General features: G+C 61.6%; 49 protein-coding genes, 1 other RNA gene and 1 pseudogene (2 of these 51 only partly in view). 21 read left to right on the forward strand and 30 right to left on the reverse strand.

From position 1 onward, the window contains the following. Positions 1-20, reverse strand: partial view of a benzoate/H(+) symporter BenE family transporter gene (locus J1G37_RS11140; protein ID WP_207041719.1) — the 5' portion only. It extends 1171 nt beyond the left edge of the window; only the first 20 of its 1191 coding nucleotides appear in the window; its start codon is at positions 18-20; the stop codon falls past the left edge of the window. A gap of 213 nt (positions 21-233) precedes the next feature. On the opposite strand from J1G37_RS11140, the gene J1G37_RS11145 reads away from it, so the two are divergent. Beyond that, complete coding sequence (locus tag J1G37_RS11145; protein WP_017739583.1) at positions 234-998, forward strand: GntR family transcriptional regulator; 765 nt, start codon at positions 234-236, stop codon at positions 996-998. Positions 999-1155: 157 nt separating this feature from the next. Here the strand turns inward: J1G37_RS11145 and guaD are convergent, their stop codons facing one another. The 4 genes from guaD to xdhA form a co-directional block, all read right to left on the reverse strand. Next, entirely contained in the window at positions 1156-2460 is a 1305-nt protein-coding gene (guaD, locus tag J1G37_RS11150; protein ID WP_207041720.1) for a guanine deaminase, read from the reverse strand. Positions 2461-2472: 12 nt separating this feature from the next. Next, a complete protein-coding gene (xdhC, locus tag J1G37_RS11155; protein ID WP_207041721.1) occupies positions 2473-3312 on the reverse strand; it encodes a xanthine dehydrogenase accessory protein XdhC in 840 nt (279 codons plus the stop codon). A 115-nt stretch (positions 3313-3427) separates the two neighbouring features. Further along, the gene (xdhB, locus tag J1G37_RS11160; RefSeq protein WP_207041722.1) at positions 3428-5827 is read right to left on the reverse strand and encodes a xanthine dehydrogenase molybdopterin binding subunit; all 2400 of its coding nucleotides are present in this window, start codon (positions 5825-5827) and stop codon (positions 3428-3430) included. Continuing rightward, on the reverse strand, positions 5820-7268 hold the full coding sequence (gene xdhA / locus J1G37_RS11165) for a xanthine dehydrogenase small subunit (RefSeq protein WP_207041723.1): 1449 nt from the start codon (positions 7266-7268) through the stop codon (positions 5820-5822). The genes xdhB and xdhA overlap by 8 nt, the downstream gene beginning before the upstream one ends. Positions 7269-7548: 280 nt before the next feature. On the opposite strand from xdhA, the gene J1G37_RS11170 reads away from it, so the two are divergent. From J1G37_RS11170 to J1G37_RS11205, 8 genes are all read left to right on the forward strand, one after another. Continuing rightward, a complete protein-coding gene (locus J1G37_RS11170) occupies positions 7549-8208 on the forward strand; it encodes a GntR family transcriptional regulator (protein WP_124526631.1) in 660 nt (219 codons plus the stop codon). A 2-nt stretch (positions 8209-8210) separates the two neighbouring features. Beyond that, a complete protein-coding gene (gene smc, locus J1G37_RS11175) occupies positions 8211-11699 on the forward strand; it encodes a chromosome segregation protein SMC (RefSeq protein ID WP_207041724.1) in 3489 nt (1162 codons plus the stop codon). A 259-nt stretch (positions 11700-11958) separates the two neighbouring features. Next, the gene (zipA, locus tag J1G37_RS11180; protein ID WP_207041725.1) at positions 11959-12822 is read left to right on the forward strand and encodes a cell division protein ZipA; all 864 of its coding nucleotides are present in this window, start codon (positions 11959-11961) and stop codon (positions 12820-12822) included. Between the two features lie 87 nt (positions 12823-12909). Further along, positions 12910-15267 carry an NAD-dependent DNA ligase LigA gene (gene ligA, locus J1G37_RS11185; RefSeq protein ID WP_207041727.1) on the forward strand — a complete coding sequence of 786 codons (2358 nt, stop codon included), beginning with the start codon at positions 12910-12912 and terminating at the stop codon, positions 15265-15267. Between the two features lie 156 nt (positions 15268-15423). Further along, the gene (locus tag J1G37_RS11190; RefSeq protein ID WP_207041729.1) at positions 15424-16590 is read left to right on the forward strand and encodes a putative zinc-binding metallopeptidase; all 1167 of its coding nucleotides are present in this window, start codon (positions 15424-15426) and stop codon (positions 16588-16590) included. A 256-nt stretch (positions 16591-16846) separates the two neighbouring features. Then, positions 16847-16943: signal recognition particle sRNA small type (gene ffs / locus J1G37_RS11195), an RNA gene on the forward strand. Positions 16944-17182: 239 nt separating this feature from the next. Continuing rightward, positions 17183-18229 (forward strand): N-acetylmuramidase family protein, encoded by a 1047-nt coding sequence (locus tag J1G37_RS11200; RefSeq protein ID WP_207041731.1) that lies wholly within the window; start codon positions 17183-17185, stop codon positions 18227-18229. 1 nt (position 18230) lies between these two features. Further along, a complete protein-coding gene (locus J1G37_RS11205) occupies positions 18231-18818 on the forward strand; it encodes a hypothetical protein (RefSeq protein WP_207041732.1) in 588 nt (195 codons plus the stop codon). A gap of 120 nt (positions 18819-18938) precedes the next feature. Here the strand turns inward: J1G37_RS11205 and J1G37_RS11210 are convergent, their stop codons facing one another. Further along, positions 18939-19802, reverse strand: a complete 864-nt coding sequence (locus tag J1G37_RS11210) for a LysR family transcriptional regulator (RefSeq protein WP_207041733.1) — start codon at positions 19800-19802, stop codon at positions 18939-18941. Positions 19803-19904: 102 nt separating this feature from the next. Between J1G37_RS11210 and J1G37_RS11215 the strand changes: the two genes are divergently transcribed. Further along, positions 19905-20804, forward strand: a complete 900-nt coding sequence (locus J1G37_RS11215; RefSeq protein WP_207041734.1) for a DMT family transporter — start codon at positions 19905-19907, stop codon at positions 20802-20804. On the opposite strand, the gene J1G37_RS11220 is transcribed toward J1G37_RS11215, so the two are convergent. Further along, positions 20755-21513, reverse strand: coding sequence for a transporter substrate-binding domain-containing protein (locus tag J1G37_RS11220; protein WP_207041735.1), 759 nt, complete (start codon positions 21511-21513; stop codon positions 20755-20757). The two genes, J1G37_RS11215 and J1G37_RS11220, sit on opposite strands and share 50 nt — an antisense overlap. Before the next feature lie 133 nt (positions 21514-21646). On the opposite strand from J1G37_RS11220, the gene dnaX reads away from it, so the two are divergent. The 5 genes from dnaX (at position 21647) to J1G37_RS11245 (ending at position 27334) form a co-directional block, all read left to right on the forward strand. Then, positions 21647-23695, forward strand: a complete 2049-nt coding sequence (dnaX, locus tag J1G37_RS11225) for a DNA polymerase III subunit gamma/tau (RefSeq protein WP_207041736.1) — start codon at positions 21647-21649, stop codon at positions 23693-23695. A 43-nt stretch (positions 23696-23738) separates the two neighbouring features. Next, positions 23739-24077, forward strand: a complete 339-nt coding sequence (locus tag J1G37_RS11230; RefSeq protein ID WP_003175481.1) for a YbaB/EbfC family nucleoid-associated protein — start codon at positions 23739-23741, stop codon at positions 24075-24077. 202 nt (positions 24078-24279) lie between these two features. Beyond that, positions 24280-25314: an NADP-dependent oxidoreductase gene (locus J1G37_RS11235; RefSeq protein ID WP_207041737.1), complete on the forward strand. Its 1035-nt coding sequence runs from the start codon at positions 24280-24282 to the stop codon at positions 25312-25314. A gap of 66 nt (positions 25315-25380) precedes the next feature. Next, positions 25381-25983: a recombination mediator RecR gene (gene recR, locus J1G37_RS11240; RefSeq protein ID WP_017735338.1), complete on the forward strand. Its 603-nt coding sequence runs from the start codon at positions 25381-25383 to the stop codon at positions 25981-25983. A gap of 202 nt (positions 25984-26185) precedes the next feature. After that, positions 26186-27334: an acyl-CoA dehydrogenase family protein gene (locus tag J1G37_RS11245; RefSeq protein WP_207041739.1), complete on the forward strand. Its 1149-nt coding sequence runs from the start codon at positions 26186-26188 to the stop codon at positions 27332-27334. A 116-nt stretch (positions 27335-27450) separates the two neighbouring features. Here J1G37_RS11245 and J1G37_RS11250 read toward each other — a convergent pair whose 3' ends face one another. Together J1G37_RS11250 and fnr are read right to left on the reverse strand one after the other, a co-directional pair. Next, on the reverse strand, positions 27451-27999 hold the full coding sequence (locus tag J1G37_RS11250) for an adenine phosphoribosyltransferase (RefSeq protein WP_207041741.1): 549 nt from the start codon (positions 27997-27999) through the stop codon (positions 27451-27453). A gap of 80 nt (positions 28000-28079) precedes the next feature. Next, positions 28080-28814, reverse strand: coding sequence for a fumarate/nitrate reduction transcriptional regulator Fnr (fnr, locus tag J1G37_RS11255; RefSeq protein ID WP_016979302.1), 735 nt, complete (start codon positions 28812-28814; stop codon positions 28080-28082). A 155-nt stretch (positions 28815-28969) separates the two neighbouring features. Between fnr and J1G37_RS11260 the strand changes: the two genes are divergently transcribed. Then, positions 28970-29434: a hypothetical protein gene (locus tag J1G37_RS11260; RefSeq protein WP_207041744.1), complete on the forward strand. Its 465-nt coding sequence runs from the start codon at positions 28970-28972 to the stop codon at positions 29432-29434. Between the two features lie 6 nt (positions 29435-29440). On the opposite strand, the gene hemN is transcribed toward J1G37_RS11260, so the two are convergent. The 6 genes from hemN to ccoG all read right to left on the reverse strand — a co-directional run bounded on the left by hemN (position 29441) and on the right by ccoG (position 36357). Continuing rightward, entirely contained in the window at positions 29441-30823 is a 1383-nt protein-coding gene (gene hemN, locus J1G37_RS11265; protein ID WP_207041746.1) for an oxygen-independent coproporphyrinogen III oxidase, read from the reverse strand. Positions 30824-30926: 103 nt separating this feature from the next. Then, entirely contained in the window at positions 30927-31610 is a 684-nt protein-coding gene (locus J1G37_RS11270; protein WP_207041747.1) for a sulfite exporter TauE/SafE family protein, read from the reverse strand. After that, complete coding sequence (gene ccoS / locus J1G37_RS11275) at positions 31603-31815, reverse strand: cbb3-type cytochrome oxidase assembly protein CcoS (RefSeq protein ID WP_017735332.1); 213 nt, start codon at positions 31813-31815, stop codon at positions 31603-31605. The genes J1G37_RS11270 and ccoS overlap by 8 nt, the downstream gene beginning before the upstream one ends. Before the next feature lie 22 nt (positions 31816-31837). Then, a complete protein-coding gene (locus J1G37_RS11280; protein ID WP_207041749.1) occupies positions 31838-34282 on the reverse strand; it encodes a heavy metal translocating P-type ATPase in 2445 nt (814 codons plus the stop codon). Positions 34283-34396: 114 nt separating this feature from the next. Then, entirely contained in the window at positions 34397-34936 is a 540-nt protein-coding gene (locus J1G37_RS11285; protein WP_207041750.1) for a FixH family protein, read from the reverse strand. A gap of 17 nt (positions 34937-34953) precedes the next feature. Continuing rightward, positions 34954-36357: a cytochrome c oxidase accessory protein CcoG gene (gene ccoG, locus J1G37_RS11290; protein ID WP_207041751.1), complete on the reverse strand. Its 1404-nt coding sequence runs from the start codon at positions 36355-36357 to the stop codon at positions 34954-34956. 442 nt (positions 36358-36799) lie between these two features. Between ccoG and J1G37_RS11295 the strand changes: the two genes are divergently transcribed. Beyond that, positions 36800-37453 carry a hypothetical protein gene (locus J1G37_RS11295; protein ID WP_207041752.1) on the forward strand — a complete coding sequence of 218 codons (654 nt, stop codon included), beginning with the start codon at positions 36800-36802 and terminating at the stop codon, positions 37451-37453. Between the two features lie 155 nt (positions 37454-37608). Here the strand turns inward: J1G37_RS11295 and J1G37_RS28970 are convergent. Beyond that, a pseudogene (locus J1G37_RS28970) lies at positions 37609-37751 on the reverse strand (cytochrome c oxidase accessory protein CcoG); the annotation flags it as partial. Positions 37752-37967: 216 nt separating this feature from the next. On the opposite strand from J1G37_RS28970, the gene J1G37_RS11300 reads away from it, so the two are divergent. Further along, positions 37968-38345 carry a hypothetical protein gene (locus J1G37_RS11300; RefSeq protein ID WP_207041753.1) on the forward strand — a complete coding sequence of 126 codons (378 nt, stop codon included), beginning with the start codon at positions 37968-37970 and terminating at the stop codon, positions 38343-38345. 251 nt (positions 38346-38596) lie between these two features. Here the strand turns inward: J1G37_RS11300 and ccoP (J1G37_RS11305) are convergent, their stop codons facing one another. From ccoP (J1G37_RS11305) to ccoN (J1G37_RS11350), 10 genes are all read right to left on the reverse strand, one after another. After that, positions 38597-39574 (reverse strand): cytochrome-c oxidase, cbb3-type subunit III, encoded by a 978-nt coding sequence (gene ccoP / locus J1G37_RS11305; RefSeq protein WP_207041754.1) that lies wholly within the window; start codon positions 39572-39574, stop codon positions 38597-38599. Then, the gene (locus J1G37_RS11310; protein ID WP_003193169.1) at positions 39571-39756 is read right to left on the reverse strand and encodes a CcoQ/FixQ family Cbb3-type cytochrome c oxidase assembly chaperone; all 186 of its coding nucleotides are present in this window, start codon (positions 39754-39756) and stop codon (positions 39571-39573) included. Before J1G37_RS11310 ends, ccoP (J1G37_RS11305) begins: the two co-directional genes overlap by 4 nt. A 5-nt stretch (positions 39757-39761) precedes the next feature. Continuing rightward, on the reverse strand, positions 39762-40370 hold the full coding sequence (ccoO, locus tag J1G37_RS11315; protein ID WP_003193167.1) for a cytochrome-c oxidase, cbb3-type subunit II: 609 nt from the start codon (positions 40368-40370) through the stop codon (positions 39762-39764). Beyond that, positions 40370-41812 (reverse strand): cytochrome-c oxidase, cbb3-type subunit I, encoded by a 1443-nt coding sequence (gene ccoN / locus J1G37_RS11320; RefSeq protein WP_124526609.1) that lies wholly within the window; start codon positions 41810-41812, stop codon positions 40370-40372. Before ccoN (J1G37_RS11320) ends, ccoO (J1G37_RS11315) begins: the two co-directional genes overlap by 1 nt. A gap of 329 nt (positions 41813-42141) precedes the next feature. Then, positions 42142-42552 carry a type II toxin-antitoxin system VapC family toxin gene (locus J1G37_RS11325; protein ID WP_124526608.1) on the reverse strand — a complete coding sequence of 137 codons (411 nt, stop codon included), beginning with the start codon at positions 42550-42552 and terminating at the stop codon, positions 42142-42144. Further along, entirely contained in the window at positions 42552-42806 is a 255-nt protein-coding gene (locus tag J1G37_RS11330; protein ID WP_207041755.1) for a type II toxin-antitoxin system Phd/YefM family antitoxin, read from the reverse strand. The genes J1G37_RS11325 and J1G37_RS11330 overlap by 1 nt, the downstream gene beginning before the upstream one ends. Positions 42807-42936: 130 nt before the next feature. Next, positions 42937-43869, reverse strand: coding sequence for a cytochrome-c oxidase, cbb3-type subunit III (gene ccoP, locus J1G37_RS11335; protein WP_207041756.1), 933 nt, complete (start codon positions 43867-43869; stop codon positions 42937-42939). Then, complete coding sequence (locus J1G37_RS11340) at positions 43866-44066, reverse strand: cbb3-type cytochrome c oxidase subunit 3 (RefSeq protein WP_010208563.1); 201 nt, start codon at positions 44064-44066, stop codon at positions 43866-43868. Before J1G37_RS11340 ends, ccoP (J1G37_RS11335) begins: the two co-directional genes overlap by 4 nt. A 3-nt stretch (positions 44067-44069) precedes the next feature. Then, the gene (gene ccoO / locus J1G37_RS11345; RefSeq protein ID WP_017735321.1) at positions 44070-44678 is read right to left on the reverse strand and encodes a cytochrome-c oxidase, cbb3-type subunit II; all 609 of its coding nucleotides are present in this window, start codon (positions 44676-44678) and stop codon (positions 44070-44072) included. 10 nt (positions 44679-44688) lie between these two features. Next, complete coding sequence (gene ccoN / locus J1G37_RS11350) at positions 44689-46113, reverse strand: cytochrome-c oxidase, cbb3-type subunit I (RefSeq protein WP_017735320.1); 1425 nt, start codon at positions 46111-46113, stop codon at positions 44689-44691. Between the two features lie 79 nt (positions 46114-46192). On the opposite strand from ccoN (J1G37_RS11350), the gene J1G37_RS11355 reads away from it, so the two are divergent. Further along, positions 46193-46885 (forward strand): alpha/beta family hydrolase, encoded by a 693-nt coding sequence (locus J1G37_RS11355; protein WP_207041758.1) that lies wholly within the window; start codon positions 46193-46195, stop codon positions 46883-46885. A gap of 102 nt (positions 46886-46987) precedes the next feature. Here the strand turns inward: J1G37_RS11355 and J1G37_RS11360 are convergent, their stop codons facing one another. The 4 genes from J1G37_RS11360 to J1G37_RS11375 form a co-directional block, all read right to left on the reverse strand. After that, positions 46988-48553 carry a PAS domain-containing methyl-accepting chemotaxis protein gene (locus J1G37_RS11360; RefSeq protein WP_124526603.1) on the reverse strand — a complete coding sequence of 522 codons (1566 nt, stop codon included), beginning with the start codon at positions 48551-48553 and terminating at the stop codon, positions 46988-46990. A gap of 73 nt (positions 48554-48626) precedes the next feature. Next, positions 48627-49418, reverse strand: coding sequence for a CPBP family intramembrane glutamic endopeptidase (locus J1G37_RS11365; protein WP_207041759.1), 792 nt, complete (start codon positions 49416-49418; stop codon positions 48627-48629). A gap of 77 nt (positions 49419-49495) precedes the next feature. Beyond that, entirely contained in the window at positions 49496-50392 is an 897-nt protein-coding gene (locus J1G37_RS11370; RefSeq protein ID WP_207041761.1) for a DMT family transporter, read from the reverse strand. Between the two features lie 52 nt (positions 50393-50444). Next, the gene (locus J1G37_RS11375) at positions 50445-52070 is read right to left on the reverse strand and encodes a methyl-accepting chemotaxis protein (RefSeq protein WP_207041763.1); all 1626 of its coding nucleotides are present in this window, start codon (positions 52068-52070) and stop codon (positions 50445-50447) included. Positions 52071-52460: 390 nt separating this feature from the next. Here J1G37_RS11375 and aceK point away from each other — a divergent pair, with 390 nt between their 5' ends. Together aceK and hrpA are read left to right on the forward strand one after the other, a co-directional pair. Then, positions 52461-54176, forward strand: a complete 1716-nt coding sequence (gene aceK, locus J1G37_RS11380) for a bifunctional isocitrate dehydrogenase kinase/phosphatase (protein ID WP_207041765.1) — start codon at positions 52461-52463, stop codon at positions 54174-54176. 118 nt (positions 54177-54294) lie between these two features. Beyond that, positions 54295-57328: the 5' portion of an ATP-dependent RNA helicase HrpA gene (gene hrpA / locus J1G37_RS11385; protein WP_207041767.1), read on the forward strand. The gene runs 878 nt beyond the window's last position; the window shows 3034 of its 3912 coding nt (coding positions 1-3034); the start codon lies at positions 54295-54297; the stop codon falls past the right edge of the window.

The raw sequence follows: 57328 nt of genomic DNA on the forward strand, positions 1-57328 counted from the left end.
GCTTGGGCGGCGTCGGACATAGAAAGGTGTTCCTTTTACCAGAGAAGTTGCTGATTCAAGCCTAAACTCAAACGTAACCACTCATTGCAATACAGCCGAGGCCACAAACAGCCGTACAGTGTGTTGGCGCATACGGTTGTGTACAATGTGCCATGTTTTTAGGTGATACTTGCCAGCAACCCGTTGTTGCCGTATTACCGTTAATTCGCCGCCGTTCTCCAAACCGAGTGCCCATGAACGAACAGTTGCAACCTCTCAAGAAACAACCGCGAGCCGGCAAGGCCGGTCGCAGCGGAACCCAGGACGATATCGTCTACGCGCATATCTTCGAGGCGATCCTCGAACAACGCCTGGCACCCGGCACCAAATTGAGTGAAGAGGCACTGGGCGAAATCTTCGGCGTCAGCCGCACCATCATTCGCCGCGCGCTGTCGCGCCTGGCCCATGAAGGCGTGGTGTTGCTGCGGCCCAATCGCGGTGCCGTGGTGGCCAGCCCGAGTGTCGAAGAGGCCCGCCAGGTCTTCATGGCGCGGCGTCTGGTGGAGCGTGCGATTACCGAGTTGGCAGTGCAGCACGCGACGGCCGAGCAACTGGCCGAGTTGCGCCAGATGGTCAACGACGAGCGCGACAGCTTTTCCCGTGGCGACCGAGGGGCGGGTATCCGTCTTTCCGGCGAGTTCCACCTCAAGCTGGCCGAAGCAGCGAAGAACGCACCGCTGATCAGCTTCCAGCGCAGCCTGGTGTCCCAGACATCGTTGATCATCGCCCAGTACGAAAGCGGCAACCGCTCGCACTGCTCGTACGATGAACACACCCAGTTGATCGACGCAATCGAAGCGCGGGACGCGGTGTTGGCGGTGGATTTGATGATGCATCACATGGATCACATCGACAGCAAGCTCAACCTCGATGAGGAAAGTGCGTCGGATGATTTGCATGCGGTGTTTTCGCATTTGTTGCAGACCAAGAAGCCGGGGCGCTCCTCAGTAAAACTGTAAACCCGATCACAAATGTGGGAGCTAGGCTTGTGTGGGAGCTGGCTTGCCTGCGATAGCATCACCCTGGTCTCACTGTAAGACCGAGGTGTCTGCATCGCAGGCAAGCCAGCTCCCACAAAAAGCCCGCTCCCACATTTGTTTTGTGGTGTTTGTTGGATTAGCGCTGGTGCACCAATTGCCCGGCAGCATAGGTCTGCAACACCGTCCGATCATCCCCCAGCGTCATCAGCACAAACAACGTTTCGGCAATGTCATTGGCCTGCTTCAAGCGATAGTTCAGCAGCGGCGTGGCGTTGTAATCCAACACCAAAAAGTCTGCATCCGTGCCCGGCTGCAACGTGCCGATCTTGTCTTCCAACCGCAGCGCCCGCGCGCCGCCCAATGTGGCGAGATACAGCGACTTGAACGGGCTCAACCGCGCGCCCTGCAACTGCATGACTTTGTAGGCTTCGTTCAAGGTTTGCAGCAGCGAGAAGCTGGTGCCGCCGCCCACGTCCGTGCCCAGGCCGACATTCAACTTGTGCTTTTCCGCCATCGGCAGGTTGAACAAACCACTGCCGAGGAACAGGTTTGACGTCGGGCAGAACGCCACGGCCGAACCGGTCTCTGCCAGCCGCGCGCACTCGTCGTCACACAGGTGTACGCCGTGGGCAAATACCGAGCGCTCACCGAGCAGCTGGTAATGGTCGTACACGTCCAGGTAGCCGTTACGTTCAGGGAATAGTTCTTTTACCCACTCGATTTCCTGCTTGTTCTCACTGATGTGGGTCTGCATGTACAGGTCCGGGTATTCCCCCAGCAGTTGCCCGGCCAGCGCCAGTTGTTCCGGCGTGCTGGTCGGCGCAAAACGGGGGGTGACGGCGTAGTGCAGGCGGCCCTTGCCGTGCCAGCGCTCGATCAGCGCCTTGCTTTCCTGGTAGCCGGATTCGGCGGTGTCGGTCAGGTAGTCCGGGGCGTTGCGGTCCATCATCACCTTGCCGGCGATCATGCGCAGGTCGAGCTTTTCAGCCGCTTCAAAGAACGCGTTCACCGACTGCGGATGCACGCTGCCGAACACCAGCGCGGTGGTGGTGCCGTTGCGTAGGAGTTCCTTGATGAAGATGTCGGCAACTTCCTCGGCGTGGGCCTTGTCGGCGAATTGGCTTTCACACGGGAAGGTGTAGGTGTTGAGCCAGTCCAGCAACTGCTCGCCGTAGGCGCCGACCATGCCGGTCTGTGGCAGGTGGATATGGGTGTCGATCAGGCCGGGAGTGATCAGGGCATCCTGGTGATGGGTGACGTCGATATCGGCAGGCAGGGTCGGCAGCAAATCGCTGGCATGGCCGACGGCGCTGATCTTGCCGTTTTCGATCACCAGCAGGCCGTCTTCGAAATACTCATAAGAGGCTTCGATGCCCACTTCAGCGGGGTCGGCGATGCTGTGCAGAATGGCGGCACGGTAGGCTTTGCGAGTCAAAGGCATGGTCGTCTCAATTCAAATGGCTTGGCTGCGGCGTGAAGCCGGCAGCAGTTTGGCGATAGGTTCGGCGCTGGCGGTGTGCTGGCCGAAATTGGCGTTATAGGTGGCGATGATTTCGCCGGCGATGGAGATCGCGATCTCCACCGGCAGTTTGCCCTTCACCTCGGAGAGGCCCATGGGGCAGCGCATGCGTTGTAACTGTGCAGCGTCGAAGCCGCGATCACGCAGGCGGTGTTCGAACTTGACCCGTTTGGTCTTGGAGCCGATCAGGCCGAAGTAGGCGAAGTCGTTGCGCTTGAGCAGGGCGGCGGTGAGTTCCAGGTCCAGCGCGTGATTGTGGGTCATGACGATGCAGTAACTGCCCACCGGCAGGTCGGCAATTTCATCGACCGGCTCTTCGCTGACGATTTTACGCACGCCGTCGGGGATATGTTCCGGAAACTCCTGCTCGCGGGAATCGATCCAGCGCACCCGGCACGGCAGGCTGGCCAGCAGCGGCACCAACGCACGGCCGACATGGCCGGCGCCAAACACCGCGATCTGTGCCTGCACCTGGCCCATGGGTTCGAACAGCAGCACGGTCACGCCGCCGCAGCACTGGCCCAGGCTCGCGCCGAGGCTGAAACGCTCCAGATGGGTGCTCTGCTGGCCCCGTACAAGCATGTCGCGGGCAATCTGCATCGCCTTGTATTCCAGGTGCCCGCCGCCGATGGTGTCGAAGGTCTGGGCGGCGCTGATGACCATTTTGGAACCGGCGTTGCGCGGGGTGGAGCCGAGTTCTTCGATGATGGTTACCAGTACGCAGGGTTCGCCGCTGGTTTGCAGGTGGGCGAGGGCGCTGATCCAGTTGTTCATGTCTACCTCAACATTTCTGTTGTCAGTTCGTCCGTCTTCGCGAGCAAGCCCGCTCCCACATTTGGAATGCATTCCCCTGTGGGAGCGGGCTTGCTCGCGAAGGCCACGCCTCGGTCTAAAGCGAAGCCAACTCGGTTTCAGTCTCCACAGCCACAGCCGCCGTCAACTGCCGCATCTGCTCACACCCCCACAACACCCGCTCCGGCGTCGCCGGCGCATCGATCTTGGGCTGATGCCGATAGTCACCCAAACTCGCCACCGCATCCTTGATCGCACACCACGAGGCAATCCCCAGCATGAACGGTGGCTCACCCACGGCCTTGGAATGGAACACCGTGTCCTCCGGGTTCTTGCGGTTTTCCACCAGCTTCACCCGCAAGTCCAGCGGCATATCCGCCACCGCCGGGATCTTGTAGCTGGCCGGGCCGTTGGTCATCAGCTTGCCTTTGTTGTTCCACACCAACTCTTCCATGGTCAGCCAGCCCATGCCCTGGATAAACCCGCCTTCGACCTGGCCGATGTCGATGGCCGGGTTCAGCGAGGCGCCCACATCGTGGAGGATGTCAGTGCGCAGCATCTTGTATTCGCCGGTCAGCGTATCGACGATCACTTCGCAGCACGCCGCGCCGAAGGCGAAGTAGTAGAACGGCCGACCGCGCGACTGGCTGCGGTCGTAGAAGATTTTCGGGGTCTTGTAGAACCCGGTGCTCGACAGTGACACCTGGGCGAAATACGCCTGCTGGACCAGCGCCTCAAACGTCAGGATCTGCTCACGCACGCGCACATGGCCGTTGTGGAATTGCACATCCGCTTCGCTCACGTCGTACTTGCGCGCAGCAAATTCCACCAGGCGCTGCTTGATGATCTCAGCGGCGTTCTGCGCGGCCTTGCCGTTCAGATCCGCACCGCTGGAGGCAGCGGTTGGCGAGGTGTTGGGCACCTTGTCGGTGTTGGTGGCGGTGATCTGTACGCGGTCGATTTCCACCTGGAACACTTCGGCCACCACCTGCGCGACCTTGGTGTTCAAGCCTTGGCCCATCTCGGTGCCGCCGTGGTTCAGGTGGATGCTGCCGTCGGTGTAGATGTGGATCAGCGCACCGGCCTGGTTGAGGAAACTGGCGGTAAACGAAATACCGAATTTCACCGGGGTCAGCGCCAGGCCTTTTTTCAGGATCGGGCTGTGGGCGTTGTACAGGCGAATCGCTTCGCGGCGCTCGGCGTATTGGCTGCTGGCCTCAAGCTCGGCGGTCATCTCTTCGAGCAGGTTGTGCTCGACGGTCTGGTAGTAGTGGGTGACGTTGCGCTCGGTCTTGCCGTAGTAGTTGGCCTTGCGCACCGCCAACGGATCGAGGGCCAGGTGACGGGCGATGGCGTCCATCACTTCTTCGATGGCGACCATGCCTTGTGGGCCGCCGAAGCCGCGATAGGCGGTGTTGGACGCGGTGTTGGTCTTGCAGCGATGGCCGTTGACCGTGGCATCGCCCAGGTAATACGAGTTGTCGGAGTGGAACATCGCGCGGTCGACAATCGAGTTGGACAAGTCCGGCGAGCAGCCGCAGTTGCCGGCCAGGTCCAGGTTGATCCCGTGCAGGCGGCCACTGTCGTCAAAGCCTACGTCGTATTCGATATAGAAGGGGTGGCGCTTGCCGGTCATCAGCATATCTTCGACGCGCGGCAGGCGCATCTTGGTCGGCTGGCCGGTAAGGCGCGCGACTACCGCACACAGGCACGCGGGGCTGGCGGCCTGGGTTTCCTTGCCGCCGAAACCGCCGCCCATGCGGCGCATATCCACGACGATTTTATTCATCGACACGTCCAGCACTTCGGCCACCAGTTTCTGCACTTCGGTGGGGTTTTGCGTGGAGCAGTAGACGATCATGCCGCCGTCTTCGGTGGGCATCACCGAGGAGATCTGCGTCTCCAGGTAGAAGTGTTCCTGGCCGCCGATGTGCAGGGTGCCCTGGATGCGGTTTTTCGCCGACGCCAGGGCGCTGGCCGAATCGCCGCGTTGGTGGGTGTGGCTGTCGAGCACGAAGTGTTTCTTGCGGAAGGCCTCGACCACGTCCAGCACCGGTTCCAGGTCTTCGTATTCGATCACGGCTGCCATCGCGGCTTTGCGTGCGGTTTCCAGGTCACGGGCGGCGACGGCGAGGACGACCTGGCCGACGAACTGCACCGTGTCGATGGCCAGCAACGGATCGCCGGGCATCAGCGGGCCGATGTCTTTGAGGCCGGGCACGTCTTCGTGGGTGATCGCGATGCGCACGCCTTCAAACGCGTAGCAGGGCGCGGTGTCGATGCTGATGATGCGGGCGTGGGCGCGGTCGGACATGCGCGCATACAGGTGCAGTTGGTTAGGGAATTCCAGGCGGTCATCGATGTACTGCGCTTCACCGGAAACATGCTTGGCGGCGCTGTCATGCTTGACGCTGCGGCCGACACCGGAGGTGAGGTCCTGGGCGAACAACTCGGCGAGTTCGGCCTGGGTTTTAACGACGGCGTGATGGTTAGACATAAGCGGTCACCCGAGTCTCGATGTGCGGCGTTTGCAGCTCGATGAAGTATTTGCGCAGCAGGTTCTGCGCGCTGAGCAGGCGGTATTCCTTGCTGGCGCGGAAGTCCGACAGCGGGGTGAAATCCTCGGCCAGGGCGGCGCAGGCTTTCTCCACGGTGGCGCTGTTCCAGGTGGCGCCGACCAGCATGGCTTCGCAGCTTTTCGCGCGTTTCGGCGTGGCGGCCATACCGCCGAATGCCACGCGGGCTTCGCGGATAACGCCGTTGTCGATCTTCAGGTTGAACGCGGCGCAGACGGCGGAAATATCATCGTCCAGGCGCTTGGACACCTTGTAGGCGCGGAACAGCGCGTGGCCCTTCGGCACGATGATCTTCTCGATGAACTCGCTGTCCTGGCGCGCGGTGACGCGGTAGTCGATAAAGTAGTCTTCAAGCGCCAGGGTGCGCCGGGTGTTGCCCTTGCACAGCACGATCTGCGCACCGAGGGCGATCAGCAGGGGCGGCGAGTCACCAATCGGCGAAGCGTTGCCGATATTGCCGCCGAGGGTGCCCTGGTTGCGGATCTGCAAGGAGGCGAAGCGGTGCAGCAGCTCGCCGAAGTCCGGGTATTCGTGGTGCAGCGCGGTGTAGCAATCGGAGAGGGCGGTGGCGGCGCCGATTTCCAGGCGGTCGTCAAAGTCGTCGATGCGCTTCATCTCTTCGATATTGCCGACATAGATCATCACCGGCAGCGTGCGGTGGAACTGGGTGACTTCCAGCGCCAGGTCAGTGCCGCCGGCCAGCAAGCGGGCTTGCGGATAAGAGTCGTAGAGGTCGGCCAGGTCGGCCACGGTCAGTGGCACCAGGCAGCGTTTATCGCCGCTGTTGAGTTCGCCGGTTTGCGTCGGTGCGATGGCTTTGAGGCGGGCGATGGTGTCGGCCTGGCGGCTGTCGAACTGATCCTGCGGCTTGTTGCAGCAGGCCTGTTCGGCGGCGGCGAGGATCGGCCGATAACCGGTGCAGCGGCACAGGTTGCCGGCCAGGGCTTCGTGGGCTTTCTGGCTGTCGGGGGCGTCGCTGTTCTTTTGCAGGGCGAACAACGACATGACGAAACCTGGGGTGCAAAAGCCGCATTGCGAGCCGTGGCACTCGACCATCGCCTGTTGCACGCTGTGCAGTTGGCCCTGGTGCTTGAGGTCTTCGACGCTGATCAATTGCTTGCCGTGCAGGGACGAGACAAAGGTCAGGCACGAGTTGAGGCTGCGGTAACGAATCTGCTCCGCGCCTTGCGCATCGGTGTGCAGCTCGCCGACCACCACGGTGCACGCACCGCAGTCGCCGCTGGCGCAGCCTTCCTTGGTACCGGATTTGCCCAGGTGCTCACGCAGGTAGTTGAGCACGGTGAGATTGGGGTCCAGGGCGTGCTCGCTACGGAGTTCCTGGTTAAGTAAAAACTGGATCACGGAAGGCCTCGCAGACTCATTATTGTTGTTAACCGCTTTGCGCCGAATCTAGTCATGTCTGACTTTTCGGTCAACGATTTTCTGACCAGAAGGTCAAGAAAATCCGGTCGCAACACTTTCAATTATGGTCCAGTCTTCTGGAACCGGCGTTTTCAGGGGCTTTTGAGTTTTCGACGCTGCTTATTCCGTGCCAAATTCGCCACGGTGGGCGTAGCGCCATCAGCGGGCCAATGCGCTACACTGCCGCGCTTGTATCGATAGAAGATTTTGAAGGTAAAACATGACGTTCAAGGCGCCGGACAGCCTCGCCGAGCAAATCGCTCACCACCTCGCCGAACGCATCATTCGCGGCGAACTCAAGCCTGGGGAGCGGATCCAGGAGCAAAAGGTCACGCTGGCACTCAATGTCAGCCGTGGTTCCGTGCGCGAAGCCTTGCTGATCCTTGAACGCCGCCACCTCATCGCGATCCTGCCGCGCCGTGGCGCCCACGTCACCGAACTCACCGCGCACAAGGTGCAGAGCCTGTGCACGCTGATGGGCGAGTTGTACATCCTGCTCGGCAACGCGGTCGCCCAAGGCTGGCAGACCCAGGCCGACATGGCGCCGTTCGTGCAGATCCAGCAGCGCCTGGTGACTAATTTCGAGCGCCAGGACATCCGCGCCTTTGTCGAAGAAAGCTTCAACGTGATGCGCGCCGCGTACCCGTTCGCCAATAACCCGTACTTGCAGGAAACCGTCGAAAACCTGCAACCGGCGATGAACCGCGCCTATTACCTGGCCCTGGATCAGCGCAAGGCGTCCATGAGCGAATACCTGGTGTTGTTCGAGCAATTGCTCGCCGCCGTCCTCGCCCGTGACCTGCCACAGATTCGCCAGGTGCTGTCGGCCTACGGCGAGCGCAGCTGCTCGCTGGTCATCGCTGCGTTGGCGGACGCCTAAACGTGCGGCTCAAGTGCATCAAACTGGCGGGGTTCAAATCCTTCGTCGACCCGACCACGGTGAACTTCCCCAGTAATATGGCGGCGGTGGTCGGGCCCAATGGTTGCGGCAAGTCGAACATCATCGACGCCGTCCGTTGGGTGATGGGCGAGAGCTCGGCGAAAAACCTGCGCGGCGAGTCGATGACCGACGTCATCTTCAACGGTTCCACCAGCCGTAAACCGGTGAGCCAGGCCAGTATCGAACTGGTGTTCGACAACTCCGATGGAACCTTGATTGGCGAGTACGCGGCCTACGCCGAAATTTCCATTCGCCGCAAAGTGACCCGCGACAGCCAGAACAGTTATTTCCTCAACGGCACCAAGTGTCGCCGTCGGGACATCACCGATATTTTCCTTGGCACCGGCCTGGGCCCGCGCAGCTACTCGATCATCGAACAGGGCATGATCTCCAAGCTGATCGAAGCCAAGCCCGAAGACCTGCGCAACTTTATCGAAGAAGCGGCCGGCATCTCCAAGTACAAGGAGCGCCGCCGCGAGACCGAAAACCGTATCCGCCGCACCCACGAAAACCTCGCCCGCCTCACCGACCTGCGCGAAGAGCTGGAGCGCCAGTTGGAGCGTCTGCACCGCCAGGCCCAGGCGGCCGAGAAGTATCAGGAATACAAGGGCGAAGAGCGCCAGCTCAAGGCGCAACTGTCGGCCCTGCGCTGGCAGGCGTTGAACGAGCAGGTCGGCCAGCGCGAGGCGATCATCGGCACCCAGGAAATCAGCTTTGAAGCGCTGGTGGCCGAGCAACGCAATGCCGACGCCAGCATCGAACGCCTGCGTGACGGGCACCATGATTTGTCCGAGCGCTTCAATCTGGTGCAGGGCCGCTTCTATTCGGTGGGCGGCGATATCGCCCGCGTCGAGCAAAGTATCCAGCACGGCCAGCAGCGTCTGCGCCAGTTGCAGGACGATCTCAAGGAAGCCGAACGCGCGCGCCTGGAGACCGAATCCCACCTGGGCCACGACCGCACGTTGCTGCTGACCCTCGGCGAAGAGCTGGACATGCTCACCCCCGAGCAGGAAGTCACCAGCGCCGCCGCCGAAGAAGCCGCCGCCGCCCTGGAAGAATCCGAAAGCACCATGCACGGCTGGCAGGAGCAGTGGGACACGTTCAACCTGCAATCCGCCGAGCCGCGCCGCCAGGCCGAGGTGCAGCAGTCGCGCATCCAGCAACTGGAAACCAGCATGGAGCGTTTGGCCGAGCGCCAGCGCCGCTTGCAGGAAGAGCGCGTGCTGCTCGCCGCCGACCCGGAAGACGCGGCGATCATGGAGCTGAGCGAGCAACTGGCCGAAAGCGAAATGACGCTTGAGGAGCTGGAAGCCAGCGAAGAACAACAAGTGGAGCGCCTGGAGCAACTGCGTCAGCAACTGCAACAGGCGACCCAGGCGCAGCAGCAGGCCCAGGGCGATTTGCAGCGGCTTAACGGTCGGCTGGCGTCCCTCGAGGCGTTGCAACAAGCGGCGTTGGACCCCGGCACCGGCACCGCCGAATGGCTGCGCGACCAGCATCTGGCCGAGCGCCCGCGTCTTGCCGAAGGATTGAAAGTCGAAGCCGGTTGGGAGCTGGCGGTGGAAACCGTGCTGGGCGCCGACCTGCAAGCCGTGCTGGTGGATGACTTTGGCGGCTTCGACCTGGCCGGTTTTGCCCAGGGCGACCTGCGTTTGCTCAGCCCTGCTGCCGATGGCAAACGGGTGCCGGGCAGTTTGCTGGACAAGGTCGAGGCGGCGATTGATCTGTCGCCGTGGCTGGGCCAGGTCAAGCCGGTTGAATCACTTGAGCAGGCCTTGGCCCAGCGCGGTCAACTGGCGGCCGGCGAAAGCCTGATCAGCCGCGACGGCTATTGGGTCGGCCGGCACTTCCTGCGGGTGCGCCGCGCCAGCGAAGCGGAAAGCGGTGTATTGGCCCGTGGCCAGGAAATCGTCAACCTGATCGCCGAGCGCGAAGAGCGCGAAGCCACCTTGGAAAGTCTGGAAACCCAACTGCAAACCCTGCGCGCCACCCAGCGCCAGCAAGAGACCGGTCGCGAACACCTGCGCCGCCTGTTGCAGGACGAAGCGCGCCAGCAAGGTGAACTCAAGGCCCAGCTCTCCGCGAGCAAGGCCAAGGCCGAGCAGCTGACCCTGCGCCGCACCCGCCTCGACGAAGAAGTCGCCGAGATGGGCGAGCAGCGCGCCCTGGAGCACGAACAGATCGGCGAAGCGCGCCTGCAGTTGCAGGAAGCCCTCGACAGCATGGCCCTCGACACCGAGCAGCGCGAACTGTTGCTGGCCCAGCGCGACAGCCTGCGCGAACGCCTCGACCGCGTGCGTCAGGAAGCCCGCCAGCACAAGGATCATGCACATCAACTGGCGGTGCGCCTGGGCTCGCTCAAGGCCCAGCACGCGTCCACCGCCCAGGCCCTTGAACGCCTGGAGATGCAGTCCGAACGCCTCACCGAAAAGCGCGAGCAACTGAGCCTCAACCTGGAAGAGGGCGAGGCGCCGCTGGAAGAGTTGCGCCTCAAGCTCGAAGAATTGCTCGACAAGCGCATGACCGTCGACGAAGAACTCAAGACCGCGCAAATCGCCCTGGAAGACGCCGACCGCGAACTGCGCGATGCCGAGAAACGCCGGACCCAGGCCGAGCAGCAATCCCAGTTGATCCGCGGCCAGCTCGAACAACAGCGCATGGAATGGCAAGCCCTGACCGTGCGCCGCAAGACCCTGCAAGACCAGCTGCTCGAAGACGGCTACGACTTGCACGGCGTGCTCAACACGTTGACCACCCAGGCCAACGAAAAAGACGCCGAAGAAGAACTGGAGCGGATTGCCGCGCGCATTCAACGCCTTGGTGCGATCAACCTCGCGGCCATCGACGAATACCAGCAACAATCCGAGCGTAAACGTTATCTGGACGCGCAGGACGCCGACTTGGTCGAAGCCCTGGACACCTTGGAAAACGTGATCCGCAAGATCGACAAGGAAACCCGCAACCGCTTCAAAGATACCTTTGATCAGATTAATAGCGGTTTACAGGCGTTATTCCCGAAAGTTTTCGGCGGTGGCAGCGCTTACTTGGAACTGACGGGCGAAGATCTACTCGATACAGGGGTAACGATCATGGCGCGGCCTCCGGGCAAGAAGAACAGCACCATCCATTTGTTGTCCGGCGGCGAAAAAGCCCTGACCGCATTGGCCCTGGTATTTGCCATCTTCAAGTTGAACCCGGCGCCGTTCTGCATGCTCGATGAAGTTGACGCACCGCTGGATGACGCTAACGTTGGACGCTATGCACGGTTGGTTAAAGAGATGTCCCAGACCGTGCAGTTCATCTATATCACCCATAACAAGATCGCCATGGAAATGGCGGATCAGTTGATGGGTGTGACGATGCATGAACCGGGTTGTTCGCGTTTGGTGGCGGTGGATGTGGAAGAAGCGATGGCGATGGTGGAATCCTGACCCAGGCTTCGAAAGAGAATTTTCAGCAGGATGTAAGGTGTTTTACCGGTCTGGCAAAGATGGCCTAACGACATAATTGTTCAAGGCATTTTGACAGACGGTGTAAAGTTATCTTTGGTCGTGCTAGTTTAATGTCAATTTTTCGTGTGCGTGGGCAAAACGTCAGTCAGAACATAGAGTTGGCGCCACGTTTTAAAGCGGTTTGCACGGTGCTAAACCCCTTATTTTTCAGCATTTTTTATTAGAGGCACGGGATTACATGGAAATCGGTCTGCGCGAGTGGCTGATCGTCATCGGCATTATTGTCATTGCCGGTATTCTTTTTGATGGCTGGCGCCGGATGCGCGGCGGCAAGGGCAAGCTTAAATTCCGCTTGGACCGCAACCTGTCCAACCTGCCAGACGACGATGGCGCCGCCGAGCTGCTGGGGCCGCCCCGTGTGCTGGATACCCATAAGGAACCGCAACTGGACGAGCACGACCTGCCGTCGATGAGCGCGCCGCTGCGTGAGGCTCGCGAGCCGTCGTCCAAGCGTGGCAAGCGTGCCAGTGCCGCCGTGGCCGAGCCGCATCAGGGCGACCTGAACCTCGACGTCGATGACGGCCCGAGCTTCAGCAGCCGTGATGATGACTTCCCGGATGAAAACGTCGGCAAGACTGCGCCGCGCCAATCGGTCAACGACCAGCCGGCCGCTGAAGAAGTGTTGGTGATCAGCGTGATCTGCCGCGACGCCGCCGGCTTCAAAGGCCCGGCGCTGTTGCAGAATATCCTCGAAAGCGGCCTGCGTTTTGGCGAGATGGATATCTTCCACCGTCACGAAAGCATGGCCGGCAACGGCGAAGTGCTGTTCTCCATGGCCAACGCGGTCAAGCCGGGCACGTTTGATCTGGACGACATCGACCTGTTCAGCACCCCGGCGGTGAGCTTCTTCCTCGGCCTGCCAGGCCCACGTCACCCGAAACAAGCGTTCGACGTGATGGTGGCCGCAGCACGCAAGCTGTCCCAGGAACTGAATGGCGAGCTGAAAGACGACCAACGCAGCGTCCTCACCGCGCAGACCATCGAACATTACCGTCAGCGCATCGTCGAGTTCGAGCGTCGCGCCCTGACACAGAAACGCTGAGGCCTGAGCTTAAGCGTTGTCTGTAGAATCCGTGCACTAACATATTGAGCAGCTTCGGCTGCTCTTTTGCTTTATGAGAGAACACCCATGACCGCCGCCCACACCCGCATACTCGAACTGCGCGCTGAACTGGATCAGCACAACTACCGTTACCACGTCCTCGACGAGCCGAGCATCCCGGACGCCGAGTACGATCGGTTGTTCCACGAGCTCAAGGCCCTGGAGGCCGAGCATCCGGAGCTGGTCACGCGGGATTCGCCGACACAGCGGGTTGGCAGTGCGGCGTTGTCGGCGTTCACCCAGGTCAGGCATGAAGTGCCAATGCTCAGCCTCGGCAACGCGTTTGATGAAACCACTATGCTGGAGTTTGATCGGCGCGTGACTGAAGGTCTCGACCTGCCGGCCGGTGATCTGTTCGGCGGTGGTGCGGTGGTGGAATACAGCTGCGAACCCAAGCTGGACGGCCTGGCGGTCAGCCTGCTGTATCAGGACGGCGAACTGGTGCGCGGTGCCACCCGTGGCGATGGCACCACCGGCGAAGACATCAGCGTCAATGTGCGCACCGTGCGCAATATTCCGCTCAAGCTGCAAGGCAGCGGCTGGCCGGCGACCCTGGAAGTGCGTGGCGAAGTGTTCATGTCCAAGGCCGGTTTCGAGCGGCTCAACGCTTCGCAGCTGGAAGTCGGCGGCAAGACCTTCGCCAACCCGCGCAACGCCGCCGCCGGCAGCCTGCGCCAGTTGGATTCGAAGATCACCGCCAGCCGTCCGCTGGAGTTCTGCTGCTACGGCGTGACCACCGACATCAGCGACACCCATATCGGCAACCTGCAGCAGTTGCAGCAGTGGGGCATGCCCATCAGTCACGAGCTGAAGCTGGCCAAGGGCATTCAGGATTGCCTGGACTACTACCGCGACATCGGCGAGCGCCGCAACAGCCTGCCGTACGAGATCGACGGCGTGGTGTTCAAGGTCAACAGCATTGCCTACCAGCGCGAGCTGGGCTTCCGCGCTCGTGAGCCGCGCTGGGCCATTGCGCATAAATTCCCGGCCCTGGAAGAACTGACCGAACTGCTCGACGTGGAATTCCAGGTCGGCCGCACGGGCGCCGTTACCCCGGTGGCGCGCCTGAAGCCGGTCAAGGTCGCGGGTGTGACCGTGTCCAATGCCACCTTGCACAACATGGACGAAGTGGCGCGCCTGGGCGTGATGATCGGCGACACCGTGATCATCCGCCGCGCCGGGGACGTGATCCCGCAAGTCGTCTCCGTGGTGCTCGAACGCCGCCCGGAAGGCGCCCGCGCCGTGCCGATCCCCGAAAGCTGCCCGGTGTGCGGTTCCCATGTGGAGCGCACCCAACTGGTCAAGCGCAGCAAGGGCAAGGAAACCGTCAGCGAAGGCGCGGTGTACCGCTGCGTCGGGCGCCTGGCGTGTGGCGCGCAGCTCAAGCAGGCGATCATCCATTTCGTCTCGCGCCGTGCCATGGACATCGACGGCCTGGGCGACAAGACCATCGAGCAACTGGTGGACGAAAAACTCATCGGCTCGCCGGCGGATCTCTACAAGCTCAAGTACGAGCAGATCATCGACCTGGAAGGCTTTGCCGACATTTCCAGCAAGAAGCTGATCGCGGCCATCGAAAACAGCAAGACGCCGACCCTGGCGCGCTTTATCTATGCGCTGGGCATCCCCGACGTGGGCGAGGAGACGGCCAAGGTGCTGGCGCGTTCCCTGGCGTCCCTGGAGCGCGTGCAGAAGGCTTTGCCGGAAGTGCTGACGTACTTGCCGGACGTGGGCCTGGAAGTGGCGCACGAGATTCACAGCTTCTTTGAGGACAGCCATAACCAGGAAGTGATTGGCGCGTTGCTGGCGACGGACGAGTGCGGCCTGCAATTGCAGGATCAGGGCGACCTCAGCGCCGAGTTCGCCGCCAGCACCACCTTGGGCGGCTTTCTCGACAAACTGCACGTGCCGAGCGTCGGCCCGGGTGCTGCGCAGAAACTCGCGGACAAGTTCGGCAGCCTCGAAGGCGTGATCAAGGCTGACTGGCTGGACATGCGCCAGGCGCTGCCGGAAAAGCAGGCCAAGGCCGTGCGTGAGTTTTTCGACAACCCTGACAACGCCAACCGTGCCCTGGCCATCGAGCAGCAGCTCAAGGACTTCGGCATGCATTGGGAGAGCGAGAAGAAGGTCGTCGAAGGCTTGCCCGAAGCCGGTCACACCTGGGTGCTCACCGGCTCCCTGGAGCTGATGAGCCGCGACGTGGCCAAGGACAAGCTCGAAAGCCTCGGCGCCAAGGTGGCGGGCTCCGTCTCGGCGAAAACCCACTGCGTAGTGGCCGGGCCGGGCGCCGGTTCAAAACTGGCCAAGGCCAGCGAACTGGGGCTCAAAGTCCTTGACGAAGAAGCCTTCGTTGCCTTCCTGGCCAAGCACAACATCACCGTCTGATGATGATCGTTCCCACGCTCCGCGTGGGAATGCAGCCCCGGGCGCTCTGCGCCCAAAGCGTGACGCTGAGCGTCACAAGAGGCGTTCCCACGCAGAGCGTGGGAACGATCTTTCGCGGGAAATGATCTAGTCTCAGTCACCCAGGGAGAGATCGTCATGTTCCGCTATTTCGAGCAGCTCAGTTCACGCATCGCCGCCCCCTTCGTGGCCGGACCCTCTCGCGACGGCAAAGTGTGGCAATGCCGCTGCGGCCAATCCCTGTTCTTTCGCAACAGCCAATGCCTGGCCTGCCAGGCCCTGCTGGGCTACCAGCCGCAACAAAGCCGGCTCGCCTCCCTGCAACCCGGCCCCGTGGAAGGCACCTGGCTGCAAGACGGTAACCTGGACGCCGGCGCCTTCCGCCGCTGCGCCAACCTCGACACCCCAGCCGCCTGCAACTGGTTGATCCCCGCCCATAGCACCGCGCCACTGTGCGTGGCGTGCAGCCTCAACCGCACCATCCCCGACCTGTCTGTCGCGGAAAACCCCGAACGCTGGCGCAAAGTGGAGATCGCCAAGCGCCGCCTGGTGGCCCAGCTCATCAGCCTCGGCTTGCAAGTGGTGCCCAAGAGCGTCGACGAAGACAACGGCCTGGCCTTCGATTTTGTCGGTATCGACCTGGAAGGCAACGCGCCCATGACCGGCCATGCCAACGGCCTGATCACCCTCGACATCAAGGAAGCCGACGACGCCCATCGTGAGAAAGTTCGCGTACAGATGCGTGAGCCTTACCGCACCTTGCTCGGGCATTTTCGCCATGAAGTCGGTCACTACTATTGGGATCGCCTGATCGCCAACACCCACTGGATTGAGCCGTTTCGCCGCTTGTTCGGCGACGAACGCGCCAGCTACGCCGATGCCCTCGACCAGCACTACCAGAACGGCCCGCGCCCCGACTGGCAACAGACCTGCGTCAGCGCCTACGCCACCATGCACCCCTGGGAAGACTGGGCCGAAACCTGGGCCCACTACCTGCACATGATGGATGCCGTCGACACCGCGCTCGGCTTTGGCATGAGCGCCCGCGAGATGGACCTGGATTACCAGCCGTTCCCCCTCAGCACCCTTTACGACCCCGAGCACCCGGGCGGCGTGGCGTTCCTGTCGTTCGTCAACGCCTGGATCGAACTGGCCGGCATGCTCAACGAGCTGTCGCGCAGCATGGGCCAGCCGGATTTCTATCCGTTCGTGCTGCCACCGCCGGTGATCGCCAAGCTGCACTTTATTCACTTGGTGATCCAGGAAGAGGGCGGCCGGGCGGATGAGGTCCTACAGAGCCAGTGAAATAGCTTTTCTGTGGGAGCTGGCTTGCCTGCGATGCAGGCACCTCGGTGTATCAGTTGGGCCGAGGTGATGCTATCGCAGCGGTGCGGCGACCCGACAAGCCAGCTCCCACAGGGGGGGGCGATGTACTGGCTGAGGCCATGGGCAAGTGCTTGAACCGCCAGATGTTTTTATTCCAGCACCAACGGTTGTAACTTCCGACGAGATCGGTACAATGGCCCCGCTTGCCGAGAGGCAGGCGTCGTTATGGTGACCCCATCGGTCCCCCCGCAACGATTACCCGTGAACCTGGTCAGAGCCGGAAGGCAGCAGCCACAGCGGGAACATTGTGTGCCGGGGTGTGGCTGGTGGGGTTGCCTCCATAACGCTCTCCCTTGCAGTACCTCTTCTGCGTCAAATCAAAAACACTTATCCAATCACCTGCCCAACTTATTGCGCAGCGATGACGGCTGTCTCACAACTTTAAATTCCCCCACTTTACAAGCCAAAACCACCTTGTTAGTTTGCGCCGGCCGCTTGTTTCAGAATGTGACAAGTGCACGGAGTTGATATTGAAGTGCTATCACTTCTTTAACTAACAAGGATGTTTGTGATGAAAAGCCTGCAAGGGTTGCCCCGACTTATCAGTGCGTCGGTGGGCGCTCCCGGTAAAGCCCGCAACTTGCCCGCCGATGTGCAGTGCATCCAGTATTTATTCAATCTGATTATTCCCAAGCTGGGTTTTCCGCTGGCCGAGAACGGCAAGTGCGACGGCCAATTGGTGCAGTGCATCAGTCAGTATCAGTTCCGTCATCTCAAATACGCGCACCCCGATGGGGTGATCGATCCGACGGGCCGCACCTTCAACAGCCTGATCGAAGAAGCGGTGAAAGTGCCGGTGAAGGCGTTCCCGGCGATGCGCATCCCGAGTTTTCTCAATGTGTTCGGCAATAACCAGGGCGATGCGGTGCAGGCCACGGTCAATGTGTACCTGGACCGCATGCGTGCCATGGTCGAGGCCGAGCGACGCAACCGCCAACTGGTGCTCCAGGCCACGTGCGACGGGGGCATGACCCTGACTGAAACGGACTTCCAGAACGCCGCCAAGCAGTTGGGCAACGGCATCTCGGTAAACATCATCAAGGCGTTTGCCACGGTTGAATCGGGCGGGCGCTCGGGCTTCGGGCCGGCGAAGTTGCCGGTGATCGCCTTTGAAGGGCACCTGTTTCGCAAGTACACCAAGCACATCTACGACCAGGCGCACCCGCTGCTGTCGTATCCCTATGTGCGCAAAGCCGGGCCGCAATGGCAGGTCAACAACAAGGACCAGGTCAAGGCCTGGGAAACCATGGCCACCGCCTTTGCCTTGGATCAGGAGGCGGCGTTGATGTCTGCATCATGGGGCATGTTTCAGGTCATGGGTTTCAACTTTGCGGCGTGCGGTTACAAGACGGTGTTTGAGTTTGTCGCGGCATTAAAGATCAATGCCGGCAGCCAACTAAGGGCGTTCCTGAGTTTTTGCAGTCAGAGCCCGACACTGATGAAAGCCATGAAAGACAAGGATTACGTGGCCATGGCGCGTAACTATAACGGCAAGGATTACGGTAACTATGACGTGCTTATCGAAAAAGCCTACAACGCGCTTGAAGGGAAAAAATAAGATGATGCGTTTTCTGACCATGGGTGTGTTGTCGTTGTGCGCCGTGGCCCCGGCATTTGCGGGTGCGCCTGCGCTGCATTCGGGCATGTATGAAGGGCTGATGCTGGCGGTGACGCCCGAGCACCGGGTGGAAGGTTTTTACGCGGAAGAGCTGGGTGAGGGCGTCAGCAGATGTGCGTTCTACCTACAAGGCAACGGGAACGTACTGACCACCTGGCTCGTCGATGCCTACCCTGGCAGCGTGGCACCTTCCGCCGACGGCGTGACCTTGACCGTGGAGCAGGGCCGCCAGCATCCCGGCTGCATGAATGTGCTGATGCCGGAGATCGCCACGGGGCTGGACCTGACCCAGACCGCGAATAAACAGTGGATTGGCCTGGTGACGGTGGCCGCCGACAAGGTTTACCTGCTGAAGACCCCGGGGGCCAAGGCGGCCAAGCGGCCGTATATCGTCAAGGATGATGTGGTGGGTGTGCTGGCCATCAAGGATGGCTGGGCGCAGGTCGAGTTTATCAATGCGCAGAATCGTTCGTTTATTGGCTGGATCAGCCAGGAGCAGTACGCGCGTCTGACTCCTTCGAAAAGCTGATTTCAACAACACACATCCCCCTGTGGGAGCGGGCTTGCTCGCGAATGCGGTGTATCAGTGCCAGATTCATTGACTGACACTACGCATTCGCGAGCAAGCCCGCTCCCACAGGGGGATGTGTCAGCCGAAGGTTTCGCGTAGCAGCCCGGCGAACGCATCCCGCGCAAGGTGCCGTTGAGTGTCCGTGTGCCAAAACAGCAGATTGTCCACCGCCTGCAACTCCTCAAACCGATACGACGCCAGCTGATTGGCCTGCTCATACCGCGCCAGAATGCCCTCCGGCGCCAACGCCACGCCAATCCCTGCGCTCACGCAACCAATGATCGTGCCCCAGCTGGCATAACTGGCGATGCTCGGCTTGAAGGCTTGAGGCTTGACCCAGTTCTCCAGCGCCGCGCGATAGGGGCAGCCCGGTGGCCACACCAGCAACGTGCGCCCGGCCAGGTCTTCGGCGCTATGGATCGGCGCGCTGGACGCACTGGCGATCAGTACCAGGCGTTCGCTGTAGACCACGCTGTGTTCGAGTTTGGCGCGCTTGCCGCCACTCGCCACCAATGCCACGTCCAGGCGATGGTGTTGCAGGTCGTCGAGCAGTTGGCTCCAGGCGCCGGTCACCAGCTCCAGGCTGACATCCGGGTAGCGCCGGTGATACTCCGCCAACAGCGGCGGCAGGCGCCCGCTGGCGCTGGATTCCACCGCGCCGATGCGCAAGGTGCCGCGGGGGATGGCGTTGGCGTCCACGGCGCGCTTGGATTCGTCCACCAGCGCGAGGATACGTTCGCAGTACTCCAGGAAGATCTCACCCGCGGCACTGATCGCCAGCCCGCGTCCGGCCCGGATAAACAGCGGTGTGCCCAACTCGTTTTCCAGTTGCTTGATGCGCGTGGTGATGTTGGACGGCACGCAGTGCAATTGCACGGCGGCCTGGGCCACGCTGCCGGTTTGCGCCACGGCTCGCACCATCTTCAGTTGGGCCAGTTCCATTGCTCAGTTCCAGTGATTGCAGAAGTCAGAAACGGTTAATTGTCCTGCGGGTGACCGGGGCCAAGACTGACAGCATTCCTTCTCTGTTTCTGGATGCCTTCAATGAAATCCCCTTCACCCGTGAAGCTTACGCTAGTGGTTGCCAGCGTCATCCTCTGTTGGGCCTATTCGCCGATTGGCGTGCACATGGGGCTGCACAGCTACAGCCCGGGCCAATTGGCCTTGCTGCGGTTTGTGATTGCGTCGCTGTTCATGGGCGGCGTGGCGTTGGTGATGGGCATCGGCCGGCCGCGCCTGCGGGATCTGCCGTGGTTGCTGGTGCTGGGTTTTTTCGGCGTGTTCCTGCACCACGCCAGCCTCAACTATGGGCAGCAATTCGTTACGGCGGCGGCGTCCAGTGTGTTGGCGCAGTCGGCGCCGTTGTTCAGCGTGTTGATCGCGTTTTTCGCCTTGAAGGAACGGGTCAGCCTCTGGCGTTGGGGGTGTGTATTGCTCGGCTTGTTGGGCGTGCTGGTGGTGATCTGGGGCGATCAGGGCGTGGCAGACATCGACCCGCGTGGCTTGTCGATCCTGCTGGCGGCGCTGTCGTGGAGTGTGTATTTCGCCATCCAGAAACATTATTCCCACCGCTACAGCCCGCTGACGATGGCGTGTTACATGGTGTGGGCGGGCACCCTGATGCTGTGCGTCAACCTGCCCGGCCTGCCCGCCGCCGTAGCGCAGGCGCCGTTGGCGGAGAACCTGGCGGTGCTGGTGCTGGGGATTTTCCCCAGTGCCTTGGCATACCTGGCGTGGGCCTATGTGTTGAAGCATGTCGAGGTCAGCCGCGCGTCGGTGGCGATGTACCTGATCCCGCCGGTGGCCATGCTGATGGCGGCGACGCTGCTTGGCGAGCAGATTGTCGCGCAAGTGGTGCTGGGCGGGGTGATCGTGCTGGCCAGTGTGGCGGCGATCAGTCTGGAGGGGCGCTGGCTGCGTGCTCCCCGGTGTACAGCTGGATGATGTCGTCGATCTCACCGGACATTTTCATCCGCAACAAGGTGCGCAGGATGCGTTGCACCGGCACATTCGGGTCATTGCGCACGGTGCAGCCCAGGCTTTGCTCCTCGATTATCGCGACTTTGTGCAAGCGCCGGCCAGGCGCCAGGCGTTGGTTGAAGCGGTCGAGTATCCATTCATTGGTGACCGCGTACTTGAAGCGACCGGCCACCAGTTTGTGCAGCACCTGCTCTTCACTGCGGGCGTCGTCACGGATGAGCTGGCCGCTGGCGAACAAGGGGTCGAGGGTGGTGTAGCGGTAGTTGAGCACCGTGCCGATCAACTGCGGTGCCAGCTTGCTCAACTCCACGGTCTGCGCGGGCACATGGGTGCTGACCAGCAGGTTGCGCTGCACAAACAGCGGCACGCTCCAGGTGTAGTCGCCGGACATGTCGTCGACCCACGCCTGGGCGACATAACAGCGCACATCAATCTCGCCATGCTCCATGGCCGCGGCGATGCGCGCCCGGGCCAGCACGTGGAAGTGCGCCGGGCGCCCGACCTGGGTGGCGAGGCTGGACATCAAGTCATACAAAATACCCTGGGTAGGCCGGCCGTCTTCCAGTTGCACCATGGGCATCGCCCAACTGTCGGAAACCGAGAAGCGCAGCGGTGCAGGCGCCGCCAGGCTAGCCGTGGCAATCATCCATAAAGCGCCCAGGACTACGCGCATATGCTCTCCGGGTTCAGGCCTTTTCGGGGCCAATGCGATGAGCTTAGTCAGATTAGGCGAGCGTGCCGGATGCAATTTCCCCCTTGCTCCGCTAGCATTACCGGCTTCCGCTTCCCAGTTGCGACGGTTTTCGATGAGTTATCAGGTTCTTGCACGTAAATGGCGTCCGCGCTCGTTCCGCGAAATGGTCGGCCAGACCCATGTGCTCAAGGCTCTGATCAATGCCTTGGACAGCCAGCGGCTGCACCATGCCTACCTGTTCACCGGCACACGTGGGGTGGGCAAGACCACTATCGCGCGCATCATCGCCAAATGCCTGAATTGTGAAACCGGTATCACTTCGACGCCCTGCGGCACCTGCTCGGTGTGCCGGGAAATCGACGAAGGGCGTTTTGTCGACCTGATCGAGATCGACGCCGCGAGCCGCACCAAGGTCGAAGACACCCGCGAGCTGCTGGACAACGTGCAGTACGCGCCCAGCCGCGGCCGCTTCAAGGTCTACCTGATCGACGAAGTGCACATGCTGTCCAGCCACTCCTTCAACGCCCTGTTGAAAACCCTGGAAGAGCCGCCGCCCTACGTCAAATTCATCCTGGCCACCACCGACCCGCAGAAACTTCCTGCAACGATTCTGTCGCGGTGCCTGCAGTTCTCCCTGAAAAACATGACCCCCGAGCGCGTGGTCGAGCATTTGACCCACGTGCTGGGCGTCGAGAACGTGCCGTTCGAAGACGACGCGCTGTGGCTGCTCGGTCGCGCCGCCGATGGTTCGATGCGTGACGCCATGAGCCTCACCGACCAGGCCATCGCCTTTGGTGAAGGCAAGGTCATGGCTGCCGATGTGCGCGCCATGCTCGGCACCCTCGATCACGGCCAAGTGTTCGACGTGCTGCACGCGCTGATCGAAGGCGACGCCAAGGCGTTGCTCGAAGCCGTGCGCCACCTGTCGGAGCAGGGCCCGGACTGGAACGGCGTGCTTTCGGAAATTCTCAATGTGCTGCACCGCGTCGCCATCGCCCAGGCCCTGCCTGAGGGCGTCGATAACGGCCATGGCGACCGCGACCGTGTGCTCGCCCTGGCCCAGGCGCTGCCGGCCGAAGATGTGCAGTTCTACTACCAGATGGGCCTGATCGGTCGCCGCGACCTGCCCCTGGCACCAGACCCGCGTGGCGGCTTTGAAATGGTCCTGCTGCGGATGCTGGCGTTCCGGCCCGCCGACGCGGCAGACGCGCCGAGACAGCCGCTAAAGCCAGTGGGGATCAGCCAGGCCACAGTTGATTCCGCCAAACCAGTGGCTGGTGCGGCGGTTGTCGCGCCAGTGGTTGCTGTACCGGCGCCGGCGCCCGAGCCGGTGGTGGTTGCGCCCTTGGTCGCGCCGGAAGCGGTTGTCGAACCCGAGCCCGAGCCGGTCGTTGACCTGCCGTGGAACGACCCAGTAGCAGCCGAGGCCGAGCCCGAAGCCGAGCAACAGCCCGCCGTGGAGCCCGTGCTGGAAACCACCGGCGAGCAGCCCGAGCTGACGCCGATGCCCACGCCGACCCCGGACAGCGCGGTGCCCGACGCCCCAGAGTGGGTGTCTGCACCCGTGCCGGAGCCGACCGTTGCCCAGGTTGAAGCCGCTGTGCCGGGTATCGACGACGACGAACCGCCGCTGGACGAAGACTACATCGAGCCGGACATGGATTCGGCCTACAGCTACCTGGACGACCTGGCCAGCGAGCACACCGCCGAGCCGGCCCCCGAGCCCGAGGCGGAACCCGCAGCGGCGCCGGCCACTGGCTTGGCCCTGCAATGGCTGGAGCTGTTCCCGAAACTGCCGATCTCCGGCATGACCGGCAGCATCGCCGCCAACTGCACGCTGATCGCCATTGACGGTGACCACTGGCTGCTGCACCTGGACCCGGCCCACAGCGCCCTGTTCAACGCCACCCAGCAACGTCGCCTGAATGACGCACTGAACCAGTACCATGAGCGCACGCTGACCATCGCCATCGAGTTGATCAAGCCTGAGCAGGAAACCCCGGCCCAGGCCGCGACCCGCCGGCGCATCAACCGCCAGCGCGAAGCCGAGGACTCGATCCACGCTGATCCGCTCATCCAGCAAATGATGCAACAGTTCGGTGCGGTCGTCCGCCACGATACTATTGAACCTGTCGAAGCCCCGGTGCCCCAGGCGTCCTGATACCGGGCTACTTACTTGATCCACGTACTTTGAGGTGATTCCCATGATGAAAGGTGGCATGGCCGGCCTGATGAAGCAGGCGCAGCAGATGCAGGAAAAAATGGCCAAGATGCAGGAAGAACTGGCCAACGCCGAAGTCACCGGTAAAGCCGGTGGCGATATGGTCAGCGTGGTGATGACCGGTCGTCACGACATCAAGCGCGTCAGCATCGACCCAAGCGTATTGCCAGGTGTTGGCGAAGACGACCTGGAAATGCTTGAAGCGCTGTTCGCCGCGGCCGTCAACGACGCCGTGCGCAAGATCGAAGCCAACAGCCAGGAAAAAATGGGCGGCGTGACCGCTGGCATGCAACTGCCGCCGGGCATGAAGCTGCCGTTCTGATCGGCGAGCGTTAGCTAGACTCGAATGCCAGGCCATGTGCCTGGCATTTTTTTGCGCGCGCCACAACTCATGTGGGAGCTGGCTGATCGTTCCCACGCTCTGCGTGGTAACGCCGCCGCGGACGCTCCGCGTCCAATCTGAACCCCGGCACCCCAAGCATGGTCTGCACCCTATACCGATGGATTCGCGAAAGGAGCCCCAGATGTCTCAACAACCGACTTTGAACCAGCGCATTGTCCTGGTCTCACGCCCACAGGGCGCACCCACCCCGGAAAACTTCCGCCTGGAGCGTGTGAATCTTCCGGAGTTGGCCGACGGCCAAGTCCTGCTAAAGACCTTGTACCTGTCCCTCGACCCCTACATGCGCGGACGCATGAGTGACGCGCCGTCCTACGCCGCTCCGGTGGAAATCGACGAAGTGATGACCGGCGGCGCTGTCAGCCGTATCGAGCAGTCGCGCAATCCGAAATTCGAAGTGGGTGATCTGGTGGTCGGTGCCACCGGCTGGCAAAGCCACAGCATTTCCGACGGACACAACCTGATCCCGGTGCCCAAGGGCCTCGCCAGCCCCTCCATGGCCTTGGGCGTGCTCGGCATGCCGGGCATGACCGCCTACATGGGCCTGATGGACATCGGCCAGCCCAAGGCCGGCGAAACCCTGGTAGTGGCGGCAGCGTCCGGTGCGGTGGGCTCGGTGGTGGGGCAGGTGGCCAAGCTCAAGGGCTTGCGTGTGGTGGGTATCGCCGGCGGTGCAGACAAGTGCCGTTACGTGGTGGATGAGTTGGGCTTTGATGCCTGTATCGACCACAAGAGCGCGGACTTCGCCGATGAACTGGCTCAGGCCTGCTTCAAGGGCGTGGACATCTACTTCGAAAACGTCGGCGGCAAGGTGTTCGACGCGGTGCTGCCGTTGCTCAACCCCAAGGCGCGCATCCCGTTGTGCGGGTTGATCGCTGGCTACAACGCCCATCAGCCGCCGAGCGGTCCTGACCGGTTGCCCGCATTGCAACGCACGTTGCTGACCAAGCGTGTGCGCATCCAGGGCTTTATCGTGTTTGACGACTACGGCGACCGCCAACCCGAGTTCATCAGCGCCATGGTGCCGTGGGTGCGCGAGGGCAAGGTGAAATTCCGCGAAGACGTGGTGGACGGCCTGGAGCAGGCGCCCGAAGCCTTTATCGGTTTGCTTGAAGGGCGCAACTTCGGCAAGTTGGTGGTGCGCGTCGCGCAGGATTGAGCATTTGACGCTAATCCGGGGCGCGGGTATAAACCGCGTCTCGTTGTTTTGTCGGACCCTTCGCCCATGAGCTTCAGCCCCCTGATTCGCCAACTGATCGACGCCCTGCGCACCTTGCCCGGCGTCGGCCAGAAAACCGCCCAGCGCATGGCGCTGCAACTGCTGGAGCGTGACCGCAGTGGCGGCACCCGGTTGGCCCAGGCCCTGAGCCAGGCCATGACTGGCGTGGGCCACTGCCGCCAGTGCCGCACCCTCACCGAAGAAGACCTCTGCCCGCAATGCGCCGACCCGCGCCGCGACGACACGCTGCTGTGCGTGGTGGAAGGGCCGATGGATGTGTACGCGGTGGAGCAGACCGGTTATCGCGGGCGCTACTTTGTGCTCAAGGGCCACCTCTCGCCGCTGGACGGTTTGGGGCCTGAGGCGATTGGCATCCCGCAACTGGTGGCGCGGATTGCAGAGCAGGGCACCTTTACCGAGGTGATCCTGGCCACCAACCCGACGGTGGAAGGCGAAGCGACGGCGCATTACATTGCGCAGCTGCTGACCAACAAAGGCCTGATCACCTCGCGTATCGCCCATGGCGTGCCATTGGGGGGCGAGTTGGAGTTGGTGGATGGCGGCACGTTGGCGCACTCCTTTGCGGGTCGTAAACCGATCGCGCTCTAAGCAACACGGCAACCCCAATGTGAAAGCAGGCTTCTGTGGGAGCTGGCTTGCCTGCGATCGCGGTGGAACGGTGACATTGATGTTGCCTGACACTCCGCTATCGCAGGCAAGCCAGCTCCCACAGTGTTTTGTGTGATCCTGTGTGCTTGATAACCAAGCAAGCGCTTGGTAATTTCCCTCCACCTCACCGTGGAGCTTGCCGATGTCTGCCTATCAGGACTACTTCGACCCCAGCCACCAATTGGTCCGCGACAGCGTGCGCCGTTTTGTCGAGCGCGAGATGCTGCCGGGGATCGAGCAATGGGAGGAGGCCGAAAGCTTTCCTCGCGAGTTGTACCTCAAGGCCGGCGCGGCGGGGATCCTCGGTATCGGCTACCCCGAAGCCCTCGGCGGCAGCCATGAAGGCGATCTGTTCGCCAAGGTCGCGGCCAGCGAGGAGTTGATGCGTTGTGGCTCCGGTGGTGTGGTCGCCGGCCTCGGTTCGCTGGATATCGGCCTGCCGCCCGTCGTCAAATGGGCGCGGCCCGAGCTGCGCGAACGCGTGGCGCCTCTGGTGCTGGCGGGCGAAAAGATCATCGCCCTGGCCGTCACCGAGCCGGGCGGTGGTTCCGATGTGGCCAACCTGCAAACCCGCGCCGTCCGTGATGGCGACCATTACCGGGTCAGCGGCAGCAAAACCTTTATCACCAGCGGCATCCGCGCCGACTTCTATACCGTCGCCGTACGCACTGGCGGGCCGGGCTTTGCCGGCATCAGCCTGTTACTGATCGAAAAAAACACCCCCGGTTTCACCGTCGGCCAACCCCTGAAGAAAATGGGCTGGTGGGCGTCGGACACGGCTGAATTGTTCTTCGATGATTGCCGGGTGCCCGTAGGCAACTTGATCGGTGCCGAGAACATGGGCTTTGCCTGCATCATGGGCAACTTCCAGAGCGAACGCCTGGCCCTGGCGCTGATGGCCAACATGACGGCGCAGATGGCCCTGGAAGAAAGCCTTCAATGGGCCGCTCAGCGTGAAGCCTTTGGCAAGCCCATCGGCAAATTCCAGGTGCTCAAGCACCGGTTGGCGGAAATGGCCACGGCGGTGGAAGTCTCGCGGGAATTCACTTATCGCCAGGCGGCGAAGATGGCGGCGGGCAAGAGTGTGATCAAGGAAATTTCCATGGCCAAGAACCTGGCGACTGACACGGCGGATCGGGTCACTTATGACGCGGTGCAGATCCTGGGTGGGCAGGGGTACATGCGTGGCAGCCTGGTGGAGCGGCTGTATCGCGACAATCGCATCCTGTCGATTGGTGGGGGGACGCGGGAGGTGATGAACGAGATCATCAGCAAGCAGATGGGGCTCTAGTTGTGTAGTGTTTTTCAGGGCCTCATCGCAGGCAAGCCAGCTCCCACATTTGAATGTATTCGCAAATCAAAATGTGGGAGCGGGCTTGCCCGCGATGGCGTCAGCCCAGGCAACCCTTACCTTTCAGTCAGGGCAAACTGCGTCAAACAAAACGTCGGAATCCCCATATCTTCCAACCGCTGCGACCCACCCAACTCAGGCAAGTCAATAATCGCCGCCGCTTCAAAAATCTTCGCGCCCATGCGTCGCACCAGATTCGCCGCCGCAATCAAGGTCCCGCCCGTGGCGATCAGGTCATCGAACATCAGCACCGAGTCGCCTTCACACAGGCTGTCGGCATGCACTTCCAGGAAGGCTTCGCCGTATTCGGTCTGGTAACCCTCGGCCAGCACGTCGGCCGGCAGTTTGCCCTGCTTGCGGAACAGGATCAGCGGTTTGTTCAGTTGATAGGCGATGATCGAACCGATCAGGAAGCCCCGCGCATCCATCGCGCCGATATGGGTGAAGTCAGCTTCGACATAGCGATGGGCAAAGGTATCGGCCACCAGGCGCAGGGCGCGGGGCGACTGGAACAGAGGGGTAATGTCACGAAAGATCACCCCAGGCTTGGGGAAGTCGATGACAGGGCGGATCAGGGATTTGATGTCGAACGAATCGAGGGTCATCGTCGAAGAGTCCTGGGGTTGGAAACGGACTCGAAGTATACCTGCGGCCTCGCTGGTTGGCGCGGCCGCAAGTGTCTGGATCAGCCCTCGAGGGAGCCACCGGCCAGCGCGCACAGCTGGATCGGGTCGAGGATATGCACCTCCTTGCCCTCGGCGGCGATCAGCTCGTTCTGCTGGAAGCGGGTAAACACGCGGGACACGGTTTCCACCGCGAGGCCCAGGTAGTTGCCGATTTCATTGCGCGACATGCTCAGGCGGAACTGGTTGGCCGAGAAGCCACGGGCGCGGAAGCGTGCGGACAGGTTGACCAGGAAGGTCGCGATGCGCTCGTCGGCGGTTTTCTTCGACAGCAGCAGCATCATTTGTTGGTCGTCACGAATCTCGCGGCTCATCACGCGCATCAACTGACGGCGCAATTGCGGCAATTGCAGGGCCAGTTCGTCGAGGCGTTCGAAAGGGATTTCGCACACCGACGTCGTCTCCAGCGCCTGGGCCGACACCGGGTGAATCTCGGTGTCCATGCCGGACAGCCCTACCAATTCGCTGGGCAAGTGGAAACCGGTGATCTGCTCTTCGCCGCTGTCGCTCAGGCTGAACGTCTTCAACGCGCCGGAACGTACTGCATAGACGGAATCGAACTTGTCGCCCTGGCGAAACAGGAACTCGCCTTTTTTCAGTGGGCGGCCGCGTTTAACGATGTCGTCCAGCGCATCCATGTCTTCCAAATTCAACGAAAGTGGCAAGCAGAGGGGGGCCAGGCTGCAATCCTTGCAATGAGCCTGGCTGTGAGCGCGCAGTTTAACTGGCTCGGACATTTCTTAAATCCTTGTGGGAAAACACACATAAGACGTAAGGGTAACGCACTGAGGGAGGGTGAGGCCAGCCTGTACAAAAAACCGACAGGGGTATAAAGAATTTTCACCCGGTGCCGATGGCTTGCTATCAACCCTGGAACCTGGATGTTCACAAGATGGCTTCCCTTACGCTCGACCTGGCAATGCGCACGCAGATTACGGCGACGCCAGATACAAAAAAGCCCGTTGCTAAAACCGACGCCGCCGATCCCAAGGCCACCGATGAAACCAAACCTGCGGTCTCGGTGGTCATTTCCGGTGCGGCGATGAAAGCGGCGGCGGCCGAGAAAACCTCCAACAGTGACATCGACGACAGCGGCTTGGCAGAAAACGTCAAGCAACTGTTGAAGATGATCCGCGAGATCAAGAAGCAGATCGCCGAGAAACAGGCGGAAATGGCGGCGGTCATGGCTGACAAGAGCCTCAGCCCCGAGCAGGCCAGGGCCAAGGCCACTGCCCTGCAATCGGCGTTGGGTGCGCTGCAGGCCAGCCTGACCAGTGCCCAGGCGTCCTTGACCAAGGCGATGAAAGACCTGAGTGCTGGCGACGCGATCAAGGCCGCCGGCCTGGCGATGAAATAACCGCGCTCAAATCACCCGTGAAAACCGCTGCCTATTCTGGTGTTCCAGGTAGGCATCGAACACCATGCACACCGAACGCACCAGCAGGCGCCCTGCCGGCAACACGCGAATGCCCTGGGCATCCAGCTCGATCAGGCCGTCGGCGGCCATGGCCTCAAGTTGGGGCCAAATCTCGTCGAAATACCCGCGAAAATCGATGTTGAAGGCCTGTTCGATCTTGTCGAATGCCAGGTTGAAATTGCAGATCAACTGCTGGATCACTTCCCGGCGCAAGCGGTCGTCCGTGGTGCACACCAAACCTCGGCTGGTAGCCAGTTGCGCGCTGGCCAGGGTGTTCTGGTAAGCATTGAGGTCGCTGGTGTTCTGGCAATACAGGTCGCCGATCTGGCTGATGGCCGACACGCCGAGGCCGATCAGGTCGCAATGACCGTGGGTGGTGTAGCCCTGGAAGTTACGCTGCAAGGTGCCTTCTTCCTGGGCGATGGCCAGCTCGTCGTCCGGCAGGGCGAAGTGGTCCATGCCGATGTAGCGGTAGCCGGCCTGGGTCAGTTGTTCGATGGTGGTTTGCAGCATCAGCAGCTTTTCCGCCGGGGAGGGCAGGTCGTCGGTGTTGATCCGCCGCTGCGGCATGAAGCGCTCCGGCAGGTGGGCGTAGTTGAACACCGACAGGCGGTCGGGTTGCAGCTTGATCACTTCTTCCACGGTGCGTGCAAAGTTGAGCGGGGTTTGCTTGGGCAGGCCGTAGATCAGGTCGATATTGATCGAGCGAAACTGCAGGGTGCGCGCCGCGTCGATCACGGCGCGGGTTTCTTCCAGGCTTTGCAGGCGATTGACCGCCCGTTGCACCTCGGGGTCGAGGTCTTGCAGGCCAATGCTCACGCGGTTGAAGCCTAGCTCACGTAGCAGGCCCATGGTGGCCCAGTCGGCTTCGCGCGGATCGATCTCGATGCCATAGTCGCCGGAGTCATCGTCGAGCAGATTGAAGTGCTTGCGCAGGCAGCCCATGACTTGGCGCAGTTCGTCGTGGCTGAGAAAGGTCGGGGTGCCGCCGCCGAAGTGCAGTTGCTCTACCGGCTGTTTCGGGTCGAGGTGGCAGGCCACCAGTTGGATTTCCTGCTCCAGCCGTTGCAGGTAGGCATGGGCACGGCCACGGTCCTTGGTGATGACCTTGTTGCAGGCGCAGTAGTAGCAGATGTTCGCGCAGAACGGCACATGCACATACAGCGACAGTGGCCGCGCGGCCTTGCGGCTGTCGCGCAGGGCGTGGAGCAGGTCGAACGTGCCGACTTGGCTGTCGAATTGTACGGCGGTGGGGTAGGACGTGTAGCGCGGCCCCGCCAAGTCGTAGCGGTGAATCAGATCGGTGTCCCAACGAATGGCGTCGAGCATGCGGGCGTTCCCCCGGATAGGCTAATGGGCCGAGTCTAGGGGCGTGGCGCGGATGGCATCTTGATTTGCATCAACGGGGAGCGGCGCTATGCCACATGGCGATTTAGTGGCCCATTAACCAGTGCTGATGCGGACCGGGCAATGTCCAAATTCCAAACAGAATCACCAGCAGGCCACCGGTCATTCTTACGCTGCGTTTGCGTAACAGCGCCGTGACCCGCTCGGCCGCCAGCCCGGTCGCCAGCAGCACCGGCCACGTGCCCAATCCAAACGCCAGCATCAACAACCCGCTTTCCAGCGCATTGCCCTGGCTCGCCGCCCACAGCAGGGTGCTGTAGACCAACCCGCACGGCAACCAGCCCCAGAGCGCGCCCAGCAGCAAGGCGCGCGGCAGGCTGGACACCGGCAGCAAACGGTTGGCAATCGGCTGGATATGCCGCCATAGGCCGCGCCCGAGGCTTTCGATGCGGGTCAGGCCGCTCCACCAGCCGGCCAGGTACAGGCCCATGCTGATCAGCAGCAACCCGGCCAGCACACGCATGAACATCGCCGCCGGGCTGTTCGCCACGGCCCAGCCCGCCAGGCCGATCAAGATGCCGGCCGTGGCATAGCTGAGGATGCGCCCCAGGTTGTACGCCAGCAGCAGGCGAAAGCGCCGGCTGCGTTGCTCCTTGGGGATCGCCAGGGTCAGCGCGCCCATCAGCCCGCCACACATGCCCAGGCAGTGGCCGCCGCCGAGCAGGCCAAGGATCAGCGCGGAGACCAGCAGCGGCGCCAATTCAAGCATGGGGCGGGTCTTTGGGCGGCTGTTCGGGGCCGTTGGCCTCGTCGACAGCGGCCAGGTGGTTGGGGTCCTGGTCGTCAAACAGCACGCTGTGGGCCGGGCCGTCGAGGTCGTCGTATTGGCCGCTGTCCACCGCCCAGAAGAAGATGTAGATGGCCACGCCCACTAACAGCAGCGCCGCTGGAATCATCACGTAGAGAGCTGGCATCGGTACTCCAAGCCCGCCCGGCTTATGCCGGCAGCGGGCGGGTGACTGTAGGGGCGCTGGTGGCCGGCGCGCTCGGCTGGCGAGTCAGGCGCAGGGCGTTGAGCACCACGGTCAACGAACTGAGGGACATGCCGATCGCCGCCCAGATCGGCGTGATCCAACCCAGGGCGGCAAACGGCAGCATAAGGCCATTGTACAGCCCGGCCCACAGCAAGTTTTCAATGATCACGCGCCGGGTGCGGCGCGCCAGGGTGAAGGCTTGGGCCAGGGCGTCGAGGCGGTTGGACAGCAGCACCGCGTCGGCGCTGGTCTTGGCCAGGTCGGTGGCCGAACCCATGGCCACGCTGATATCGGCGGCGGCGAGGACCGGCACATCGTTGACCCCATCGCCGAGCATCAGCACCTTGCGGCCTTGCTGGTGCAACTGTTGCAGCACCTGCAGCTTGTCGTCCGGGCGCAGGCCGCCACGGGCTTCATCGATGCCCAGTTCGGCCGCCACGCTGGCGACCATTGGCGAGCTGTCGCCCGACAGCAACAAGGTGCGCCAACCGCGGGCCTTGCACGCTGCCAGCAGGGTCGGGGCGTCGCTGCGCAAACGGTCATCGAGGACAAACCAGGCGAGGGCGCCGTGGGTATCGCCCAGCAGCAGCCACTGCCCGGCTTCGTCCGGTGAGGCGGGGATCGGGCAACCGCTGAGGGCGCAGACAAAACCGGGCTGGCCGATGCGCAGTTGGCGCTCGCCGACGCGGCCTTCCAGGCCCAGGCCGGGGGTGCTGAGCACCTCGTCGGCGGCCAGTGGGGCGCGGCCAAAGGCGCGGGCAATCGGGTGTTCGGAGCGGTTTTCGAGGGCGGCGGCGAGGCCCAGGCAGTCGTCGCTGCTCAACGTGCCCAGGGGACGGATCGCGCGGAGGGCCAAGCGGCCTTCGGTGAGGGTGCCGGTCTTGTCGAAAATCACCGTGTCGATCTGGTTCAGGCCTTCCAGCACATGGCCACGGGTCAGCAACAGCCCGAGTTTGTGCAGGGTGCCGGTGGCGGCGGTGAGGGCGGTGGGCGTGGCCAGCGACAGCGCGCAGGGGCAGGTCGCAACGAGCATGGCCAGGACGATCCAGAACGCGCGGGATGAATCCAGCTCCCACCACACCAGGCCGATCACGGCGGCGGCAATCAGCGAGCACAGCAGGAACCATTGCGCGGCGCGGTCGGCGATTTGCGCCAGGCGCGGTTTTTCTGCCTGGGCCCGTTCCAGCAGGCGCACGATGGCGGACAGGCGCGTGTCGTGGCCGAGGGCGCGCACTTCGACGGTCAGCGCGCCTTCGACGTTGAGGGTGCCCGCCGTGACGGCATCGCCGACCTGGCGCGGTTGCGGCAGGTACTCGCCGGTGAGCAGGGATTCATCGATGCTGGACTGGCCGTCGAGAATCACGCCGTCTGCCGGCAATACCGCGCCGGGATGCACCAGCACGCGATCACCCAGGGTCAGTTCGCTGAGCAGGATGCGTTCGCTCTGGCCGTCGCGTTGCAAGCGCAGGCACGACGCGGGCAAGAGGTTGACCAATTGCGCGGTGGCAGCGGCCGTGCGTTCCCGGGCACGGCGCTCCAGGTAGCGTCCGGCGAGCAGGAACAGGGCGAACATGCCCACCGCGTCGAAATACAACTCGCCGACGCCGGTGATCGCGGTCCAGATCCCCGCCAGATACGCCCCGCCGATGGCCAGGGACACCGACACATCCATGGTCAGGTGGCGTGTGCGCAGGTCGCGCATCGCACCTTTGAAAAACGGCGCGCAGCTGTAGAACACGATGGGTGTGGTCAGGAACATCGCCACCCAGCGCAGGATCACGTGCAACTCCGGGCTCAGGTCGATATTGAATTCCGGCCAGGTGGCCATGGTCGCCATCATCGCCTGGAACCACAGCAGCCCGGCCACGCCCAACTGGCGCAAGGCCAAGCGGTTTTCGTTGGCCAACTGTTCGGCTGCGCGGTCCGCTTGATAGGGGTGGGCGGCATAGCCGATGTGGCGCAACTCGGCGAGCAGTTGGCTCAGCGGCAATTGCCCGTCGGCCCAGCGCACTTGCAGGCGATGGTTGGACAGGTTCAGCCGCGCCTCGGCCACGGCGGGCAGGCGACGCAGGTGTTTTTCGATCAGCCAGCCGCAGGCGGCGCAACTGATGCCTTCCATCAGCAGGGTGGTTTCGGCCAGCTCGCCGTCGTGGCGCACGAAGGGTTTTTGCACGTCGGCGCGGTCGTACAGCGCCAATTCGTCCACCAGTTGCACCGGCAGTGCGTCGGGGTTGGCCGAGGCTTCGCTGCGGTGCTGGTAATAGCTTTCCAGGCCGCCGGCCACAATGGCTTCGGCCACGGCCTGGCAACCGGGGCAGCAGAGTTCGCGGCGCTCGCCGAGGATCTGGGCGGTAAACCGGCTGCCGGCGGGGACGGGCAGGGCGCAGTGGTAGCAGGGGGTGGTCATGAGCTGGAATCTATAGTGGCTGGGAGGGCCTCATCGCGGGCAAGCCCGCTCCCACATTTGGAATGCAATCCCCTGTGGGAGCGGGCTTGCCCGCGATGCGCGAAGCGCCGGCTGTTACTTTTTCAGGTCTTCGGCACCTTGCAACGGCTCATCCCCCAACAGCAAGTCCTTGTCGTGGCTGACCTGTTCCTCTTCGAACATGCGCCAGGTACGGTCGCCTTCCACGCCGAGCAGTTCGACGAAGCGGCGGCCTTCGACCTTGTCGGTGACCTGGCCGATATAGCGGCCGGGTTCGCTGTCGCTGCGGGCCAGGTTGATCTTGCGATCCTTCTCGGGCTGCGTCGGGGAAATCAGGTTGAGTTCCAGGGTAGTCGGGTTGCTGTTGCCGCTCAGGTGCAACTCGACTTCACCGGTTAGCTCGTCCAGGTGCACCTTGGCGCGCAGTTGCAGGGTCTGGGCCAGCAGTTCGCGGTCCAGCGAGCGGTTGATGCCTTTGCCGGCCTCGTAGTAGTTGTCGTTGACCAGGTTGTCCGGGTTGTTCACCGCGATGGTCACCATGGACAAGGTCAAGGTCACCGAGCAGGCCAGGATCGCAATGATGATCCAGGGCCAGAGGTGCTTGTACCAGGGGCTTGCGGCAGTCGCTACGGGCATTGTTCTGCTCTCTATGTTTAACGGACTTGAGGGCCGATGAATCGGCTCTTGGCTTCGATACGAACGTCGGGGTCATCGGCATCGGTGAGGATGAATTTGACCTCGTTGGTGCTTGACGGCAATTGTTCCGGCGCACTGGACAGCTCCACCGGCATGCTGACGATATCACCGGCGGCTACCCTGATCTCGCGGCGGCCTTGCAGCTTGAGGTCGGGCAGACCGGCGGCGTCGAGCACGTAGGTGTGGTCGCGCTGGTCCTTGTTCATGATCTTCAGGCTGTAGACGTTTTCGATGCGGCCTTCGGCGTTTTCGCGGTACAGCACGCGGTCCTTGCTCACGTCGAAACCCACCAGCGAGCGCATGAAAAACGCGGCTACCAGCAGGCTGATCATCGCCAGCAGCACCAGTGCGTAGCCGATCAGGCGCGGGCGCAGTTTGTGGGTTTTCTGCCCGGACAGGTTGTGTTCGGTGGTGTAGCTGATCAGGCCGCGTGGGTAGTCCATCTTGTCCATGATGTTGTCGCAGGCGTCGATACACGCCGCGCAGCCGATGCACTCGATTTGCAGGCCGTCGCGGATGTCGATCCCGGTAGGGCACACCTGCACGCACATCGTGCAGTCGATGCAATCCCCCAGGCCCTCGGCCTTGTAGTCGCTGCCTTTTTTGCGCGGGCCACGCAGTTCGCCACGGCGTGGGTCGTAGGAAACGATCAACGTGTCCTTGTCGAACATCACGCTCTGGAAACGTGCGTACGGGCACATGTAGATACACACCTGCTCGCGCAGCCAGCCGGCGTTGCCGTAGGTGGCGAGGGTGAAGAAACCGACCCAGAAATACGACCAGCCATCGGCCTGGCCGGTGAAGAAGTCGAACACCAGTTCGCGGATCGGCGAGAAATAGCCGACAAAGGTCATGCCGGTGACAAAGCCGATCAGCAGCCACAGGGTGTGCTTGCTGAATTTACGCACGAACTTGTTGGCGCCCATCGGCGCCTTGTCGAGCTTGATGCGCTGGTTGCGGTCGCCTTCGGTGACTTTTTCGCACCACATGAAGATCCACGTCCACACGCTTTGCGGGCAGGTATAGCCGCACCACACGCGGCCGGCGTACACGGTGATAAAGAACAGGCCAAAGGCCGCGACGATAAGAATGCCCGAGAGCAGGATGAAGTCCTGGGGCCAGAAGGTCGCACCGAAAATAAAGAATTTACGCTCCGGCAGGTTCCACCACACGGCCTGGTGGCCACCCCAGTTCAGCCACACCGTGCCGAAGTAGAGCAGGAACAGACCGGCACCGCCGAGCATCCGCAGATTACGGAACAGGCCGGTGAAGGCACGGGTATAGATCTTCTCTCGCGAGGCGTAGAGGTCAACGGTTTTGGCAGGCGGGGTAACGTCATGTACCGGTATTTGGTCGCTCATCATTGCATCCCACGGCGGTGGAGATTTGCCTCGGCCAGTACGTGCCAACCGGGGTCAAATTAGGGGTGTTGCAGTGGCCTAATGATACGCCCCCGATGGTGCGCAAAGGGTGCGACCTTTGGTCGCGTTGGGGGAAATCAATTGATGGTGTACGTGATCTGGATCAATTGACTTGGGAAGTATGGACGGTTTTTGGCGCGAGGTTGGTCATTTGCCCTAGGGATTGTCCTGTACAAAATTGTGGGCTGTACACCGCTGGCCGTGCGTGAGGGAAGTATCTTCACGCCTGTGCGGACTTGTCCATAAAGTGATGTAGGAGCTGCACATCGTTACCCCTAGGAAATTTTGTTAAACACTTGTTCCGAATTCAGTAGGAACTGTAGGGTTGCTAGGTTTCACGAAGAGTAGGCCTATATATGATCTATTAATCGAGGAGCTGTTAATGACTGCTATTAGTGGTGTTTCCTATAATCCTTCGTTGGCGTCGGTTCAGGAATCGAACTCGCCAGCAACGAGCGCGGCTTCTGATCCTTATACTTCTACTTCTGATGAAGGGCTGGTTTTTCTTCTGCGCACGAACTTTGACAGGTTTACCGATCCCAAGTACCCAGGTTCTGTGACTCGCGAATCGCTGGCGAAAATAGCGTACTTTTCCGAGCGGAATGGGGCCTATTCCGATGATTCATCTTTGGCCCGGGCCATATTGGAAAGAGACGGGTTGTTCGAGAAGTGCGACGGTTATGGCAAGCACAAGCACGATGGGAAAATTGACCAGGCCAGTCTCGGCGCCTTTGAGAGAAAAGAAAATGGCCGGTTCACCACCATGAGTGATAAGGACATTGCGCGGCATTTATTTGATAATTTCAATGATTTCAAGTATGTGAGCCCACTCAGTACAGCCGGCCGTGCTTTCGACGAGTTAACGGTTCCAAGACTTCAGCGTGTATTGACTTCGAATACTTCCAGTGATGAAGACAAGATGTTCGTGCGTGAACTCTTGAGTCGTCCTGAGTTGATGCAGCAGTTAGGGTTTGATGGTAAGCACGGACAGGTCGGCCGTCATGATATAGAGAAGAAACTTCCATACATCAAGTAAGTGCGAGAAATCGATAGGGCGTTATTGGTTGTCAACGCCTTATAAGAAAGCCCCGCCAGTTCTCACTGCGTGGGGCTTCGTTGTTCCTGACGCCTTACCGCTCCTCAGCCTCTTACCCCATGGGGCAAGCTGTAAACATACACTGCCAACGGGTGCACGTTGTCCTTGTCGTACATCACGCTCTGAAAGCACGCATACAGACACATGTAGATGCACACTTGTTCGGGCCGCCAACCAGCGTTGCGTAGGTGGCAAGGGTTAAGAAATATACTCAGAAACACGACCAGCCATCGACTTGGCGTTTCGCTGTCAGCACGCTGGGTGCGAGGTGTTGAATGGGGGGGGGGCGCGACAGTAAGCGCAGCGTGAACTCGGCTCAGCGAGTGGTGCACGCTTGCATTATTCTCTGTAGGGCCTGTTTGGTGAGTTGTAACGCAGTATTAAGTGTTTGGAACGGTTAACTGGCTTTTTGTCACCTAGTTAACCGTATACTCATCATCAAGGAGAAATTGAAATGAATATTTCCAACTTTAATGCGCACGTGTTTAATTTGCCAAAAATCCCAAACCAGCAGGAACCTGAACAACCGACTGCTTCCAAGCTGCCTGAGAACCCTTGGATTGCTGCGGAACGGGAATTGGCTGAAAGCAACTTAAGTGGTAACGCGGATCGAGGTGTTGATCAATCGGGGCAGTCTCAAGACAAAATCCCTCATCAGAAGCTTGAAGGATTGACTACTTCCAAGCTGCCTGAGAACCCTTGGATTGCTGCGGAACGGAAATGGTTTGAAAGCAACTTCCCTGGTAACGCGGGTCAAGGTGTTGACCAGTCGAGGCAACCTGAAGGTAAGTTCTCTCATCCGGAGTTCGAAGGATTGCCTCTTTCCAAGTAAATAGGCCTGATGGGGCAAGTCAATAAGTTGAGTAATTGAGGCCAGCCAAAATCCGAGAAGACGGTCGTTCCTGAATCTCGATTGCGTGGTTTTTTAATGTTATTTGCCTGTAACACTGCGATACGGCAGTGAGCTGGGCGGGTACCAGGAAAAAGCGGCGCATCAATAATGCTGGTTGTTTGCTTAGCTACCGGTAATGGCAATAATGCCCCGCCAGTTTGACTGTGCGGGGCATCCGTGTTTCTAAAGGACTACTGTTCTTCTGCGGTTTTGTCTTTATGAGACAAGCTGTAAACATACGCCGCCAGCAAGTGCACTTTGTCGTTGCCCTGCAATTGTTCCTGCGCAGGCATCTGGCCCTGGCGGCCGTAACGGATGGTCTGTTGCAGTTGCGCGAAGCTCGAACCGTAGATGAACGCGCCTGGATGGGTCAGGTCGGGCGCGCCCATCGCTGGGGTACCTTTACCGGCCGGGCCGTGGCAGGCGACGCAGTTGGTGGCGAAGAGTTTTTCGCCGTTGGCCACGTCGGCCTTGGCACCTTCCGGCAGCTTGCGGCCATCGAGGTTGGTCAGCACGAAACCGGCGACGTCGGCCACACCTTGTTCGCCAATTACTTCAGCCCAGGCGGGCATGACTGCGTGGCGGCCTTTCATGATGGTTTCCTTGATGACGGCCGGGTCGCCGCCCCAGCGCCAGTCGGCGTCGGTCAGGTTGGGAAAGCCATAGGCGCCCTTGGCATCGGAACCGTGGCACACCGAGCAGTTGGAGGCGAACAAACGGCCACCCATCTTCAAGGCTTGCGGGTCCTTGGCTACTTCTTCAATGGGCATCGACGCGAATTTGGCGAAGATCGGTCCGAACTTGGCCTCCGACTTGGCCATTTCCTTTTCCCATTCGTGCACGCCAGTCCAGCCGGTCTGGCCGTTGGCGAAAGGGGTTTGCTTATCGTTGTCGAGGTAGTTGTAGCCCGGCAGCACGCCTTTCCAGTTGCCCAGGCCCGGGTACAGCACCAGGTAGCCGAGGGCGAAGACGATGGTGCCGACAAACAGCATGAACCACCATTTTGGCAGCGGGTTGTCGTACTCCTCGATGCCGTCGAACGAGTGGCCGACGGTCTCGTCCGTCTGCTCGGTGCGCTGGCCCTTGCGGGTCGACAGCAACAGCCAGGTCAGGGCGAAGATGGTTCCCAGACTGAGGACTGTGACGTACAGACTCCAGAACGTAGTCATTCTTTGTTACTCCTAGAAGCTTGCTCGACGTGCTTGATGGCTTCGGGATCATCCGCAAAGGGCAGCATGGTTGCGTCGTCAAACTCCGACTTGCGGCGGGGGCTGAACACCCACAACGCCAGGCCGATAAAGGCCACCATCACCACAACGGTGCCCAGGCCTCGAATCATCCCGATATCCATGTAGGTCACCGTTTGCTTTTGATGATGGTGCCAAGGCCTTGCAGGTAGGCCACCAGCGCGTCCATTTCGGTCTTGCCCTTCACGGCTGCAGCTGCACCGGCGATGTCTTCATCGGTGTAGGGCACGCCCAGGGTGCGCAAGACTTCCATCTTCTTCGCGGTGTCCTTGCCGTCGAGCTTGTTTTCCACGAGGAACGGGTACGCCGGCATTTTCGACTCAGGCACCACGTTGCGCGGGTTGTACAAGTGCGCGCGCTGCCAGTCATCGGAGTAGCGTCCGCCGACACGGGCCAGGTCCGGGCCGGTGCGCTTGGAGCCCCACAGGAACGGGTGGTCCCACACGCTTTCGCCGGCGACCGAGTAGTGGCCGTAGCGTTCGGTTTCGGCGCGGAACGGGCGGATCATCTGCGAGTGGCAGCCGACACAACCGTTGGCGATGTAGACGTCGCGGCCTTCCAGTTCAAGGGCGGTGCGCGGCTTCATGCCTTCCACCGGCTTGTTGGTGACGTCCTGGAAGAACAGCGGAACGATCTGGGTCAGGCCGCCGATACTCACGGCGATGACCATGAAGAAGGCCAGCAGGCCGATATTCTTCTCGACTACTTCATGCTTCATCAGTGCGCTCCCACTACGGCGATCTTGGCGGCGGCTTCAGCTTCTACAGGGTCGGCGGCACGTACGGTGCGCCAGACGTTGTAGGCCATCAGGAACATGCCGGAGGCAAAGAATGCACCGCCCAGGGCGCGGACGATGAAGCCCGGGTGACTGGCTTGCAGCGCTTCGACGAAGGAGTAGGTGAGGGTGCCGTCATCGTTGATCGCACGCCACATCAGGCCTTGGGTGATGCCGTTGACCCACATCGAGGCGATGTAGAGCACGGTGCCGATGGTGGCCAGCCAGAAGTGCGCATTGATCAGCGCGACGCTGTGCATTTGCGGGCGACCAAACAGTTTCGGGATCATGTGGTACAGCGCACCGATGGAGATCATCGCGACCCAACCGAGGGCGCCGGCGTGTACGTGGCCGATGGTCCAGTCGGTGTAGTGGGACAGCGAGTTGACGGTCTTGATCGCCATCATCGGCCCTTCGAAGGTCGACATGCCGTAGAACGCCAGCGACACCACCAGGAACCGCAGGATCGGGTCGGTGCGCAATTTATGCCAGGCGCCCGACAGGGTCATCATGCCGTTGATCATGCCGCCCCAGCTCGGGGCCAGCAGGATGATCGACATCGCCATGCCCAGCGACTGCGCCCAATCCGGCAACGCGGTGTAGTGCAAGTGGTGCGGGCCAGCCCAGATGTACAGGGTGATCAGCGCCCAGAAGTGCACGATGGACAGGCGATACGAGTAAATAGGACGTTCGGCCTGTTTCGGCACGAAGTAGTACATCATCCCCAGGAAACCGGTGGTCAGGAAAAAACCCACCGCGTTATGCCCGTACCACCACTGGATCATCGCGTCCGTCGCCCCGGCATACGCCGAATAGGACTTGAACAGGCTGACCGGCAGCGAGGCGTGGTTGACGATGTGCAGCATCGCCGTGACCAGGATGAAGGCGCCGTAGAACCAGTTGCCCACGTAGATGTGCTTGGTCTTGCGCTTGACGATGGTGCCGAAGAACACCACGGCATAGGTCACCCACACAATGGCAAGCAAAATGGCGATGGGCCATTCCAGCTCGGCGTATTCCTTGGTGGTGGTGTAGCCCAGGGGCAGGGTGACGATGGCGCCGAGGATCACGGCTTGCCAGCCCCAGAAGGTGAAGGCGGCGAGGCCATCGGAGATCAGTCGCGTCTGGCAGGTTCGCTGCACGACATAGTAGGAGGTGGCAAACAATGCACATCCACCGAAGGCGAAAATCACCAGGTTGGTGTGCAGCGGGCGCAGGCGACCGAAGGTCGTCCAGGGCAAGCCGAAGTTCAATTCCGGCCAGACCAGTTGCGAGGCGATGAACACCCCGAGCCCCATGCCAAGGATCCCCCAGACCACCGTCATGATGGCGAACTGGCGGACTACCTTATAGTTATAAGCAGTCGGACTGATTGCTGTGCTCATTCTAAGGTTCCACGGTTTAGGTTTTTTTATAGGTAAAAATCGGCCGCAAGTATGTAGAAAGCGAGAGGCCAATGCAACGCAACGCTGACCTGTGTCAAGGCGTTCCACGCCAGATTCTGCGCCCTTTCCCTGTTTTACGTAAGGATAAAGTCGGAGTTCGAAAGCTGATCAAGTGGACAGGAATTTTTTCGGCTCGCAACGGCAGTCGTCGCGTACACCAGAACCAGCCCGCTGTGGGGGAAGCGTAGACCCGAATGGCGGGAGGGGAAAGTTGTGCTTTGGAGGGGGTGTGACAAAAGGTCGCGAAGTCTCGGCGGGTGAAAGCCCGGTTATTCGTCCCAGGGATTGATCACCGTCACGCCACTGGATTTGAAGTCACTGACATTGCGTGTGACAACGGTGAGTCCGTGCACCAGCGCAGTCGCAGCGATCAGGGCGTCGCTCTCGTTCGCCTGGTCGGGAACATGTAAGTGGGCGCAACGCAGGGCGACGGCGGCATCTACCGGCAGGATTCGGGCATCGAACGCCGGCATCACATGGCGCTTGAGCCAGGTGCGCAGGACCTTGCCTTGGGCCGGGTCGCGCCGCTCCATACGCAGTACCCCGGTTTCCAACTCCTTCAGCGTAATCACTGAGATGAACATGCGCGGTGCGATGACGCTTTTGGCCCAGGCGACGACGTTCGCGTCTGCCTGGGGTTTACGTAGTTCGGAAATAACGTTGGTGTCGAGTAGATACATCAAGAAAGGTCCACAGGGCGATGAGTGATCACGGCGCGCTCGGTCTGGAAGTCGGTATCGGCAGCGTCCGGCATGACCAGCAGGTCAACGATGTCGGCGTTCAGGCCGGTCAACTTCTGGTAGTCCTCAATGCTTAGCAGCACATGGGCGGGTTTGCCGCGGTCGGTGATGAAAACCGGGCCTTGGCGCGTGGCTTTTTTGGCACCGCTTGTGTCTTGATTGAATTCGCGGCTGGAAATAGTGGTGATAGTCATGGGATAGCTCCCCGGGCCAGGGTGAATGTAGGCACGTTACTACTTTGGTGGCGCGAGTTGCAATATTGTCCCCACAAAAAAAGCCCCGCCAGTTTGCACTGAGCGGGGCTCGCGGGTTTACAAGGACTGACTATTGCTCAGTCTTCTGCTCCCCATGGGACAAGCTGTAAACATACGCCGCCAACAAGTGCACCTTGTCATTCCCTTGCAGCACATCCTGCGCCGGCATCTGGCCTTGGCGGCCGTGACGGATCGTCTGCTGCAACTGCGCCAGGCTGGTGCCGTAGATGTAGCCAGCCGGTTTGGTCAGGTCGGGTGCACCCATGGCTTCCATGCCAGTGCCTTGCGGGCCGTGGCAGGCGACGCAAGTGGTGTTGAACGCGGCTTGGCCGGCGGCCAGGTCGGCGCTGTTGTCTGCCGGCAATGGCAGCTTGGCCAGGTCGTGACGCACGTAGGCGGCAACGTTTTTCACGCCGTCTTCACCGAGGATTTCACCCCAGGCTGGCATCGCCGCGTGGCGACCGTTGAGGATGGTGGTCTTGATCGCCTCGGCCGAACCGCCCCAGCGCCAGATGTTGTCCGCCAGGTTCGGGAAGCCGTATGCGCCCTTGGCGTCCGAGCCGTGGCACACCGCGCAGTTGGAGGCAAACAGGCGACCGCCCATTTTCAACGCTTGCGGGTCTTTGGCCACTTCTTCCACGGGCATGGCCGCGAATTTGGCGAAGATCGGCCCGAACTTGGCGTCGGCCTTGGCCATTTCCTTGTCCCACTCCTTGTTCTGCGTCCAGCCGTCCTCGTAGCCTGGCAGCACACCTTTCCAGTTGCCCAGGCCCGGGTAGAGGATCAGGTAGCCGACCGCAAACACCAGGGTGCCGGCGAACAGCATGAACCACCACTGGGGCAGGGGGTTGTCGTACTCCTCGATCCCGTCGAAGGCGTGGCCCATGGTCTGGTCCACACTGCCCTTGGTCTCGCCCTTGCGGGTGCCGATCAACAGCCAGGTCAGGCCGATCAGGCTGCCCAGGGTCAGTACGCAGATCCATGTACTCCAAAATAGGGTCATGGCCGAGTGCTCCTTATTGCAGGCTCTTCTTGAGCGTCGGATGGAGAGGGTTCATCGGCGAACGGCAGCAGGCGCGCCTGCTCGAATTCCGCATTGCGGCGGTTGTTGAACACCCACAGCGACAGGCCGATAAAGGCGATGGCGACGACCAGCGTGCCAAGGCCGCGGATGGTGCCCGCATCGAATTCAAATCCCATGGCTCACCTCTTGCTCTTGATGGCAGTGCCGAGCACTTGCAGGTACGACACCAGCGCGTCCATCTCGGTCTTGCCCTTGAGGCTGGCCACGGCGCCACTGATGTCGTCGTCGGTGTACGGCACGCCGAGGGTGCGCATCACTTTCAACTTGGTCTCGGTGTGGCTGCTGTCGACCGCGGCGGTGACCAGCCATGGGTAGGCTGGCATTTTCGACTCGGGCACGACGTTGCGCGGGTTGTACAAGTGCGCGCGGTGCCAGTCGTCCGAGTAGCGTGCGCCGACGCGCGCCAGGTCCGGCCCGGTGCGCTTGGAGCCCCACAGGAACGGGTGATCCCAGACGCTTTCGCCCGCTACCGAGTAGTGGCCGTAGCGTTCGGTCTCGGCGCGGAACGGGCGGATCATCTGCGAGTGGCACTGCACACAGCCTTCGCGGATGTAGATGTCACGGCCTTCCAGTTGCAGCGCGGTGTAGGGCTTCATGCCTTCCACCGGCTTGTTGGTGACGTCCTGGAAGAACAGCGGGACGATCTGGGTCAGGCCGCCGATACTCACGGCCAGCACCATCAGCAGCATCAGCAGGCCGACGTTCTTTTCAATCGTTTCGTGTTTCATCACTGACTCCTCAGGCCATCTGCGTGGCGGTGGCGGCTTCGACAGGTTGTGCCGAGCGCACGGTGCGCCAAGTGTTGTAAGCCATCAGGAACATGCCGCTGAGGAACACTGCACCGCCCACCAACCGCACGATGAAGCCAGGGTGGCTGGCCACCAGGGTTTCGACGAAGGAGTAAGTCAAGGTGCCGTCTTCGTTGACCGCACGCCACATCAGGCCCTGGGCGATGCCGTTGACCCACATCGAGGCGATGTAGAGCACGGTGCCGATGGTGGCCAGCCAGAAATGCGCGTTGATCAGGCCGAGGCTGTACATCTGCTCGCGACCGAAGATTTTCGGGATCATGTGGTACAGCGCGCCGATGGAGATCATCGCTACCCAGCCGAGGGCGCCGGCGTGTACGTGGCCGATGGTCCAGTCGGTGTAGTGGGAAAGGGCGTTGACGGTCTTGATCGCCATCATCGGGCCTTCGAACGTCGACATGCCGTAGAACGCCAGGGAGACCACGAGGAAGCGCAAGATCGGGTCGCTGCGCAACTTATGCCAGGCGCCCGACAGGGTCATCATGCCGTTGATCATCCCGCCCCAGCTTGGCGCGAGCAGTACCAGCGACATCACCATGCCCAGGGACTGTGCCCAGTCCGGCAGCGCGGTGTAGTGCAAGTGGTGCGGACCGGCCCAGATGTACAGGGTGATCAGTGCCCAGAAGTGCACGATGGACAAGCGATAGGAATACACCGGACGCTCGGCCTGTTTCGGCACGAAGTAGTACATCATCCCGAGGAAGCCGGCGGTGAGGAAAAAGCCTACCGCGTTATGCCCATACCACCACTGCACCATGGCATCCGTCGCACCCCCGTAGAGGGAGTAGGACTTGGTCAGGCTGACCGGGATTTCCAGGTTGTTGACGATATGCAAAATGGCCACGGTGATGATGAACGCACCGAAAAACCAGTTACCGACGTAGATGTGCTTGGTATTGCGCTTCATCACCGTGCCGAAGAACACGATGGCGTAGGCCACCCAGACAATGGTGATGAGGATGTCGATCGGCCATTCCAGCTCGGCGTATTCCTTGGAGCTGGTGTAGCCCAGCGGCAAGGTGATCGCGGCCAACAGGATGACCAACTGCCAGCCCCAGAAGCAGAATGCGGCGATTTTCGGCGCAAACAGCTGGGTTTGGCAGGTGCGTTGCACCGAGTAGAAGGAGCTGGCGAACAGCGCGCAGCCACCGAACGCGAAGATCACCGCGTTGGTGTGCAACGGGCGCAGGCGGCCGAAGCTGGTCCAGGGTAAATCGAAATTCAGAGCAGGCCAGACCAATTGGGCGGCGAGAAAAACCCCGAGCCCCATGCCGACGATGCCCCACACCACCGTCATAATGGCGAATTGGCGGACCACCTTGTAGTTATAGGCGGTACTTAAAGTAGTGTTCATGGTTCCCCATCCACGGTTCAACCCAAGCAAATGCGGCACTTGGGCTGGAGTTATAGGCAGACTAAATAGCGAGGCAAGCATGGGCAAAGAGCACAAGGCCAGTATTGACGGGGATCAATGGGCGCAGTGTGTGCAGGAACACGGCTGGTTGTGGGATGTCGCGGCGAACGTTGCAGGGCGTGAACCTGTGACGCTGATCCTGGCCCACGGCGCCGGCGCGCCGATGGACTCAGCCTTCATGAACGACATGGCTGCACGCCTTGCCGCGCACGGCGTCAACGTGTTGCGCTTCGAGTTTCCCTACATGGCCCAACGCCGTGTGGACGGCGGCAAACGCCCACCCAACCCGGCGCCGAAACTGCTGGAAGCCTGGCGTGAGGTGTATGCGCAAGTGCGACGTCATGTCGCTGGGAAACTGGCGGTGGGCGGCAAGTCCATGGGCGGGCGCATGGCCAGTCTGTTGGCCGACGAGTTAGACGCTGATGGGCTGGTGTGCCTGGGTTATCCGTTCTATGCGGTGGGCAAGCCGGAAAAACCACGGGTGGAGCATCTGGCAGGGCTGAAGACGCGGACCTTGATCGTGCAAGGCGAGCGCGATGCCTTGGGCAATCGGGCGGCGGTGGAGGGGTATGTGTTAGCGCCGAGCATCGAGGTGATGTGGCTGGTGGCGGGGGATCATGATTTGAAACCGTTGAAGGTTTCGGGGTTTAGTCATGAGCAGCATTTGGCGGCTGCGGCGGTGAAAGTGGCTGGGTTTCTCGGCGGCTGCTAGGACCTCATCGCAGGCAAGCCAGCTCCCACATTGGACGGTGTTCACAGATTTCCATGTGTGAATACATTCAACTGTGGGAGCTGGCTTGCCTGCGATAGCGGTCTATCGGTTGAAGCGCTCCACCAGCGAATACTGGGTATTGGCGGTATGAGTGAGCTCTTCACTCAACTGCGCCGAGTTCAACGCCTGCTCCGACGTCTGGTCCGCCAACAGCGCAATCGTGCTGATATTGCGGCTGATCTCTTCGGCCACCGAGCTTTGCTCTTCGGTCGCCGCTGCGATCTGCGTGGTCATGTCGGTGATATGCGCCACCGCTTCACTGATCCCCACCAACGCCTGATCCGCCTCCATCACCCGTGCCACCCCTTCTTCGGCCTGGCGATGCCCGGCGTCCATTGTTTGCACGGCGGCAGCAGCGGTCTGTTGCAGCTTGGCGATCAGGGCGTGGATCTGCCCGGTGGACTCAGCAGTCCGCTGGGCCAGTTGGCGCACTTCATCGGCCACCACGGCAAAACCACGGCCCATCTCACCGGCCCGCGCCGCTTCGATGGCGGCGTTGAGTGCCAGCAGGTTGGTCTGGTCGGCGATGCCTTTGATCACATCGACCACGCCGCCGATTTCATCGCTGTCCTTGGCCAATTGGGTGACGGTCACGCCCGTCTCGCCCACGGCCACCGACAGGCGCTGAATCGCCTCGCGGGTTTCCCCGGCGATATCGCGGCCGCGACCGGTCAGGCGATTGGCCTCCTGGGTTGCATCGGCCGTGCGCTGGACATGGCTGGCGACCTCCTGGGTCGTCGCGGCCATCTGGTTGACGGCGGTGGCCACTTGTTCGGTTTCCACGCGCTGGCGTTCCAGGCCGCTGGAGCTGTTGTGCGCCAGGGTGTTGGACTGCGCCGCTTGGTCGTTGAGGTGTTCGGCCGTGTCCTGCAAGCGCGTCAGGCACGTCTTCAGACGGGCTTCCTGGCTGAGGATCGACATTTCCAGGCGCGCCTGGGCGCCACGGCTGTCGGTGTACATCTGCGCGATCAACGGGTCAGAGGTGGTCTGCTCGGCCAAGCGCAGCAAGCGCTTGAGGCCGCGCTGTTGCCAGCTCAGGCCCAGCAGGCCCAAGGGCACCGACAGCCCCGCCGCCAGGGCAAAGCCCCAGTGGGAGTTGAGCGACGCGCCGATCATGAAGCTCAACTGGCTCACCAGGATAAACGGCAGCCAGTCTTGCAACACCGGCAGCCACTTGTCTTTCTGGGGGATCGCCGACTTGCCCTGATTGATGCGTTGATAGAGCGCTTCGGCGCGGCGGATCTGCTCGGCGGTGGGCTTGATGCGCACCGATTCGTAGCCGACCACCTGGTTGCCTTCGAAAACCGGCGTCACATAGGCGTTAACCCAGTAGTGGTCACCGGTCTTGCAGCGATTCTTGACAATGCCCATCCATGGCAAGCCTTGTTTGAGCGTGGTCCACATATGCGCAAACACCGCGCCCGGAACATCCGGGTGACGCACCAGGTTATGGGGTGCGCGCAGCAGTTCTTCGCGGGTGAACCCACTGATCTCGACAAACGCGTCGTTACAGTAGGTGATCACACCCTTGGCATCTGTGGTGGAGATCAACCGTTGCTGAGCGGGGAAGGTACGTTCGCGCTGGGTAACGGGTTGGTTATTACGCATGATTGTTCAATCCGCAAGGCTTTCAGGGGTTATCGGCACGGGCAGGGGTTTATTTAACTTATTTTTGCAACAATCAACCGGCCAGCATCGGGTACGTAAACAAGCCGAAGTGAAGCAGATTCAGGCCAAAGTGCGTGGCAACCGCCGCGCCCAGGCCGCCAAAGCGATACGCCAGGCCATACCCGACTCCAGCGATGCTCGCCAGCAGCACCCACTGCCAACCCGCGCCCAGGTGCACCAGGCCGAAGAGCAGCGAGGCCAGCAACAGCGCGAGATTGTCACCGTAGGGCAGCTGTTTGAAACGCTGGCTCAGCCCACCCTGGACGTAGCCACGGAACAGCGCTTCTTCCACCAGGGTGACCAGCAGCAGATTGTTCAACACCCACAGCCATGCTTGCTCCGGCCATTTCGGCGCCCAACTGATCATGCCCAGCAACGCGGCGCCGCCCAGCGCGGCAACGGCCGTCAAGGTCAACGCCAGCGCGGTGACGCAGATCGACAGGCGCAACGAACGGCGCGCCACGATCCACGGGCAGGCCAGCAGCAGCCAGAAGCCGATCAGCGGCTTGTCCTGGTTGAGGTACATCGAGAAGGGCACGGCGTCGGCGGTAAAGCGCTGCGGGGCAATGCCGCGCCCATTGTAGAAGCCCGGCAGCCAGTGCATCGCCAGGCCCAGGGCCAGCGCGATAAACAAGCCGTGGCCGAGGTAGCGCGCCCAAGGGGTGCGCTGCTGGCGTACGGCATACCCGGCCAGCAGTAACAAAGCTACCGAGATGCCGGCCAGTACGCCCAATTGCCCATAGATCAGGGCGAGTACGTAGCCAATGGAAAGAAGCGCCAGGTACAGCCAGGGCAGTGCGAGCATGGGAAATCCTTGGAAAAATCTGGGCGGCATTATAGCGGCCGTCCTACAGGCGACACATGAAAACTCCGGTAATCGTCCTACAAGGTTTTAGCCAGCCGTCCTGGCCGCAACACCATCCACAACGCGCCGGCAATCAATAACCCGCCGTACACGTGCGCCATCGATAAAGGCTCGCCCAGCAACAGCGCACCCCACAGCACGCCAAACGGTGGGATCAAGAACGTGGTGGTCATCGACCGCACCGGCCCGATGGCAGTGAGCAAACGGAAATACAACACGTAGGCCAGCGCCGTACACACCAGGCCCAACCCGAGCAACGAACCCCACACCGGCCAGCCGCCCCAACTCGCGGGTGGATGGCGGATGGCGCTGTAGGCAAACAGCGGCAACAGAAACAGTGTGGCGCCGAGCATGCTGCCCAAGGCCGACAGACGACTGTCCAAGCCACCGCGCTGATCCAGCCAGCGCCGCGCCAGGAACCCGGCAAAGCCATAACAGGTAGTGGCGACCAGGCAGGCCAGCGCGCCCATCAACAGCTCCAGGTCAAACGCCACCGGCCCCGCACGGGTCAACACGCCGACGCCAAGCAGGCCCAGGCTGACCCCGGCGAGTTTCGACGGGGTCAGGCGCTCACTGAAAAACAGCCCGCCAATCAACACGCCCATCAACGGTGTGGTGGCATTGAAGATCGCCGAATAGCCCGCCGGCAGCACCTGGGCGGCCACCGAGTACATCGTCGCCGGAATGCCCGAGTTGATGACCCCCAGCAGCAGGACGGTCTTGAACTTGCCCTGGAAATCCCACTTCACCCGCATCACCGCGAGGATCACCAGCAAGCCGGCAGCGGCAATCGACACACGGAAAAACGCGGTCGGCACCGCCCCCAGCTCCGGCGCGATAATGCGCATGAACAGAAAGCTGGCGCCCCAAATGGCGGCGAGCCCCAGCAGGTACAGGGTGTCGACAGGTCTCACGGAGTTCTCCTACATCAATCAGGCGGCGAGTGTTGCACGCCACCTCGACTGATTACAGGACAAACCGCGTCACCAGCCCATTGAGGTCCACCGCCAGGCGCGACAGTTCCTGGCTGGCGGCCGAGGTCTGGGTGGCACCGGCGGCGGTCTGGGTGGACAGGTCGCGAATGTTCACCAGGCTGCGGTCTACCTCGCGCGCCACCAGCGCCTGTTGCTCGGCAGCGCTGGCGATCACCAGGTTGCGTTGGCTGATCTGCGAGATGGCCGCAGTGATTTTCTCCAGGGCGCTGCCGGCGCTGTTGGCCCGCTGCAAGGTTTGCCCGGCATGTTCGGCGCTGCTGTTCAGCGCGCCGACCGTGTCCTGGGTGCCTTGTTGGATACCGGTGATCATCTGCTCGATTTCTTCGGTGGAGTTCTGGGTGCGTTGGGCCAGCGAGCGCACCTCGTCGGCGACCACTGCGAAACCACGGCCGGCCTCGCCCGCGCGGGCGGCTTCGATGGCCGCGTTCAGCGCCAGCAGGTTGGTTTGCCCGGCAATGCCGCGGATCACTTCCAGCACCTTGCTGATGTCTTGCGCCTGCACCGCCAGGCCTTCGGCTTTATTGGAGGCGCCGAGCACTTCGTCCACGAGGTTCTGGATCGAACTGATGGTTTCGCTGATCTGGTAGTGGCCGTGCTTGCTGTCTTCGTCGGAGGCCTTGGACGCCTCGGCGCTGGACACCGCATTGCCCGCCACCTCGTCCACCGCCGCGCTCATCTGCGTCACGGCGGTCGCGGCCTGTTCGATTTCATCGTTCTGCGCTTGCAGGCCACGGGTGCTCTGTTCCATCACCGAGCTCATTTCTTCGGCGGCCGAGGCCAACTGTTGTGCCGATTCACTGATGCCGCGAATGGTGGTTTGCAACTGCGCCTGCATGGTGGCCAGGGCCGTCAACAAGTGCGCCGGCTCATCCTTGCCGCGCACCACGATGGGTTGGCTCAAGTCGCCGGCGGCGATGGTGCGCGCCACGCTCAGCGCCTGGCCGAGAGGGGCGGTGATGCTGCGGGTCAGCAACCACGCCAGGACCAGGGTGGCCAGCAGCGCGAACACGATGATCAGGCCGACCACCCATTGTGCGTTCGTATACATCTGCGCCGCCGACGCCACTGCCGCTTCGACGCCGTCCTGGTTGAACACGATCAGCTCTTCCAGGCTTTTGCTGAGGATCACGCCCTGGGGCGCCAGGCGCGTGTTGAGCAGGTCGATGGCGTCTTGTTGCTGATCCTTGTCCACCAGCGCCACGATCTGCCCGACCAGGCTGAGATAGGCGTCGACGTTGACCTTGAGTTGCTTGAGTTTCTCGCCTTCTTCGGCGTCGCTGAGCAGGCTTTCGTGATGCTGCAGCAGGGTTTGCAGTTCGCTGCGATGGCGGCCGAGCAGGCTTTTGCTGGTGTCACGAATCCGCGATTCATCGGTGGTGGCCAGGCGCAAAGCCTCTAGGCGGATGCTGGCCACGTAGGCAGCGCTGTCGTGGATGTTCTCGATGCTCGGCATCCACGATTGCTCGATGACCAGCGCACTTTCGCGCAGCTTGGCCATCTGGCCCAGGCCAAACAGACCAACAATCACCAGCAAGCTGGCCAAAACCCCAAAACTCAGACCAGCACGCAAGCCGATCCTCATATTCCTCAATGACATCTCAATGCTCCTTGGGCGATTAGAACCTGTTCCCGGGCCGGCCTTTTAGCCTTGTTAGGAGGGGAAAGGGCGCGCTGTATAGCAAAGTGCCACTAATGAGGTAATCAGGGTTTCCCTTACGGTGTATCAAGACGGTTACATAGCCGTGTCGGCCATTGCGCTGCCGGGTTTTTCGCCCGCACAGCGCCAGACAGCGCCGTTGCAGGCGTGTGCAGAAAACACCCTGCGACTTTTTGGTGCGTTTATTGACCGATTGGTCGAATTAAAAAAATTGAAAATAAATGTACGAGGTGAACGAAGTTGTACAACGTGGCAGGAAAAATCGTCCTTCTCCTGCCTTCCTACACTGGCTAAGCTCAGTGCTTCCAGATACCCGCAGAGGTTTCCCGCATGTCGCCATCCACGCCCGCCCTCGCCATCGCCCGGATGATCCTTGATGGCTTCGATGATTACCGCGAGCACTTCCGCCAGATCACCGATGGCGCTCGCGAGCGCTTCGAAAAGGCCCAGTGGCAGCAGGGCCAGGCGGCGTCGGCGGCGCGGATCAACCTGTATGAAGAGAAGGTCGGCGAAGTGACCACGCGCCTGCACGCGAGCTTTGCCGAAGACCAATTGCTGGACATCGACCTGTGGCCCCTGGTGAAAAGCGCCTACATCGGCCTGATCGACCTGCGCTTTGACGATGAACTGTCCGAGACCTGGTACAACTCGATCTTCTGCGGCCTGTTCAGCCATGACCTGATCAGCGACGGCTGCATGTTCATCCACACCACCCGGCCCAGCCTGCGCCGGGCGCGCGCGGCGCAAACGCGCACTTACGCGCCCGCGGGCAATATCGCCGCGATGCTGGCGCAGATCTTCGCCGACTATCGCTTCAGCGAGCCTTACGCCGACTTGCCCGCCGACCTGCGCCGCCTTGAAGCACAGTTGCGCGAGAACCTGCCGGACTGGGTGTGCAAAGACCCGGACCTCAAGGTCGAGCTGTTTTCCTCGGTGCTCTACCGCAATAAAGGCGCCTACCTCGTAGGACGCATCTACACCCGCGACGAACAATGGCCCCTGGTGATCCCGCTGCTGCACCGCGAAGGGCAGGGCATCCAGATCGACGCGCTGATTACCGACGAAGCCGATGTGTCGATCATCTTTTCGTTTACCCGTTCCTACTTCATGGTCGATGTGCCGGTGCCGGCGGAGTTCATCGGCTTTCTGCGGCGCATCCTGCCGGGCAAGCACATTGCCGAGTTGTACACCTCCATCGGCTTTTACAAACACGGCAAGTCGGAGTTCTACCGCGCGCTGATCAACCACCTGGCGACCACCGACGACCAGTTCATCATGGCTCCCGGCGTGCGCGGCATGGTCATGAGCGTGTTCACGCTGCCGGGTTTCAATACCGTGTTCAAGATCATCAAGGACCGTTTTTCACCGTCGAAAAACGTCAACCGCGCCACGGTGATCGAGAAATATCGCCTGGTCAAAAGCGTCGACCGCGTAGGACGCATGGCCGACACCCAGGAGTTTGCCGACTTCCGTTTCCCCCTCGGCAAATTCGAACCCGAGTGCCTGGCCGAACTGCTGGAAGTCGCCGCTGGCACCGTCGAAGTCGAAGGCGACACGGTGCTCATCCGCCACTGCTGGACGGAGCGGCGCATGACCCCCCTCAACCTCTACCTGGAAAACGCCAACCCCGCCCAGGTGCGCGAAGCCCTCGAAGACTACGGCCTGGCCATCAAGCAACTGGCGGCGGCGAATATCTTCCCCGGCGACATGCTGCTGAAAAACTTCGGCGTCACCCGCCACGGCCGCGTGGTGTTCTACGACTACGATGAAATCTGCTTTCTCACCGAAGCCAACTTCCGCCACATCCCCGCACCGCGCACCCCGGAGGACGAAATGGCCTCCGAGCCCTGGTACTCCATCGGCCCGCTGGATGTGTTCCCCGAAGAATTCCCGCCGTTCCTGTTCGCCGATGCCGGCCAGCGCAAGTTGTTCGATCAACTCCACGGCGAGTTGTACAACGCCGACTACTGGAAAGGCCTGCAGGATGCGATTCGTGCGGGCAAGGTGATTGATGTGTTTCCGTATAAGAGGAAAGAGCAGCCATAAGCTCCAAGCGGCAAGTAAAAGCAGAACTGTCCTTACTTGCCGCTTGAAGCTTGCCGCTCACCACCGCTTTTCTGCGACAATCCGCCCCCGGCATAAATAGACGACCCTTGCGTACCTGATGACTGACCAAGCGCCCACTATCGACCAACTGCTCAAAACCCTCGATCACGCCATGCTCGCCGACCGCCACCGCTTGCGTCGGCAGTTGCTTGAGCTGCGCAAGAAACCCGACGAGGACAAGTTGGCGCAGTGGGTCGCGCGCATGCAGGCGTCCAGTGCCCAGGTCACGGCGCGCCGCGCCAGCCTGCCGGTGATTCGTTACGACGACAGCCTGCCGATTGCCGCCAAGCGCGATGAAATCAAAGAAGCGCTGAACAAGCATCAGGTGCTGATCATTGCCGGTGAGACCGGCTCGGGTAAAACCACGCAGTTGCCGAAGATCTGCCTGGAAATCGGTCGCGGCCAATTCGGCCTGATCGGCCACACCCAGCCGCGCCGGATCGCGGCGCGCAGCGTCGCCAGCCGGGTTGCCGAAGAGTTGGCCACGCCATTGGGCGCGTTGGTCGGCTATCAGGTGCGCTTTGAAGACCAGAGCGACTCCAACACCCTGATCAAGCTGATGACCGATGGCATCCTGCTGGCAGAAACCCAGAACGACCGCTACCTGGAACGCTACGACACGATCATCGTCGACGAAGCCCACGAGCGCAGCCTGAACATCGATTTTCTGCTGGGTTACCTGAAAACCCTGTTGCCCCGTCGCCCGGATCTGAAAGTCATCATCACGTCGGCGACCATCGACTTGGAGCGCTTCTCCAAGCACTTCGACGATGCGCCGATCGTCGAAGTGTCGGGCCGCACTTTCCCGGTAGACACCTGGTACCGCCCGCTGACCCTGGAGCAGGACGAGGAGGGCAACCGCGTCGAGGACGACCTGACTGTCGACCAGGCGATCCTCGCCACCCTCGATGAAATCGCCGCCTACGAGCGTAGCGAGCGGCGCAGCCCTGGCGACGTGCTGGTGTTCTTGCCCGGCGAGCGCGAGATTCGCGACGCCGCCGAGATGCTGCGCAAGGCCCAGCTCAAGCACACCGAAATCCTGCCGCTGTACGCACGCCTGTCGCCGGCCGAGCAGCAGCGGATTTTCCAGTCCCATCCGGGCCGGCGCGTGGTGCTGGCGACCAACGTCGCAGAAACCTCGCTGACCGTGCCGGGCATTCGTTATGTGATCGACAGCGGCACCGCGCGCATCAGCCGCTACAGCTACCGCGCCAAGGTGCAGCGCCTGCCTATCGAGGCGATTTCCCAGGCCAGCGCCAACCAGCGTAAAGGCCGTTGCGGCCGGGTTGAGCCGGGTATCTGCATCCGCTTGTACAGCGAAGAAGACTTTATCGGCCGCCCGGAATTTACCGACCCGGAAATCCTGCGCACCAACCTCGCCGCCGTGATCTTGCAGATGCTGCACCTGCGTCTTGGCGAAATCACCGACTTCCCGTTTATCGAACCGCCAGACGGCAAGGCCATCAGCGACGGTTTCAACCTGCTGCAAGAACTCTCGGCCGTGGACCGCAACAGCCAGCTCACGCCGTTGGGCCGCCAGTTGGCGCGCCTGCCGGTGGACCCGCGCATGGGCCGCATGCTGCTGGAAGCCGCCAAGCTCGGCAGTTTGCAGGAAGTGCTGATCGTCGCCAGCGCCATGTCGATCCAGGACCCGCGCGAGCGTCCGCCGGAACGTCAGCAAGCCGCCGACCAGGCCCACGCACAATGGAAAGACGCGGATTCGGACTTCGCCGGCCTGGTCAATCTGTGGCGCGGCTTTGAAGAGCAGCGCCAGGCGCTGACCGCCAGCCCGCTGCGCAACTGGTGCCGCAAGAACTTCCTCAACTATTTGCGCCTGCGCGAATGGCGCGACTCCCATCGCCAGCTCAGCCTGATCTGCCGCGACATGCAGCTGACGATCAACAAAGAGCCGGCGGATTTCCCGAAACTGCACAAGGCGGTGCTGTCCGGCCTGCTCAGCCAGATCGGCCAGAAGACCGAAGACGGCGATTACCTCGGTGCGCGCCAGCGACGCTTCTGGATTCACCCGTCGTCGGGCATCGGCAAAAAGCGCCCGCAATGGCTGATGACCGCCGAGCTGGTGGAAACCACCAAGCTGTATGCGCGCATGGTCGCCAAGATCGACGCCGATTGGATCGAGCCGCTGGCCGGGCACTTGATCAAGAAGAACCACTTCGAACCCCATTGGGAGAAGAAGCGCGGCCAAGTGGTGGCGTTTGAGCAAATCACCCTGTTCGGGCTGATTGTGGTCGGGCGTCGGCCGGTGCATTACGGGCCGATCGATCCGGTGGTGTCGCGCGAGTTGTTTATCCGCGAAGGTCTGGTGCGTGGCGAGATTCAGTCGCGAGCCAAGTGCCTGACCGCCAACCAGCAACTGCTGGAACAGCTCGACGAACTGGAAGCCAAGGCGCGCCGCCGCGACATCCTCGCCGATGAAGAAACCCTGTACGCCTTCTACGATGCGCGCTTGCCGGCGGAGATCCACCAGACCGCAACCTTTGACAGCTGGTACAAGGTCCACAGCCAGAAAGACCCGCAGTTGCTGATCATGCGCGAAGAAGACGTGCTGGCCCGCGAAGCCAGTGAAGTCACCGCTGCGCATTACCCAGACACCCTGCACCTGGGCGACCTGGCCCTGGCCTTGAGTTACCACTTCGAACCCAACCACCCACGCGACGGCGTGACCCTGCGCGTGCCGGCACCGCTGCTGCCGGCATTGCCGCCCGAGCGTCTGGAATGGCTGGTGCCGGGGCTGATCGAGGCCAAGTGCATCGCCCTGGTGCGCAACTTGCCCAAGGCCCTGCGCAAGAACTTCGTGCCGGTGCCGGATTTTGTCAAAGCGGCGCTGCAACGTATCGAATTCGGCCAAGGCTCGCTGCCCCAGGCCTTGGGCCGTGAACTGCTGCGCATGACCGGCGCGCGGGTCAGCGATGAAGCCTGGGCCGAGGCTGCGCAGCAGGTGGACAGCCACCTGAAGATGAACCTGGAAGTGGTCGATGGCCAAGGCAAGTTCCTTGGCGAAGGCCGCGACCTGGCCGAGCTGACCGCGCGCTTCGCCGAGGCCAGCCAAGCCGCGTTGGCCGTGCCGCAAA

It is taken from the genome of Pseudomonas sp. Marseille-Q1929 (assembly GCF_017316265.1).
In the GTDB taxonomy this organism is placed as follows: domain Bacteria; phylum Pseudomonadota; class Gammaproteobacteria; order Pseudomonadales; family Pseudomonadaceae; genus Aquipseudomonas.

Bases quoted from the DNA above. Each gene is read 5' to 3' on its own strand.
- J1G37_RS11145 (WP_017739583.1), top strand. From the start codon at position 234: ATGAACGAACAGTTGCAACCTCTCAAGAAACAACCGCGAGCCGGCAAG.
- guaD (WP_207041720.1), bottom strand. From the start codon at position 2,460: ATGCCTTTGACTCGCAAAGCCTACCGTGCCGCCATTCTGCACAGCATC.
- xdhC (WP_207041721.1), bottom strand. From the start codon at position 3,312: ATGAACAACTGGATCAGCGCCCTCGCCCACCTGCAAACCAGCGGCGAA.
- xdhB (WP_207041722.1), bottom strand. From the start codon at position 5,827: ATGTCTAACCATCACGCCGTCGTTAAAACCCAGGCCGAACTCGCCGAG.
- J1G37_RS11170 (WP_124526631.1), top strand. From the start codon at position 7,549: ATGACGTTCAAGGCGCCGGACAGCCTCGCCGAGCAAATCGCTCACCAC.
- zipA (WP_207041725.1), top strand. From the start codon at position 11,959: ATGGAAATCGGTCTGCGCGAGTGGCTGATCGTCATCGGCATTATTGTC.
- ligA (WP_207041727.1), top strand. From the start codon at position 12,910: ATGACCGCCGCCCACACCCGCATACTCGAACTGCGCGCTGAACTGGAT.
- J1G37_RS11190 (WP_207041729.1), top strand. From the start codon at position 15,424: ATGTTCCGCTATTTCGAGCAGCTCAGTTCACGCATCGCCGCCCCCTTC.
- J1G37_RS11200 (WP_207041731.1), top strand. From the start codon at position 17,183: ATGAAAAGCCTGCAAGGGTTGCCCCGACTTATCAGTGCGTCGGTGGGC.
- J1G37_RS11205 (WP_207041732.1), top strand. From the start codon at position 18,231: ATGATGCGTTTTCTGACCATGGGTGTGTTGTCGTTGTGCGCCGTGGCC.
- J1G37_RS11210 (WP_207041733.1), bottom strand. From the start codon at position 19,802: ATGGAACTGGCCCAACTGAAGATGGTGCGAGCCGTGGCGCAAACCGGC.
- J1G37_RS11215 (WP_207041734.1), top strand. From the start codon at position 19,905: ATGAAATCCCCTTCACCCGTGAAGCTTACGCTAGTGGTTGCCAGCGTC.
- J1G37_RS11220 (WP_207041735.1), bottom strand. From the start codon at position 21,513: ATGCGCGTAGTCCTGGGCGCTTTATGGATGATTGCCACGGCTAGCCTG.
- dnaX (WP_207041736.1), top strand. From the start codon at position 21,647: ATGAGTTATCAGGTTCTTGCACGTAAATGGCGTCCGCGCTCGTTCCGC.
- J1G37_RS11230 (WP_003175481.1), top strand. From the start codon at position 23,739: ATGATGAAAGGTGGCATGGCCGGCCTGATGAAGCAGGCGCAGCAGATG.
- J1G37_RS11235 (WP_207041737.1), top strand. From the start codon at position 24,280: ATGTCTCAACAACCGACTTTGAACCAGCGCATTGTCCTGGTCTCACGC.
- recR (WP_017735338.1), top strand. From the start codon at position 25,381: ATGAGCTTCAGCCCCCTGATTCGCCAACTGATCGACGCCCTGCGCACC.
- J1G37_RS11245 (WP_207041739.1), top strand. From the start codon at position 26,186: ATGTCTGCCTATCAGGACTACTTCGACCCCAGCCACCAATTGGTCCGC.
- J1G37_RS11250 (WP_207041741.1), bottom strand. From the start codon at position 27,999: ATGACCCTCGATTCGTTCGACATCAAATCCCTGATCCGCCCTGTCATC.
- fnr (WP_016979302.1), bottom strand. From the start codon at position 28,814: ATGTCCGAGCCAGTTAAACTGCGCGCTCACAGCCAGGCTCATTGCAAG.
- J1G37_RS11260 (WP_207041744.1), top strand. From the start codon at position 28,970: ATGGCTTCCCTTACGCTCGACCTGGCAATGCGCACGCAGATTACGGCG.
- hemN (WP_207041746.1), bottom strand. From the start codon at position 30,823: ATGCTCGACGCCATTCGTTGGGACACCGATCTGATTCACCGCTACGAC.
- J1G37_RS11270 (WP_207041747.1), bottom strand. From the start codon at position 31,610: ATGCTTGAATTGGCGCCGCTGCTGGTCTCCGCGCTGATCCTTGGCCTG.
- ccoS (WP_017735332.1), bottom strand. From the start codon at position 31,815: ATGCCAGCTCTCTACGTGATGATTCCAGCGGCGCTGCTGTTAGTGGGC.
- J1G37_RS11280 (WP_207041749.1), bottom strand. From the start codon at position 34,282: ATGACCACCCCCTGCTACCACTGCGCCCTGCCCGTCCCCGCCGGCAGC.
- J1G37_RS11285 (WP_207041750.1), bottom strand. From the start codon at position 34,936: ATGCCCGTAGCGACTGCCGCAAGCCCCTGGTACAAGCACCTCTGGCCC.
- ccoG (WP_207041751.1), bottom strand. From the start codon at position 36,357: ATGAGCGACCAAATACCGGTACATGACGTTACCCCGCCTGCCAAAACC.
- J1G37_RS11295 (WP_207041752.1), top strand. From the start codon at position 36,800: ATGACTGCTATTAGTGGTGTTTCCTATAATCCTTCGTTGGCGTCGGTT.
- J1G37_RS11300 (WP_207041753.1), top strand. From the start codon at position 37,968: ATGAATATTTCCAACTTTAATGCGCACGTGTTTAATTTGCCAAAAATC.
- ccoP (WP_207041754.1), bottom strand. From the start codon at position 39,574: ATGACTACGTTCTGGAGTCTGTACGTCACAGTCCTCAGTCTGGGAACC.
- J1G37_RS11310 (WP_003193169.1), bottom strand. From the start codon at position 39,756: ATGGATATCGGGATGATTCGAGGCCTGGGCACCGTTGTGGTGATGGTG.
- ccoO (WP_003193167.1), bottom strand. From the start codon at position 40,370: ATGAAGCATGAAGTAGTCGAGAAGAATATCGGCCTGCTGGCCTTCTTC.
- ccoN (WP_124526609.1), bottom strand. From the start codon at position 41,812: ATGAGCACAGCAATCAGTCCGACTGCTTATAACTATAAGGTAGTCCGC.
- J1G37_RS11325 (WP_124526608.1), bottom strand. From the start codon at position 42,552: ATGTATCTACTCGACACCAACGTTATTTCCGAACTACGTAAACCCCAG.
- J1G37_RS11330 (WP_207041755.1), bottom strand. From the start codon at position 42,806: ATGACTATCACCACTATTTCCAGCCGCGAATTCAATCAAGACACAAGC.
- ccoP (WP_207041756.1), bottom strand. From the start codon at position 43,869: ATGACCCTATTTTGGAGTACATGGATCTGCGTACTGACCCTGGGCAGC.
- J1G37_RS11340 (WP_010208563.1), bottom strand. From the start codon at position 44,066: ATGGGATTTGAATTCGATGCGGGCACCATCCGCGGCCTTGGCACGCTG.
- ccoO (WP_017735321.1), bottom strand. From the start codon at position 44,678: ATGAAACACGAAACGATTGAAAAGAACGTCGGCCTGCTGATGCTGCTG.
- ccoN (WP_017735320.1), bottom strand. From the start codon at position 46,113: ATGAACACTACTTTAAGTACCGCCTATAACTACAAGGTGGTCCGCCAA.
- J1G37_RS11355 (WP_207041758.1), top strand. From the start codon at position 46,193: ATGGGCAAAGAGCACAAGGCCAGTATTGACGGGGATCAATGGGCGCAG.
- J1G37_RS11360 (WP_124526603.1), bottom strand. From the start codon at position 48,553: ATGCGTAATAACCAACCCGTTACCCAGCGCGAACGTACCTTCCCCGCT.
- J1G37_RS11365 (WP_207041759.1), bottom strand. From the start codon at position 49,418: ATGCTCGCACTGCCCTGGCTGTACCTGGCGCTTCTTTCCATTGGCTAC.
- J1G37_RS11375 (WP_207041763.1), bottom strand. From the start codon at position 52,070: ATGTCATTGAGGAATATGAGGATCGGCTTGCGTGCTGGTCTGAGTTTT.
- aceK (WP_207041765.1), top strand. From the start codon at position 52,461: ATGTCGCCATCCACGCCCGCCCTCGCCATCGCCCGGATGATCCTTGAT.